Genomic DNA, 57,671 nt, shown 5'->3' on the forward strand with positions numbered 1-57,671 from the left:
GGCTGTCGAATATGCCACGCTAGAATGGGTCGACTGGCTCAACAACCGCCGGCTCCTCGAGCCCATCGCGAACATCCCGCCAGCAGAAGCCGAGGCCAACTTCCACGCAGCTCTGGAAACTGAACCCATGGCCGCGTAACTAACCAAAATCAGCCTCCAGCAAACCCGGGGCGGTTCAGTTCCGTGCCGTTGTCGGAAACGATCAGACCCGGCTGCCCCCGCCGCTCGATGAGCGCCGTCAGCTCTAGCGCGCCGCGCCGCCCCGAGATCGACGTGTCTGGGGTGGCGGACGCCGATCCCGTTCAACGAAATCTATCTCGCTCTCCAACAGGGGATCGTGGACGGCGTTCTCACCGCTCTCAGCCCCGGCGTCGCGGGCAAGTTCTATGAAGTCGCCACCTATGTGGTGGAACCGGACTTCGGCCTCGCCCTCGACAAGCAGGTGATCTCCGAAGCCTCGTGGGGCCGGCTGCCCGAAGACAAGCAACAGATCATGCAATCGCTTTTCGCCGAGATGGAGGAGGTCGACTACTACGGCGCCTCGATCAGCGGAAAGGAAAAGGACCTTGCGACCTGGGAGGGTGCGAATGGGCCCGAGAGCGTGCTGAAGTTTGACGGAGCCAGCCTTGCCGCTGATCTCGAGCCCCTGAATCAGCGTCTCGCCGATGAGGTCTACGGCGCGGGCACCGGGCCGAGAATTTGGTCGAAACCCTCGAAGAGGCCTGTGCCCAGTTTGGCTATCCGAAGACGATCCGCGCCGATCGGGACTCCGAGTTCGTCTTCCGCGACCTAAAACCTTCTCGGCCTGTAGCAACGACGTTACGCTGGATTGCTCCCGTCCGGGCAAACCCGCCGACACTCGTTCGTCTTGCGTCGGGGAAAACGGATCAACGGGACTGTTTTCTGACCCCTCCACACTTTCTAACGGATCGTTCGGGGGGATGCCTGAACCCCGATTTGGTCCCTGACGCCTGCGGATGCCGGCGGAAAAATGGAGGCTTGGCTCACATACTACAACGAGGAACGACCTCACGGCGCGATCGGCTACAAAGTCCCGATCGAGATGGCAAATCCCGGCAGCCGAACCAGCCAGCTTCTCTGATGAAGCCGGAAATTCCAGTTCCGGGTTATCCAACAACGGCCCTCGCTTCCGTGGAATGCGAGCATTTGCGGGCGTGAGTGGAACATCGATTTACGCGCGTTCGCGTGCCCCGCGGTCTGCGGCACCAGCGCACCCCAAGAAGCTGAGCGGCGACGCCTGTTTCAAGCAATCCGGCCTTCCAAACGCGGAGCGCCGCAATATTAGTCTTCATCGTAATTCGAATGGTGGGGAGGGGAGCGGCGACCCCAGGGAGGAGGAGGGGGTCGCCGCCATTTTCCGAGGCTCGGGGAGGAGGAGTGAGCCTTGGGAAACCCGTGGGCGCATCGTGGCGCCTGTGAGATTTATATTGCACTGCAGCATGCATTTTGCAAGTCGATTCGTCATGTCGGAGCGGCCAATGCTGCATTGCAAAAATTGCATAGCTACAAAACACTGCATTATATGCCTCGTTCATAGTCTTCCCCTCAACTCAATTTACAAGGGGCCGCTTATCCGGCGACGCTGCGGAATTATCGCTGCCAGCTTGGGCATCCTTCTGGACGCCGTTCCTATCATCCCTGCGAGCTTCAAGTGCGCACCTTGCCCTTGAGCGCGCTCAGCCCCCCGCTGTCACGGCGCCGCAGGGAGAGTTCGAACTTGACCTGTGCCTCATGGACTTCCCGGATCGCGCGGCGAAGATAGCTCAGATGCTCATGTGCTGCAGATCGCGCCGCGTCCGGCTGTCGTTCGATAATGGCGCGGGCGATCGCAAGGTGCTGATCGCGCAGCACGTCGCGGACATCGGGAACGGTGAACAAGCGCTGCCGATTGTTGAGGATGTCCGTTCTCAGGTTTTGCGCGAGAGCACGCATGACCTGGAGCAATACCAGATTATGGCTCGCCTCGTAGATCGCGATATGAAGCTCCGCGTCGGCATCGACTTCGTCCGCCGGGCTTCCGGTATCATGCGCGGCCTCGATACGCGCCACGCAATCCTTGATGCGCTTGATCTCGGGTGCGTTGGCGCGCTCTGCCGCCATTGCCGCTGCAGAACTTTCCACGACATCGCGGAACTCCAGATAGTCGTCGGCCACCTCGCCGTGATCGGACAGCATCTTGAGCAGGGGATCGGTGATGCTTTTCGTGCCGAGCTGAGCGACCTTGACCGTTCGCCCCTCCTTGATGAGCAGACCACCCGCCTCAAGCGCCTTGAGGGCATCCCGAAGTGTGGGTCGGGATGTGTTGAGCCTGGCGGCCATCTCCCGCTCGGGCAGCAGCGGCTCGCCCGGCCTCAGCGAGCCTTCCAGGATCAGGTTTTCAATGTGTTTGCGTATGCAGTCGGATGCCCGATCCGGTCCGATAGACTTGGTCTCGCTCATCAACGCGACCTCCGCTGATAATCATGCACACCAATATCTTGACGCCTGTGGGGCAGGCAATCGGTTTCCGAGAGGGGAGAAACCGGCATACCGTTTGACTCGCTGGGTAAAAATATTTTACCAAAAATTATCATCGGTCTGGGAGGGGCGATGGGACACAACGATAAATTTGCCGCAGCCCGCACGCCAAGCGCGCGGTGCCGGTCTATGCGGTATTCAGGGGGGAAGTTGCGGGATGAGTTCTGGTTTCTTGGCGCTATTGGCGTTTTTGCCAATTCTTACGGCAGGCGTCCTGCTGGTGGGCTTTCGGGCGCCCGCGAAATACGTCATGCCACTGACCTATGTCATCGCGGTCGTGGTCGCTCTCACCGCATGGGGGGTCAGCCCAAGCCGCGTGATCGCCTCCACGATTCAGGGTCTTTTACAGAGCGTCGGCCTGCTGTGGATCATCTTCGGTGCCCTGCTGCTGCTCAACACGCTTAAACATTCGGGCGCGGTTTCGACAATACGGTCGGGCTTCACGTCCATCAGTCCCGACCGGAGAATTCAGGTCATCCTCATCGCGTGGCTCTTCGGGTCTTTCATTGAGGGTGCATCCGGGTTCGGAACGCCGGCTGCCGTGGCGGCGCCGCTCATGGTGGCTGTCGGATTTCCGGCGATGGCGGCGGTCGTCTTCGGTCTGATCATCCAGTCCACGCCCGTTTCCTTCGGGGCGGTGGGGACACCGCTCATCGTCGGTGTGCAGAGCGGGCTGGACCAGACCGCCATCACCGGCGAACTCGTTGCGACCGGATCGACCTGGCAGCACTTCTTCCACCTCATCACCTCTGAAGTGGCGATCCTCCATGCCATTTGCGGCACGTTCATGCCGCTGTTTCTCGTCGTCATCATGACGCGGTTCTTCGGCAAGAACAAATCCTGGACGGAGGGGCTCTCCATCGCGCCGTTCGCCATCATGGCAGCGTTCGCGATGACGGTTCCCTATGTGCTGGCAGCCGTGTTCCTCGGGGCAGAGTTCCCTTCGATCATCGGTGGCCTCGTGGGGCTTGCGCTCATGACGCTGGCGGCAAAGCGGCGCATCCTCGTGCCGCGCGACACCTGGGATTTCCCGGAGACGTCGGCCTGGGCAAAGGAATGGTTCGGCAAGGTGGACATCAAGCTCGACAATCTTTCCCGGCAAAAGATTTCTCTGGCGCTGGCCTGGGCCCCCTATGTGATCCTCGCGCTGGTGCTTGTCCTGAGCCGGACATTCGCCCCGTTCGGCGACCTGCTGAAATCCGCCAATGTCATGTTCAACGGCATCATGGGGGAACAGGGGATCAACGGGGATTTCTCGCTGCTTTTCTCGCCCGGCGGCATTCTCGTCATGATCTGCGTGATTACTTTCTTCCTGCACCGCATGTCCTTTTCGGGCTTCGCCGCGGCAATGCGGGAGAGTACCACCACGATCGCCGGCGCAGGCTTCGTGCTCATCTTCACCGTTCCGATGGTGCGGGTCATGATCAACTCGGGCGTCAATGCCAACGATCTGCAGAGCATGCCGATCCTTGTCGCCGATTGGGTTTCGATGCAGGTGGGCTCCGTCTATCCGTTCTTTGCCCCCGCAGTCGGTGCGCTCGGGGCCTTCCTTGCGGGATCGAACACCGTCAGCAACCTGATGCTGAGCCAGTTCCAGTTCTCGGTCGCCGAAGGGCTCGGGCTTTCATCGGCCCTGATGGTGGCGGGCCAATCCGTGGGCGCGGCTGCGGGCAATATGATCGCGATCCACAATGTGGTGGCGGCCTCGGCGACGGTGGGCCTGCTCGGGCGGGAAGGCGCAACGCTCAGGATCACCATTCTGCCGACGATCTATTACCTGTGCTTTGCCGGGATCCTGCTCTGCATCGGGTTCTACGTTCTGGGGATCAACGATCCCTTGCTCGTGAACTGAGGTATGGGACGGCGCGTGGCGATCAGCGGCCTGCGGATCGTCCCGCGATGCTGATGGAGCAACTGATTGCTCCGCCGGGGATGAGATGGCTTGCCGCACATGTCAGGGATGCGGCGAGCAAAAAGAAAGCCGGCCACGACTGTGGCAGTCATAGGCCCTTCATGGCAAAGCCGTATGCGCGATCATCGCCCAAGGAAGACTGAGGAAGTTTAATGAAGACACTCACGAGACTGGACATCGAAGACGCGCGAACGCTGATCGCGGGTGCCGCCGCACATGCAGGGGAAATCGGCGTACCGATGTGCATCGCCGTGACGGATGAAAGCGGACAGCTCATCGCTTTCGAGCGCATGGAAGGCGGGAAGGTCACCTCGACAACCATAGCGATCGACAAGGCATTCACGGCTTCCGCGGCAAAGAAGGCGACCCATGACTATGGGAGCGCGAGCCAGCCCGGATCACCCGCCTATGGTATCAACTCCGCCATCGGGGGCCGGCTGATGGTCGTCGGAGGGGGTTTGCCCGTGGTGTGGAACGGGGAGGTTGTCGGCGGGATCGGCATATCCTCCGGTTCACCCGCGCAGGACCAGGCCGTCGCGCAGGCCGGCATTGACGCCTGGCTCGCAGCGCAAGGCTGACCGGCAGTCAGACCGCTCGCATCGGATGTGGACTGGTTTGACCTGGGTAGCGGGTGCTCCAACCTGCCCGGGGTGAGATGGAATGGCTGGCGATGCGCCCATCGGATTGCCATCGGATGGGTCGCCACCCGCGCATCGAAAGGTCGCTCTGCAGTGGGCGGGAGAACGCCGTTCCCGGCGCCCTCCTTTGCAGGCTGCTGAAAGCAGTATCTGGGTTGCCCTGAGGCGGCTTTCTTCCCCACATTGCGAGCGCTCCGAAAACCCGCAATTTTGGCTCGTGACCGGACCAATTTTCCGGCTTTCAACGCAAGCCCGGGTAGATGCCGGTTTTTTCAGCAACCTGTGAGTTTGCACCGTGAGGCGCGGCACATCACGTCCTCAGGGGCGGACGGCGGTGACTTCGATCTCGACGAGCCATGCAGGGTTGACCAGCGCATCGACGATCATCGCGGAACGGGCGGGCAGCCTCGGTTGCGCTTCGGTGCCGAAGAACTGCGTATAGCCTTCCATGAAGCCCTTGAAGTCGGCCGCGCCGCCCTCGGGTGCCACAAGATAGACCTGCATCTTCACCACATCGCCCATTGTCAGGTCGATATCCTTCAGTGTCGCCTCGATCGACTCCAGCACGCTGACGGTCTGGGTCTTCATGTCGCCATAGGACTCAACCGAACCCTTCGGCGCGGCTTCATTGGTGACCTTCGGCACCATCCCGGACACATAGACCGTGGTCTTGCCAGCCGGCACTTCGACCGCGCGGGCGATCGGGAAGGTGGAGCCGGGCGTGAGGTGGCGCACCACGTCTTCGGCCTGAGCGGCAACCGGGAGCGCGAGGATCGCGGCGGCAAGGGCAAGTTTCTTCATCTGTTCACTTCCTTCTCTCATTGCCCGCCGGGACAGGCGGGAGGGGCGGCCCCGCCTCTCGCGGGGCCAGCCGGGTCAGCGGGCGGCCTTGACCATCTCCGGCGTCGCCGGCTCCTGATAGTCGTTGCCGAAATGGGTGCGGATGTAGTTCACCACTTCCGCGACCTGGGCATCGTCGAGCAGGCTTCCGATGGCGGGCATGGCCTTCTGGCCGTGGAGCACGATGTAAACCGGGTAGTCCGCGCCTTCCAGCATCGGGTTGGTGGCGAGCGCGGGGTAGTGGCCCGCGCCGACAGCACCCTCTCCTTGCGGCATGTGGCACCCCGCGCAGATCGCGTTGTAGATCGCCTCGCCGCTTTTCTGGGTCAGAACCGTCGGGCTTTTGAACAGCTCCGGGTCATCGGCCAGCGCCGGTGCGGCCAGCAGTGCGAACGCCGCCGTCAGAAACGTCTTCATCTGGGTCATCCTCGCGCTCAGGCCTTGGTCACATGCGAATGCAGACGCTTCACGGCGTCCAGCGACGACAGGATGGCCCCTTCCATCCAGGCGGGCAGGTAGGAGAGATGCTCGCCCGCCATCAGCGTCCGGCCGTCCATCTGAACGGCTTTGGGATAGTCGTTCTCCTTGTCCTTCCAGTTGGCATAGCAGCCCAGCACCCACGGCACCCGGTGCCAGGCGACGGCGACGCCGGTCTTGAACTCCTCATGATACTGGGGATGGAGCTGCGCGCCCATCTCCAGCGCCTTCTCGATCCGCTTTTCCGGGGGCAGGGCGGCGAACTGATAGGCCGAGGCTCCCCAGCAATACCCGCCCAGAAGCACGCCGGGACCGGAGGAGAAATAGCCCGTGGAAGGGTAGGATATCTGCGAGATCGGCAGATCGGTGTAGCTGATCCCGCCGTAGATATGCTCGTCCTCCTCCCAGAAGCGCCGCTTGAATTCCAGCCCGCATTTGAACGCCGCATAATAGGACGTGCTGTCGATGATCGACGTCATCTCGGAGGAGAAGTTGTGGTCGATCTGGCCGAGAACGGAGAACGGGATCGTGCAGATGCAGTAATCCGCCGTGACCGTCGTTTCCTTGCCCGCGCCGTGCGAGGGGACGTAGGTCGCGCTCACCCTCTTCTCGTCCTGCGCGATGCGGATGACCTTGGCGTTGAAGGTGATGAGGTCGCCCACCTCCCGCTGGAAGGCCTGCGCGATCATGTCCATCCCGCCGACCGGCTGGAAGATCGCCGCCTGATGGTCGATCGACTCGCCGGTGACAAGCGAGCGCCAGAGGTTGGATTTCAGGATCTCGGAAAGGCTGATCGGCTCCGACGGTTCCGGCTTGCCATCCACGCCGCCGCCCGGTGCCTTCTTCCAGCCGCGGAGTTCGGAGCTGTCCTCTCCCGCGACATAGTCCAGATCGTCGTTCAGCCCGCCGTAGCGCTTCAGCGAGGCCACGAGGATCTTGAGATCCTCCGTTGTGGCAAGGTCGTCGAGCTTGTCGGCATTGGCCGCCTTGGCCAGCAGTTCTGCAACATGACCCCGGTAGTCCGCCGCGATCTCCTTGAAGCGCTGGGGCTTGCCGTCGAACGCCTTGGTATTGTGCAGATAGGCGTTGTGGTTGACCTGAATGAACGGCTCCAGCTTCACGCCGAAGCGTTTGCAGTAATCGAGCACCGCATAATGGTCGTGCGGAATGCGCCACGGGCCGGGGTTGATGTAGTTCCCCTCCGCGAAATCCACCTTCTGCGTGAAGCCGCCGAGTTCGGTATAGGTATCGCCCGAGCGCAGCGTCCAGCAGCGGCCCCCCGCCTTCTCGCGGTATTCGAGCACCTGCACCTTGTAACCCGCGGCGCGCAGCTCATAGGCCGCGCTCATGCCCGCCAGTCCGGCGCCGAGGATCAGCACGGAAGCGCCCTTCGGATCGCCTTCAAGCTTCAGGCGGCCGTCGTAATTGGACGCCTGTGCAAAGCCCATCGAACTCATCGCGCTATACATTGCGGCGCTACCCGCCACGGTCCCGATCAGCGTCAGCAGATTGCGACGCGTCATGCCGGTCGGCATGTCTGTCATTGTTGTTGCCTTCGTCAAAATGCGTAGGTCGCCGCCAAACACGGCAGGTCCGCTGTATTTTTGACCTGAAGAGGCGGCAAGATGCCGCAGTCGCACAACCGTGAGGGAAGTGGAGCGGCCATGATCTTTGCACAATGCAACAGCTAACTGCCCGAGCGTTATGCATTATGCAAATCTCGTCGCGCTCCAGCACTATCCGCCGACGACGGAGACTTCGGGCATGAACGAGCCAGCGATCGCTCATTTGGCGCATTATTAAGCAATCAGCGATACGACCCTTCCCATGCAGGCGGGCAGGGAGCGGTCTGCGTTGACAGCGGGCGATACCTCTTCCTAGCTCTCGGAAAACAGCCAGAACACCACAGGGATGCATGTCATGACCTCCTTCTCCACACCGACGCGGCGGAGGCTGCTGCAAAGCGGGCTCGTCATCGGCACGGCCACGCTCTTCGCGCCCGCGCTTCTTCGTGCGGCGACGCCGATCAAGGTGGCCGGTATCCACGGCTCGCCGGTGGAGAATGCCTGGAACTCCGTCCTTCACAAGGCGCTCCGGGATGCGGCTGCGGAGGGGACGATCGAGTACGTGTTCTCGGAAGGCGTATCCGCGACCGACTATCCGCGGGCTATGCGCGAATATGCGGAGCAGGGCGCCAAACTCATCGTCGGGGAGACCTTCCCGGTGGAGAAACAGGCCCGCGACGTGGCGGGGGATTATCCCGGCACCGCTTTCGTCATGGGGTCGAGCGGCAAGCCCTCCGGCGACAATTTCGGCGTGTTCGGCACCTGGAATTACGACGGCGCCTATCTGGCCGGGATGCTGGCGGGCAAGATGACAAAAACGAACCGGCTCGGTTCCGTGGGAGCCATCCCGATCCCGGAGATCAATCTCCTCATCAATGCCTTTGCAGAGGGGGTGAAGGCCGTGAACCCGGAGGCCCGCCATACCACGACCTTCATCGGCACGTTCTTCGATCCGCCCAAGGCACGGGAGGCCGGTCTGGCCCTGATCGACGCGGGCGCGGACATCCTGTTCGGCGAACGGATCGGCACCGCCGATGCCGCGAAGGAGCGTGGCATCAAGGCGGTCGGCTCGCTCATCGACTACACGCCGATGTATCCCGACACCGTCTTTGCCAATGCTCTCTGGGGCTTCCGCCCGATCCTCAACGCGGCCATCGCGGATGTTCAGGCGGGTAAGCCTGCGGGTCGCGACTACACGGCCTACGGGCTGATGAAGGAAGGCGGCAGCGATATCGCCTATGTCAAAGGCGTGGCACCGGCAGAGGCGGAGGCCGCGATGGAGGCGGTGCATGCTCAGATCCGCAGCGGGGCCTTCGCCGTTCCGCAGAATTTCGCGGACCCGACCAAGGGTTGATCGTGCCGTCCGACGCCACCGCACTTGCCCAGGCGATCCTGCGCGGGGATATTTCTGCGGGCGCCGCGATGGAGGAGGCGCTGTCCGCCGCCGACCGTCTTTCCGCTCTCGGTGCCGTGGCGTGGCTGGACGTCACCGCCGGGCGCGCAGCTGCCGCGGAGTTCGACGCGCTGGCCCCGGACTCACCCCGGCGCGAGGCGGCCTTTGCCGGTGTTCCGACGCTCGCGAAAGATCTGGGCGGGCCGTTCGCGGGCCTGCCCCTCCGGCTGGGATCCGGCATGATCGAGCCGATGGCGGCCGGGGAGTCCTGCCTTGCCGCCGAATTTCGCCGGGCGGGCCTCCTGCCGTTCGGCCTGACGACCAGCCCGGAATTCGGCTTGTCGCTGGCCAGCGAGCCCGCCATCGGCCCCATCGCGCGCAACCCGCTGGCGCCAAGGCTCAGCCCCGGAGGATCCTCGGGCGGTGCGGCAGCAGCGGTGGCAGCGGGGATCGTTACCATCGCCCATGCCACGGATGCGGGCGGATCCATCCGTGTGCCGGCGGCCTGTTGCGGACTGGTGGGCTTGAAACCGGGCCGGGGATCGGTGGTCGAAGGGCCGGATTTTGGCAACCACCTGGGCGGGATTGCCAGCGAGTTCGCCATCTGCCGCTCCGTCCGCGATGCGGCCCGGATTTTCCCAGTATTGAGCGGCGCAGCACGGGCTCCGCGCTGTTTTGCAGTTGATCCCCGCCCCCTGCGAATTGGCCTGCTGACCGAAACCGAACCGGCGACGGACCCGTTGCGTCGCGCGGCGGTGGAGCTTGCGGCAGAGACGCTGGCGGCCCATGGGCACCGGCTCACCCCCATCGGCTGGGCCGATATCCGCGCGCAGGCGGCGGCGAGCGACCGGGTCTTCCGCGCCCTCGTCACGGTGAACCTCGCAGCCTTTGTCACGGCGGCAGGGTTGGATCCGGCACGGGCAGAGCCGCTGACGCAGCGGGTGATCGCCGATGGGCAGGCAACCGCCGCCACGGCCTTCTGGCAGGTTCTGGCCGAATTCCCGCAAGTCGGCCATGCTCTCTCCGGTCTGTTCGACGGTGTGGACGTGCTGCTCACACCGATGCTGACGGGGCCGCCGCGGCCCGTCGGCTGGCTTCCGGTGACGGAGACCGACACAGACCGGCACTTTGGCGCGCTATCGGGCTTTGCCCCGCTCGCGACACTCGCCAATGTCTCGGGCTGTCCGGCGATCACACTGCCCTTTGGCGCGGATGCGGACGGCCTGCCGCTTCCCCTCCAGATGATCGCGCCCATAGGGGCGGAGCCGGTGCTGCTGGCGCTCGCGGCGCTTCTGGAGGCGGAGGGCCGCTGGTCCAACCCCATGGGGAACGCCGCATGAGCGATGCCGTTCTCGAAATCGTCGATGTCTCCAAGCGCTTTGGCGACACGCTGGCCAACGACGTGATAACCCTGACCCTGGACAGGGGAGAGATCCTCGCCCTGCTGGGAGAGAACGGCGCGGGCAAGACGACGCTGATGAGCATTCTCTTCGGCCATTACACCCCGGATACCGGCCATATCCGGGTCATGGGGGTGGATCTGCCACCGGGGCGGCCCCGCGCGGCGATACGGGCGGGGATCGGCATGGTGCATCAGCACTTTTCGCTCGCGCCCAATCTTACGGTACTGGAGAATGTCATGACGGGGACGGAGGGCCTCTGGCGCCCGCGCTCCGCGACGGGGGCCGCGCGGGCGAAACTCATGGCCATCTCCGACCGGTTCGGTCTCAGCGTCGCGCCGGACGCGCGGCTGGGCGATCTGTCGGTCGGCGAGCAGCAGCGGGTGGAAATCCTGAAGGCGCTCTACAACGATGCGCAGATTCTCGTGCTGGACGAGCCGACTGCGGTGCTGACCACGCAGGAATCCGCCCGGCTGTTCTCCACCCTCAAGGAGATGGCGCGGCAGGGCCTGTCGCTCATCTTCATCTCCCACAAGCTGGAGGAGGTGATGGCCACCGCCGATCGTGTGGCCGTGCTACGGGGCGGCAGGCTCGTGGCGGAGCGACGCGCGGCGGAGACGAGCAAGGGCGAACTGGCGGAGCTGATGGTGGGGCGGGCCGTCGAACGCCCGCGCCGCGCGCCCGCGACCCCTGGCCCCGTCGTTCTGGAGGCGGCGGGGCTGACACTGCGCGACGGCGGCGTGGAGCGGCTGAAATCCGTGAGCTTCCGTCTCCACGCGGGTGAGGTTCTGGGCATCATCGGCGTCTCCGGGAACGGCCAGACACCGCTCGCACGGGTGCTGGGCGGCATGGCGCGCTGGACGGAGGGCGACCTCCTGCTCGATGGCGAGCGGTTGGATCGGCTCACGGTTCCGGGGGCCATCGCGGCGGGTATCGGCCGGATCCCCGAGGACCGGAACCATGAGGGCACCGTGGGGGAGATGACCTTGTGGGAGAACGTCGTGCTGGAGCGTCTGGCCCGGTATGCGCGCTTCGGCCTCGTCAATCAGCAGGCCGCCATCGGGCGCACGCAGGAGATCATCACCCGGTTCGACGTACGGGGCGGCACGCCGACGAGCCGCGTCAGGCTGCTCTCCGGGGGGAACATGCAAAAGCTCATCCTTGGCCGCAACCTGATTGAACCGCCCCGCATCCTCATCGCCGCGCAGCCGGCGCGCGGGCTGGACGAGGGGGCCGTTGCCGCCGTGCATGCGCGTCTGCTCGACGCCCGGCGGCAAGGCACCGCGGTGCTGCTCATCTCAGAGGATCTGGAGGAAGTCATGGCGCTGTCGGATCGCATCCATGCCATCGTGGGCGGGCGGCTGTCGCCTGCCATTCCGACGGAGTCCGCCGATACGCGGCGGCTCGGCCTGATGATGGCGGGCGCGTGGGAGGCGGCGGATGCGGTTTGAACGCCGAGCAGAACGCCCCGCCCTGCTCATCCTGCTCGCCCCGCTGATCGCCGTCACGGTGGCGCTGCTGCTCAGCGGCGGGCTCATCGCCATGGCCGGCGCGCCGGTGCTGGATGCGTTCGGCCGGATCGCAAGCGGCGCCTTCGGCTCCCGTCTTGCGATCACCGAGACGCTGACACGCGCGATCCCGCTGATCCTGACGGGGCTTGCAGCCGCCGTCGCCTTCCGTGCGCGGCTGTGGAACATCGGGGCGGAGGGGCAATTCTACATGGGCGCCATTGCGGTCGCGGCGGCCAGCGGCACCGCTTTTGCCGGATTGCCCGCAGTCGTTCAAATCCCGCTGCTGTTCCTGACCGGCGCCATGGCGGGGGCGGTGCTTCTGCTCATTCCCCTGTGGCTCCGGCTCCGCTTCGGGGTGGATGAAGTGGTGACGACGCTTCTGTTGAACTTCGTCGCCATCCTCCTGGTCTCCATGCTGATCGACACGGTGCTGAAAGATCCCATGGCTTTCGGCTGGCCCCAGTCGATCCCGGTCGATGACAATGCAACCCTGCCGGCTCTCGTCGCACGCTCGCGGCTGCATATCGGGTTGATCGTGGCTCTCGGGCTGGCGGTGCTGATCCAGTGGGTGCAGGCGCGGACCGTCTTCGGAATGCGGGCGCGGGCGGCGGGCCTCAATCCCGCAGGGGCAGCATTCGCAGGCGTGCCTCTCGGGCGGACGCTGGTCGGGGTCGCCATGATCTCCGGGGGGCTGGCGGGCCTCGCGGGCGCGATGGAGGTGATGGGCGTCATGGGCTATGTGAACACGGAGCTCTCCCCGGGGTATGGCTATTCGGGCATCGTGGTGGCGATGCTGGCGAATCTCAGCCCGCTCGGGGTGGTGCTGGCCGCGCTCTTCACCGCCACGATGTTCGTGGGCGCCGATGCCATGAGCCGGGCGCTCGCCGTTCCAAGCTATATCGCCGATGTCACGGTGTCGCTTGCCCTGCTGTCGATGCTCGTTGCTCTCTTCTTCACGCAATACAGGATCCGTCGATGACCGATCTGTTCGACATCCTCGCCTCTGCCGGCCTCTGGGCGGCGGTGCTGCGGATCGCGACACCGCTGATCCTCGGCACGCTGGGGGCGCTGCTCTGCGAGCGGGCGGGCGTGCTCAATCTGGGGATCGAGGGGATCATGACCTTCGGCGCCATGATCGGCTGGCTGACGGTCTTTCAGGGCCATGATCTCTGGACGGGGTTGATCGCGGCTGCGGGGGCGGGGGCGCTCTTCGGCCTGCTGCTTGCCGTATTGACGGTGACGCTCGGCCTTTCGCAGCATGTCGCGGGGCTGGGGGTCACGCTTTTTGCCTCCAGCCTCAGCTACTATCTCTTTCGCCTGCTGGTCGCCATACAGGGCACCCCGCCCAAGATCACACCCTTTGCCCCGCTGGCGATCCCGGGCCTGTCGGATCTGCCGTTCTTCGGTCAGGCGCTGTTCAGTCAGACCGCGCCCACCTACCTCGCCTTTGTGCTGGCGCTGCTGATGGGCTGGATCCTGTTCCGCACGCCGCTCGGCCTTGCGATCCGCATGAGCGGCGAAAACCCCCATGCCGCCGAGGCGCAGGGTATCAACCCGATGGCCGTCCGCTATGGCGCGGTGATCGCGGGTTCGGCGCTCATGGGCTTGGGGGGCGCGTTCCTCACGCTGTCGGCCTTTGACAGCTTCATCCCCACCATGGTGCAGGGGCGGGGATGGATCTGCATCGCGCTGGTGGTCTTTTCCTCGTGGCGGCCGCTCCGCGCGCTTGCCGGGGCGCTGCTTTTCGCGTTCTTCGACGCGTTCCAACTCCGGCTTCAGGCTGGTTTCAGCGGCGAGATCCCCTATCAGATATTTCTCATGATACCCTATGTGCTCGCGATCATCGCGCTGGCGGTGATGGCGCGTCGCGCCCGCGTGCCGCAGGCGCTCATGCAACCCTACCGCCGCGGCGAACGCTGAAAGGCCATCCGATGTTCGATACCCTCATCCGCAACGCCAACCTCCCCGATGGGCGGGAAGGCATCGACATTGCCATAAGGGCCGGCCGTATCGCTGCAGTGGAGCCGGGGATCACCGCCGAGGCGGGACAGGTGATCGACGCGACCGCCCGGCTTGTCAGCCCCGCCTTCTGCGATCCGCATTTCCACATGGATGCGACCCTCTCTCTCGGGTTGCCGCGGATGAATGTGTCGGGCACGTTGCTGGAGGGGATCGCGCTCTGGGGGGAGCTCCGCCCGCTGTTGACCAGGGAGGCGCTGGTGGAACGGGCGCTCCGCTACTGTGACCTCGCGGTGAGCCGGGGGCTTTTGCACATCCGAAGCCATGTCGATACCTCCGATCCGCGGCTCGTGACGGCGGAGGCGCTTCTGGAAGTGCGCGACCGGGTCCGGGACTACATCGACCTGCAGCTGGTGGCTTTCCCGCAGGACGGTTACTTCCGCACCCCGGAGGGTGCAGCCGCGCTGAAACGGGCGCTCGACATGGGGGTGGAGATCGTCGGCGGCATCCCGCATTTCGAACGCACGATGGAGGATGGCCGCGCCTCTGTCGAAGCGCTCTGCCGCATCGCCGCAGAGCGCGGCCTCCGGGTGGACATGCATTGCGACGAGACCGATGACCCGTTGAGCCGCCATATCGAAACGCTGACCGCGCAGACGATCCGCTTCGGCCTCGAGGGCAGGGTGACCGGATCCCATCTCAGCTCCATGCATTCCATGGACAATTACTACGTCTCCAAGCTCATCCCGCTGATGGCGGAGGCGCAGATCCACGCGATCCCAAATCCGCTCATCAACATCATGCTTCAGGGACGGCACGACACCTACCCGAAGCGGCGCGGCATGACGCGGGTGCCGGAGCTGATGGCGGCGGGGATCAACGTCTCGCTGGGGCAGGATTGCTGCATGGACCCGTGGTATTCCATGGGTTCCGCCGACATGATCGAGGTCGCGCATATGGCCGTCCACGTCGCGCAGATGGGCAGCGTCGCCGACAAGACCCGGCTTTTCGAGGCGATCACGCTCAACCCGGCAAGGGCGATGGGCCTTGCGGATTATGGTCTGGCGCCGGGCTGCCGCGCCGACCTGGTGGTGTTGCAGGCCGCCGATGTGACGGAGGCCATCCGCCTCAAACCGGCGCGGCTTTTCGTGCTGCGGGGAGGGCGCGTGATCAGCCACACCCCCCCTCTGACCGCGACGCTCTCGCTGAAAGACCGTCCCGCCCGTATCGACCCGGGGCTGGATTTCCGCCCTGTCCGGTAGGGCCGCACTCCTGCGCGGCGAAGGCTGTCCTCATTCCCTGAAGTCCCAGAGCAGCCCTTCGGAAACGGTGTTCAATGACGTGGAGGGGCCTGCGGGGGTGTTCATGGCCCTAGCAGGCTGCTTGAAAAGTCCTGAAATGTCATGCCTATGTGCCGGAAATCGGCCCGGAAGTGTATGGATTTCCGGCTGGATTTCGTCAGATTGCGAACGATTTCCGCTCCGACACAGGCCAAGAAGCCTTTTTCAGAAGCCTGCCAGGCTCTGCTTGATCTCGCGTCTTGATCGACAGCGTTGCATGCTCCTTCCTGCGCATGCGGCGCCTCATTTGCGGGTTGTCGGCCCTGCCCCTCGCCACGAAGATTGTTGGTGATGGCCGGATCTATAACAACATGCAGCGGCCAGACCTCTCCACCGACTTTTTGCCACCCTTACCCTAACAGGCTGTGGAAAAGGCTTTCAGGTCTGGGCTGGCGCGGAAATCGTTCTCCATCTGTTAAATTACAGTGGTAGATCCGCATATTTCTGGTCATTCACGGGCGGATTTCCCGATTTCCGGAACATAGACGACACTTATGAACTTTTTCGGCAGCCTGCCAACATCGGCTGCCCCGTCGAGCGGGCATTCTCCCCCTGTGATGACAGCGTCGGAGGCCAGCTCCCAGCTTTTGCCCCTTATGGCCGCCCGCGACACGCCGAGGGTGGAGGCAGCGTCAGGGTCGGCCCTTTCGCAGGCGAGCAGGGAGTAAACCCGTTGAAGCCGCTTCGGGCTTACCCGGAGTTCAACGCCTCCGCGCATTGCGGGAGCAGGCACACGGGAGGAAGGGAGCCTCTCTCAGAGGCGCAGCGCACCGCTTTCCAGCGCGTCACGGAGCATGACAACAGCGGCTGCAAGCCGTTCGTCTATTACATGCAGGTACTGGGTCCAATCGGTGTAGTGCGTCAATTCAGCGGCGCCGTCCGATATTCCGCGCAGGCCGGTCAGGGGAATGCCGAACCGATGGGCCGCGCGCAGATGGGCAAAGGTTTCCATGTCCACCATCTCCTCTGCGATCCGATCATAGGCCGTGCCGCTGACGATATTGGCCCCCGTGGACAGGCTGGCATGGGGCAGGCCGCAAATAAGATGCGGAAGGTCGATCCGCGCGGGCAGGTCGAGAAACGGTGTAAGACCGCGTTCAAATCCCAGCGCCGAGGCATCCATGTCGCGATAGGCCACGGAGGAGACCTGATAGACACGCGCCTGCTCCAGCGCCCGCGACCCGGCGGAGCCGAGAGAAACGATCAGCCGTGGTCGCTGCCGCATTTCGGCCAGGGCGGCGGTCAGGGTCACCGCACCCTCCACCGGCCCGACTCCGGTGATGAGCGGCGTGATGAGGGCGCGCAGGGCGGGGCCGTATTCCGCCTCTGTCGCCATGACGAACAGCACCGGAAGTCCGGCTAAAACATCGGTTGGTACGGCCATTGTCATCCTCGTGTTGCCGGACAGGACTGGCATGGTCCAGAGCATCCGGTCAAGGATCGGGAAGGGATGGGCCCACAGCCACCGCCCCGGGCATCCAGACCCTGACCGGGCATGGCCTTGTGATCCGTGCAGGTGACCCCAGACGCGCAGCCCTTGTTTCGAGCACATTGGCGGCCAGGGCGGGATCGCGCTCGATGGCGAGGGGGCGCGTGTCGCGACTTGATGCAAAACGAGAGGGTTGCGTAAAACACGCGCGACCGTCCAACCGGGGGTAGATGGCGCCCAAGAAGTGCTGGGCCATGCCGCGTAGGCAGCCGGTACGCTGGTGGTCGGGTGGTTCCGCGACTCCTCCCGCACGCGTGGTATGGCGGAATGTAGCTGACCATCTGGTGGCACGGGTTACTGGGGGGCGCCTCCCGCGGCACGCCGCCCAGCTGGTGCAGGACGCCGCCGCCAGATCAGGGCTCCTCCCGCGCGCCGGGTAGGCAGACCCCGCAAATCTCCGATGCTTGGCAGGCTGCTGAAAAGGGCACGTCGGCGATGAAGCGGGAAGCGTTCGCAGGGAATTCCGCCCGAAATCTACCAGTTTCGCGTCATTCCGGGGCCGATTTACCGATTTGCAGCGCATAAACATGCCCCGGACCTTTCGGCACCCTGTCAGGGGCGATCACTCCGCAGCCGCGAACGGAAAGACCAGTGGCAGCGAGCCTGCGAGGGTCTGGATGTGGACATGCTCCCGCAGAACATGCAGGGCAGGCCGGAGGCCAGTAAACTCCCGTAACGTTTCGAGGAAATGCATCGTGGCTGGTGCAGGGCCATCCGGCACCGGACCGTCGCTTCCCGACCGCTTCTCGCGGTCGCCAAGCGCGATGAGCAGCGGCGGCGGGGCCTCCCGGGTGGGGGTCTCCAGGACGGGGGCCTCCAGGACGGGGGCTTGCGCGGCGATGCGCTGCATCAGCGGCTCGTCCCACCAGACCGATGGGCTGATGGCGGCATAGCGCGCGAAGGCACGGGGCCGCGAGAGCAAGGCGTAAAGCGTGAAAAGCCCCCCGAAGGAATGGCCCCACAGCGTGCGGCGGCGCGGATCAATCCGCAGACCCTGCTCCGCCGCCTCCCGCAGAGGCCCGGTCAGCCGATCCAGAAACACTGCTCCCCCCCCGGCAAGCCGACCGGGGTGCACAGGGTCGGGCCGGATGCCATCGCCCGGTCCGTCAGGCGGGGTGAAATCCAGCGTGCGGCGCTCTCGCGAGAACTGCCGGTCGGTGTCATAGCCGATGCCGGCGATCACCAGCCCCTGAGCAAGGGCGAGATGCGTCGCTGTCAGATAATCATAGGCGGCATTGCCGTCGAGCAGATACAGGATCGGCCATCCGTTCTCAGGGGGGGCGGCCTTCGGGATGGCAAGGAAAATGCGGTGCCCCGGCCCTGTGGCCACGGTCCTTTCCGACATCTCGTGTGTGGGGTTTTCGCTGCGCAGTATCTGCAGCTCCGCTTGTCGCAAGGCGTGATCCGGCCCCGCCTTTCCCGTCTGCCGCATGGCGTCTCTTCATATCGTTACCGGTGCGATTCGCACCGGTTGTTGGTTGACAAAGTTTGTCGGAAATATAGTGCTGCACGCGAACCGAGCCAGACCGGATATGTCCCCGGGCCAGCCAAATGACTGATGACACGACGTCAAGGAGCCCCGACATGGCCATTCTTCCTCTCAGCCGCCTGCGCGCCTCACTGGGTGCAACGGCGCTGATCCTTGCAACGGCGGCGAGCCCCGTTCTGGCCGATACGATCTTTACGCCCTCCGCAGACGGATTTGCGGGCATGGTTCGCGCCACCGCCGATGAGCCGGGCGCGGCCATCCTGAAAGGCGGCAAGGTCAGGATCGCCGGTGACCGGCTGATCCCGGGGCAGCAGATCACGCTGCTCCGTGGCCCGACGGTGCTCAACCCCGACGGGCCGATCGTTGTCGATGCAGAGGGCAAGTTCGCTTTCGATCTGACGCTGGATGCCGATGCCGTCACCGGCCTGCAACCGGTCGTCGTCATCGCGGAGAAACCTGCGGCCGCCACTGTCGTGGAGGTGAAGATCTCTCCCGATGTGCCGGTTTCCGGTACGGAAAAATTCGCCATCGAAAGCGGTCTGGTCACGCGCGGGCTCTATCAGGTCGTGTTCAGTGATGCGGCCAAGGCCGCCTTCGTTACCTCTGCGGTCGGTCGCCCGCCGGTGAAGGACTCCGCCCTGCTGAAGATCGACGCGGAGACGCTCGAGGTCAAGGCACAGGTATCGCCTGCCGCTGCTCCCGCGCGGGAAGATGGCAGTGACGGCGGTGTCTTCGCCGTTTACGGCGTCGCGGTGGATGATGCGAACGGCAATGTCTGGGTGACCAACACGCGGCAGAACACCATTGCAGTCTATCGGCAGTCCGACCTGTCGCTGGTCAGGCAGTTTGAGCCGGGGGCGGTTGCCCATGCCCGCGATGTAGTGATCGACGAGGCCAACTCCCGTGCCTATGCGAGCGCGACGGGCACCGGCAACATCGAGGTCTTCGACACCAGGACGCTGGAGCAGCTGGAACCCATCGTGATCCAGTCGGGCAAGCGCGGCGGCGAGTTCTCGGTCATGAGCCTTGATCTCGACACCAAGGGCGGCAAGCTCGTCACGGTCAGCATGCGTTCGGACGAAGCGGCGGTCGTGACGCTGGCGACGGGTGAGACGGAAGTCTTCCCGCTTCCCGGCGCCCGCAGCGCTTCCGGCGTGGCGCTGGACGCCCGGGACGGGCTGATCTTCGTGGCCTCGCAGCAAACCGACAACCTGCTGATCGTGAAGGCCGACGGCGGCGAAGTGCTCCATGATGTCGAAGTGGGCGCCGGTGCGCTGAACGTCACCTTCGATCCGGTGAACCGCCTGGCCTATGTGGCCAACCGGGGTGCGGGAACGATCACTGTCGTCGATACCGATGGCAGGATCGTGGCCAACCTCGACGCGGGCAGCATGCCGAACCAGCTCCGTGCCGATGGCAAGGGCAATGTCTATGCCGTGAACAAATCCCGCGGCGAAAACGACCCGGTCGGCGACCGGATCTGGCGGATCACCCCCGCCACGAACTGACCCCGCCCCATGAGACGGCGGCGGAGGCGCAGGCCTCCGCCGCATGCATTTCCCAGCCGGACACCCGGCACCGCACGAAAGACCTGACCATGGTCCGCCTTTACGCCCTGTTCGCCGCTCTGGTCACGCTGGCCGCCGCAGTCGTCGCCCAACCCCTGTCGGCAGAGGTCCGGGCCACCGACATACTGGGGCGTGAGGTGGTCCTGCTGCAGCCTGCCAGGCGGATCGTGCTGGGAGAGGGGCGGCACATGGCCGTTCTGGGCCTGATCCATGACGATCCCGTGGCGCTTGTGGCCGGATGGCGGCTGGACAAGGCGCTGGATGCGCCGACCCTCGACGCCTATCGCGCCAGGTTTCCGGCGATAGACACGATCAGGCCTGTCGGCTCCGGCAACCGCGATATCTCGGTGGAGACCATTGTGGCGCTGGACCCTGATCTGGTGGTGCTGTCGCTGATGGATGCGGAGGACAAGGGGATGGAGGTGGCGCGCGGTCAGCTCGAAGCCGCCGGGATCCCCGTGGCTTACGTTGATTTCTTTTCCCACCCGCTTGAGAATTCGGTCCCCAGTCTCCGCCTGCTCGGCACCCTGACGGGCGCAGAGGACCGGGCCGAAGACTTCGTGCAATTCTACGAAATCCGCCTGAACCGCATCCGCGAGCGGCTGGCTGATCCGGCCATTCCCCGGCCGCGGGTTTTCTTCCACGTTCATGCCGCCCCGCAGGGCTGCTGCTCCACCGTCGGTACGGGCGTCTTCCACGATTTCATCACGACCGCCGGTGGCCGGAATATCGGCGGAGAACTGGTGAAGGGCGTTCTGGGCAATGTTAGCCTCGAATTCCTGATCGCCGCCGATCCCGATTTCTACATCGCCACAGGCGGCACGCATATGGCGGCGCGCGGGGGGCTGGTGCTGGGGCCGCTGGTCGATGCGGAAACGGCGCAGCAGACCTTTGACACGCTTGTCGGTGCGCCCGGCATCGCCTCTCTCCGCGCGGTGGAGGGGGGGCATGCCGCGGGCGTGTGGCACCTTTTCAACGACTCGCCCGTGCATATCGCGCTGATCGAATACCTTGCCCGCACCTTCCATCCCGACCTGTTCGCCGATGTCGATCCCGCCGCCACGCTGGCCGAGATCGAGACCCGCTTCGCCCCGGTTTCCGTGCCTGGAACCTGGTGGGTGGTGCCCCGGCCATGACGGCGCTCCTGCTTGATCGTTACCGGCAGCGGAACCGCCGCCGTGCGGGGCTGGTCGCGCTGCTGGGGCTGCTTGCCGTGGCCGCGCTGCTCATCGACCTGACCACCGGGCCGGCGGGCCTGCCCCTTGCCGAGACATTGCGCGTGCTGACCGGCGCCGAGGATGTGTCGCGCGGGGCAAGGGTCATCGTCTGGGATGTCCGGCTGCCGGTGGCCGTGATGGCGCTTTGCGTCGGGGCCGCGCTCGCGCTGGCGGGGGCGGAGATGCAGACCGTGCTAGAGAACCCGCTGGCCGAGCCGTTCACGCTGGGCGTCTCCTCCGCCGCGGCGCTTGGCGCGGCCCTGGCCATCGTGCTCGGCCTCAGCCTGCCGTTCCTGCCCGCGGGGTGGAGCGTTTCGGCCAATGCCTTCCTTTTCGCGCTCGGCACGCTCGCGCTGCTCCAGACGCTGGGGCGGCTTCGCGGCGGCGGGACGGAGGTGCTCGTCCTTTTCGGCATCGCGCTGAATTTCACCGCGGCGGCGTTTCTGTCGCTGGTGCAGTTCGTGGCGTCCGCGGATGCGCTCCAGCAACTCGTCTTCTGGACGATGGGGAGTCTTGCTTCCAGCCGCTGGCCGGGCGTGGCGCTGCTTGCGACGCTGCTCGTGGTGACGCTTCCCTTCTCCATACGGGCGGCCTGGCGGCTCACCGCCCTCCGTATGGGAGAGGAACAGGCGCGGAGCTTCGGCGTCAACGTGACCACGCTCCGCCGTTGGACGCTCGTCCGGGTGAGTCTGCTGGCCGCGGGCGCTGTCTCCATGGTCGGGGTGATCGGCTTCGTGGGCCTTGCGGGGCCGCATATCGCGCGGATGCTGGTCGGGGAGGATCACCGCTTCTTCCTGCCCGCCAGCCTGCTCACCGGGGCGCTGGTGATGTCGCTCGCCTCCACCCTGTCGAAACTCGTCGTGCCGGGAGTTCTGTTGCCCATCGGCCTTGTCACCTCGCTGATCGGCCTGCCGATCTTCCTCTGGCTGATCCTGCGGGGCAGGGCGGTGCGATGACCGGGCTGGCCGTCACCGATCTTTCCGTTCATTTCGGTGCCCGCAGGGTGCTGGACGGACTGACCCTGCCGCCGCTCCGGGAGGGCGAGCTGACGGTGCTTGCCGGGCCGAACGCCGCGGGGAAATCCACGCTGCTCCGCGCGGTGGCGCAGCTTCTGCCCTATCGCGGGCAGGTGACGCTCAACGGTCAGGATCTGCACCGCCTGCCCGGGCCGAAGCGGGCTGCGCTCCTCGGCTTCATGCCGCAATCGTCGCTCACCGGCTCTTCGCTCATTGTGCTGGAGAGCGTGATCGCAGCCCTGCGGGCGGGAGGCGAGCAGGGCCGGAGCGCGGCGGAAACCGTCGCGATGGCAACGCTCGACCGGCTGGGGATTGCCGCCCTCGCGCTCGATCCGGTGGACAGCCTCTCCGGCGGGCAGCGCCAGATGGTCGGGCTTGCGCAGGCCATCGTGCGCGACCCCCGCGTTCTTTTGCTGGATGAGCCGACCAGCGCGCTCGACCTTGCCTATCAGGCGCGGCTTCTGGCAGAGGTGCGCCGCCTTGCCGCCGAGGGGCGGACGGTCATCGCCGTGCTGCATGATCTGGCCCTCGCGGCCCAATGGTCGGACCGCATGGTGATGCTGCGGCAGGGGCGCCTTTACAGCGCCGGCCGCCCGGCGGAGGTGCTTACGCCCGCCATGCTGGCCGAGGTCTATGGGGTCAGCGCACGTGTCGAGCGATGCTCGCGCGGCCGCCTGATGGTGCTGGTCGATGAGGAGCTGGCCCCTCCGCAAAAGGAGGCGGCCGAATGAGCCTGAACAACGATGTCGTCGATTATGGCCCCGGTATCCGCGCCTCTCTTCCGGCCCGGATCAGCAGGCGCCTGGCGCAGGCGGAAATGGCGCTGGGTGCGGCGCTGGTGGCGGTGATCGCCCTGTCGCTGCTGGCGGGATCGGTGTCGCGCACGCTCGGGCGCCCGCTCATCTGGACGGACGAACTCGCCGTGCACCTGATGGTCTGGGTCGCGTTTCTGGGCGGCTCGCTCGGGATCGCCACACGCGGCCACATGGCGATCGCGCTGCTCCCTGAACGTCTGGGCCTGCGCGGGCGGGCGTGGCTTCTGCTGCTGACCGACCTGCTCGTGATGGCCTTCGTTCTGGTGATGGCATGGCTTGTCTGGCGCTGGTTCGATCTGCCGGGGCTGTTGCGCGCAGGGTCAGGCGCGGGGCTTGCCAGCGACACGTTCAACTTCATCTATACCGACCCCACGCTGACCCTGGGCGTGCCGAAGGTCTGGTTCTGGCTGATCGTGCCGGTGACCTGCGTGACGGGGGGGATCCACGCGCTCGCCGCCATCGCCGCCGATCTGGCCGAATTGGGCAGGCAGCAATGACCGCGGGGCTGTCGTTCCTCCTCCTTCTAGCCATCGGAGCACCGATTTCCTTCGTGCTGATCGGGGTGGCCCTGATCCTGATCGTCGCGGGCGGCAATGCGGTGCTGCTCGACAGTTTCCCGCAGCAGCTTTTTGCGGGGATCGAAAGCTACGGGCTCCTTGCGCTGCCGCTCTTCATCCTGCTGGGAGAGCTGATGGGCGCGGGGGGGATCGGGCGGCGGCTCCTCGCTTTGGCCGAGGCGATGATGGTGCCGGTCCGGGCGGGTCTGGCCTATGTCAACCTGCTGGCCAACCTGATGATGGCGGCGGTTCTGGGATCGACCGTCGCGCAGTTGACCGTGATGTCGCGGCTCGCCGTGCCGGAGATGGAGCGCGCGGGCTATCCCCGCGATCTTGCCACCACCGTCACGGCGGCGGGCGGGCTGCTTGCCCCCGTCATTCCCCCCTCCATGAACCTGATCGTCTATGCAACCGTGGCACAGGTTCCCGTGGCGGATGTCTTCGTCGCAGGGATCGTACCGGGGTTGGCGATGGCGGCGGTCTTTGCGCTCATCATCGCGTGGCTGGGGTGGAAGCACAACCTGCCCCGCGTGCCCTCGCAACCCGCGCGCCAGAGGCTCCGCGCCGCATGGCGGGCGCTCCCGGCGCTGGTGGTGCCGCTGGTCGTCGTGGGGTCCATACTGACGGGCGTGGCGACGCCCACGGAATCCGCTGCCATCGCCTCTCTGGCCGCGGTGCTGATCGGGATGTTCGTGTACCGGGAACTTTGCCTTGCCGATCTGCCGCAGGTCTTTGTGCGCACGGCCGTCACCTCCGGCGCCGTGCTCTTTCTTGTCGCGGCTGCGCAGATCATCGGCTGGGTCGTCACCTTCGCCGGCCTGCCCGCACAGGCGGCCAACTGGATGCAGGAGGTGGCGTCCTCCCCGCTGGCCTTCCTCATCCTGCTCAACATCCTGCTGTTGCTGCTGGGAACGGTGCTGGAACCCATCCCCGCGATCATTTTGGTCGCGCCGGTGCTCCTCCCGGTCGCGACCGATGTCTATGGCATCGATCCAGTGACGTTCGGGGTGATCCTCTGTCTCAACCTGACGCTGGGCCTTCTGACCCCGCCTGTTGGCGCGGGGCTCTACACCGCGTCGCTTCTGACGGGCGTCAGCGCCGAGCGGCTGTCACGGCTGCTTGTTCCGTTCTTTGCGGGCGTGATCGCGATCCTTGCGGGGATGACGGTGATCGCCGCCCTTAACGCAGGCTAGGAGGAGAAGATATGCGTTTTCCAAAATGGGTGCCGGGGCTGCTGGCCGCCGTTACGCTCGTTGCCGTCACGCTGGCTGGCCCGGCGGGCGCACAGGACCTTCGGATCGGCATGGTCACTCCGCCGCCGCACCAGTGGACACGGTCCGCGAATGCGCTGGCCGAAAGGATTTCCGCGGAGACGGGGGGCCGGATGAAACTCGCGGTCTTCCCCTCCGGTCAGTTGGGGAACGAGGCCCAGATGCTCCAGCAGCTCCAGACAGGGGCGCTGGACCTGGCCTTTCTGACGGTGGGGGAGCTTGCCAACCGCGATGCGGATTTCGGCATCCTCATCGCCCCCTATCTGGTGCCCGACGCGGAAAGCGCGGCGAAGCTGCTGGAGGGCCGGACCGCCGCTGCGTTGCAGGAAAAGCTCGGCGCGCTGGGGCTGAAGGGTCTGGGATACGGGATGGCGGGCATGCGGATCGTGCTGCTGTCCAAACCGCTGGCCGAAGGGGGCACCGTTGCCGGGCGCAAGATCCGCACCTTGCCGCTGGCACAGGAGATGGACTTCTGGACCCGTGCCGGCGCCGCCCCCACGCCCCTGCCGCTGCCCGAACTGTTCGACGCCTATGCCAACGGCCAGATCGACGGCATGCAGATCGACCTTGAGGGCACCTGGAACAATCGCTTCCAGGACTATTCGGCCGTGGTGCTGGATAGCCGGCACGCGATCTTTCCGATGTTCGCCGTGGCCTCGGCGCGGAAATGGCGGACGTTCTCCGAGGAGGACCGCGCCCTGATCACCCGGCTGGTCGGAGAGGAAGCCGCCCATATCCGCGCCACCTATCCCGGCATCGACGCAGACTACCGGGCGAAGCTGGCGGAGGCGGGCGCCCCGCTGGCGGAGGCCGGGCCGGACATCTTCGGCGACGCCGTGGAAAGCTGGTACGAGGCCTGGCGGGAGAAAACGCCGCTGCTGATCGAACTGGAGAGGGAGGCGAAGGCGCTGACCCCCTGACAGGCTGCCGGAAAAGCTTTCAGGCCTGGGGTGGAGCGGAAATCGTCCCCCTGACCACCCGCAGACGGACATTCATGCATGTCGGGGCATTCCAGAGACGATTTCCCGATGTCCGGAGCATAGGCATGAGACTTCTGAACTTTTTCAGCGGCCTGCTAACCGCGCCGCGCGCGGGAGCCGGCCATCCGGGCCATGGTCCCGTCGCGCCACATCCCCTCGTGCAGGCCGACCATGACGACATGGCCCAGGATGAGCAGCGCCAGAACCCAGCCGAGCTCGCCATGCAGCGCATCGCCCAGCCCGACGGCCCACTCCACCGGCGTGGTCCGGGCCGGGAAAACCTGAAAGCCGAAGGGCGCAAAGACCCGGTCCGACCCCCAGGCCCGCAGGAGCGCGACCGACGGCACGACCAGCATCACCGTGTAAAGGGCCAGATGCCCGAGCCGCGCCCCGACTCCGACGAGACCCGCCCCGTGCGAGGGCCGGTTCCCCCGGTTGGCGAAGGCCCAGATCACCCGGAGAAGGATCAGCCCGAAGAGCACCGTGCCCACCGGCTGATGCGAGCCGACGAAGAAGGACACGACCGGCTGGCGACCGAATATCAGCCGCAGCGTCATGCCGAACAATTGCCACAAGACCAGCGCGGCGATCGACCAGTGAAGAACGCGCGTGACCCGGCCGTAAACGGTTGGCGTATCGCGCAGGGGAACTGTGGGGGAGGGCATGGTGCGCATCTCGTCAAAGGGGGAGGTCAAGGGGTCATGCCATTGATCCTGCTTCCCCGCAACGCTGCCGAGCCTCTGCGCGCGCAAAGTTGACTGTTTTTGTATGGACGGTTATGCCGCCCAAGCCGGGCCTGATGGCCATCCGAGGAGCAGGTGTATCGCATGGTGCAATCCGACCAGACCGCGCCCCGCCAGATTTGGCCGCAGGAGGTTGCCGCACGCTACCGCGAGAAGGGGTATTGGCGCGGCGAAACGATGGGCGGCGTCCTGCGGGAGCGGGCGGCCAGTCATCCCGAGCGCATGGCCGTGGTGGATGGCGAGATACGCTGGACATATGGGGAGCTTCTGGCCCGGGCAGAGGCTGCGGCGGTCGGATTCCTCGGGCTGGGGCTGATGCCGGGGGACCGGGTGATCGTGCAGATCCCGAATGTCGCGGGGTTCTTTCCGGCGGTCTTCGGTCTGTTTCTGGCGGGTCTGATCCCGGTCTATGCGTTGCCCGCGCACCGGCAGACCGAACTGATCCACTTCGCCCGGCGTTCAGGGGCCAGGGCGCTGGTGGTGGCGGAGCGGCTCGACGGGTTCGACTACCGGCCGCTGGCCAGCATGGTGCAGGCCGAGGTTCCGGCACTTGCCCATGTGATCGTCATCGGTGATCCGGGGCCGCATCTCGCCATGGACGCCCTGCCTCGCACAGCGGTCGCGCTGCCCGAGGTCGATCCCTCGACCGTTGCCTTTCTCCAGATTTCCGGCGGCAGCACGGGCCTGTCCAAGCTCATCCCCCGCACACATGACGATTACATCTACAGCTTCCGCGCCAGCGCCGGGATCTGTCGTCTGGATGCCGATACGGTCTATCTGGCGGCGCTGCCCGTGGCGCATAACTTCCCCATGAGCTCTCCGGGCGTTTTCGGTGCCCTCTATGCCGGTGGGCGGGTCGTGATGAGCCCGGATCCCAGCCCTGCCACCGCCTTCGCCCTCATCGAGCGCGAGGGGGTGACGATCACCGGCCTTGTTCCGCCGCTGGCTCTGCTGTGGATGCAGGCGGCGCCGGCAACGAAGCATGACCTGTCCAGCCTGCGGGTGCTGGGCGTGGGCGGCGCGAAATTCCTTCCCGAAGCAGCGGCGCGGGTCCGCCCGGTGCTGGGCTGCACGCTTCAGCAGGTTTTCGGCATGGCGGAGGGGCTTGTGAACTACACTCGCCTCGACGATCCCGAGGAGATCATCGTCAATACGCAAGGTCGCCCCATCAGCCCGGATGACGAGATTCTGGTTCTCGATGACAATGGCACGCCCGTGCCGGATGGCGAGGCGGGGCATCTGCTGACCCGCGGACCCTACACGATCCGCGCCTATCACAACGAACCCGCCGCCAATGCCCGCAGCTTTACCCCCGACGGGTTCTACCGCACGGGCGATATCGTGAAGCGGCTGCCGGGGGGCTATCTGGTGGTGCAGGGGCGGGCGGGTGATCACATCAACCGCGCGGGGGAAAAGATTTCCGCCGAGGAGATCGAGGATCACCTGCTGGCGCATCCGCAGATCTTCGACGCGGCGGTGGTTTCGATCCCCGACGCCTATCTGGGGGAACGCAGCTGCGCCTTTGTCATTCCCGCCGGGGAGGAGCGCCCGAAGGCCGCCGGAATCCGCGCCTTCATGCGTTCAAGGGGTGTCGCGGATTTCAAGGTGCCCGATCAGGTGGTTTTCGTGACCGCGTTCGAGGCCACCGCCGTCGGCAAGGTCAGCCGCAAGGCGTTGCGCGCGGCCTTACGTGCCGAATATCTGAATGGAGAGAAGACCGCATGACCCTGACCCTCGACCGGATGCGCAAGGACATCGCGGATGTGCTCTATGTCGATCCCTCCGAGATCGGCGACGATGACAATCTGCCCGATCTGGGGCTGGATTCCATGCGGCTGATGACACTCATCCTCGGCTGGGAGCAGGCGGGGCTGACCGCGGATTTCGGAGCGCTCGCCGAATACGATACGCTGGGCGGATGGTGGAGCGTCGTCTCCGAGCATCAGGCTGCCCAGTGACATGACTGACCAGAGCCTCCTGCCGCCGCCCGTCTCGGGGCAAGATTTTCCCCTGACCGAAGCGCAGGAGGGGCTATGGTACGCGCAGGCGCTCGACCCTGCGAACCCGATCCTCAACACGGGGCAGTATCTGGAGCTGAGCGGGGCGCTTGACCTTGCCGCCTTCCGCACAGCCGTTGCCCGCACGATCCGGGAAACGGAGGCGTTGCATCTGCGGTTCCGGGCGACGCCGGAGGGGCCGGTGCAGTGGCGGCACAGCGAAGGGCCCGCGCTGACGATCGTGGACCTCACCCATCGCCCGGATGCCGAAGCCGAGGCGCTGGCGCTGATGAAGGCCGACAGCGACAGGCCCCTGAACCTCGCGCAGGAGCCGGTCGCGGCCTTCACGCTGTTTCTGCTGCCGGGGGGGCGACAGCTCTTTTACGAACGGATTCACCACCTCGCCATTGATGGCTACGGCATGGTGCTGATCACGAACCGCATCGGGGAGCATTATTCGGGGCTGGTGACGGGCGCGCCGCCGCCTGTGCCCTTTCCCGCGCTCGCCCATGCGCTGGAGGAAGATGCGGACTACCGGAATTCGCCGCGCCGGGACGCTGACCGCGACTGGTGGCGGCAGACCCTTGCCGATCTGCCGGAAGTGGCCGGCCCTGCGACGGGGCGTGCGGTTTCGGGGCACACATTCCTGCGTCACAGCCGCTGGCTGCCAGGTACCCTTCAGGCGGATCTGACCGCCTTTGCCGCGCGCCATCGGCTGACCTGGCCCGATGTGCTGACGGGGCTTGCGGGGGCCTATCTGGCCCGCTGGTCCGAAGGGGAGGCCGTGCTGGGCGTGCCGTTCATGGCCCGCATGGGCAGCAAGGCCGCCCGGCTGCCCTGCATGGTGATGAACGTCCTGCCGCTGCGCCTGACGCCCGATGAGGACGCGCCGCTGCCGGACTGGCTGACCGGCGTGGCGAAACAGCTCATGCAGTCGCGGCGCCACGGACGCTACCGGAGCGAGCAGTTGCGTCGGGATCTGGGGCTTATCGGCGGCACGCGGCGGCTTTACGGGCCGCTGGTCAACGTGCAACCCTTTGACCTGCCGCCGGTCTTTGCCGGGCTGGAGGTGGGTCTGCACATTCTGGGTGCAGGCGCGGTGGATGATCTCACGATGACATTCCGGGGGGATGCACGGTCGGGCCTGCTCTTCGAGATCGACGCCAATCCCGAGCTTTACACCGCCGATGAAGCAGCCGCCCATTCCGAGCGGATGGTCGCGTTCCTGCAGAACGCCCTTGTCGCCGAACGGCTCGCGGATGTCGCCACGGCGACGCCGGAGGAAACCGCTCTCCATGATGCCCGCGCCGAAGCCGTGCGGACCCCGGTGCCGGAAACGACGCTCACCGCGCTCATCGAGACGCAGATGGCGGCGACGCCCCATGCGCCCGCGATCACCGCCGGCACCGATACGCTGACCTATGCGGAGCTGAAGCGTCGCAGCGGTGCGCTTGCCGCAGAACTCGTGCGCCGGGGCGCGGGGCCGGAGCGGATCGTGGCGGTGGCTCTGGAGCGGTCCGCTGAGCTTCCTGTGGCGCTGGTCGGCGTGCTGCGCGCCGGGGCAGCCTATCTGCCGCTCGATCTCGACCATCCCCCGGAACGGATCGCGCACATCCTGAAGATGGCGGCACCCGTCGTTGTGCTGACCACGGCGGAGAATGCGGGCCTGTTTCCGCCGGAAACGCCGCTCCTGCTGGTCTCCGACTGGCCGGTGCGGGGGGACGCGCCGCAGATCGATATCAGCGCGGATAATATGACTTATGTCATATTTACCTCCGGCTCGACAGGGGAGCCGAAGGGTGTGGTGATCGAACACCGCGCCATCGTGAACCGGCTGCTTTGGATGCGGACGCACTATGGTATCGCGCCGGACGACCGGATTCTTCAGAAAACGCCCGCGACCTTCGACGTCTCGGTCTGGGAGTTCTTCCTGCCGCTGATCGCCGGTGCGGCGCTTGTCATGGCGCCCCCCGGTGCGCATCGGGATCCGTCGGCCATTGCGGCTGCGATCCGCGAGCACGGCGTTACCACGCTGCATTTCGTGCCATCCATGCTGTCGGCCTTCCTTGCGGTTCCGGCCTCGGAAGGCCTGTCGTTGCGCCGGGTCTTCTGTTCGGGCGAAGAACTGACCGCCGACCAGCGCGACCGTTTTCACCGGCGCGTTTCGGCAGAGCTGCACAATCTCTACGGTCCGACAGAGGCGGCGGTGGACGTGAGCTACTGGCCCGCGCCGGCAGAGGACCGCAGCAACCCGCTGCCGATCGGTTTCCCGGTCTGGAATACCCGGCTCGACGTTCTGGACGATCGGATGCGCCCAGTGCCGCCCGGCCTTGCCGGGCACCTCTATCTGGGCGGGATGCAGCTTGCACGCGGTTATCTCGGCCGCCCCGACCTGACCGATGCCCGGTTCATCGCCGATCCGGCCCATCCGGGCGAGCGGCTCTATGCAACCGGCGACCTCGCGCGCCTCCGGCCGGACGGCGCGGTCGTCTATCTGGGCCGCTCGGATTATCAGGTGAAGGTCCGGGGTCTCAGGATCGAACTGGGCGAGATCGAAGCGGCGATCATGGCGACCGGCCTCGCGCGCGAAACCGTTGTCGTGGCGCGAGAGGATCATGCCGGAGAGAAACGGTTGGTCGCCTATCTCGTGCCCACGGAAGCCTACAGGCCGGGCGCGCTTTCGCCCCTGTTGGCCGCGCGCCTGCCCGCTTACATGCTACCCTCCGCCGAAGTGCCGCTCGATGCGCTTCCCGTCACCTCCAACGGCAAACTTGACCGCAAAGGCCTGCCCGCACCCAATTTCGTGGCGACCGGCCGCGCCGCGCGAACGCCTACCGAAGCCCTTCTCGCCACCCTCTTTGCCGAGGTTCTGCATCTTCCCGGCCCCGTCCCGGCCGAGGCCGATTTCTTTGCCTTGGGCGGGGATTCTCTGTTGGCCGTCCGTCTCGTCCTTCGGATCGAGGAGGAGACTGGCCGCGATTGCGGGCTGGGCACTCTCTTTGAACATCCGGTGCTTTCCACTTTTGCCGCCGCGCTGGATGCCGCGCGGCCTCGGGATGACGGCCTTGGCACGACGCTGCTGCTGGCCGATGGCGACAGGGAGAAGGCGCCGCTGTTCCTGATCCATCCCGCGGGCGGCATCGTCTGGGGCTACCGTGCGCTTGCCCGGCAGATCGCGCCGGAACGACAGGTCTGGGGGCTTCAGCATCCCGGCCTTGACCCCGACAAGCCCATGCCGGAGAGCCTTGCGGCGCTGGCCCGTCGCTATGCTCACCTGGTGGCGGAGCTTCGGCCGGACGGTCCGGTGCATCTGGCAGGCTGGTCGGTCGGGGGCCTCATCGCACAGGAAATGGCCGTTGCGCTGACGCAGATGGGGCGTGAAACGGGTCTGGTCGCGCTTCTCGACAGCTATCCGGCGGATTGCTGGCGCGATGAGCAGGACCCCGATCCCGTGGCGGCGCTCCGCGCGCTTCTGGCCATCGCGGGTTACGACCCGGACGCCCACCCGGAGCTTGCCACCCGCGAAGCCGTCGTCGCGTTTCTCCGCGCGGGGGATACCGCCCTCGGCAGCCTGCCGGAGCGGACGCTCGACGGCGTGGTGCGCGCGGTGACGGATACCAACCGGCTTGTCCGCAATCATTACCACAGGGCCATGGCCGCGACCCTGACCCACATCCGCGCCGCGCAGGACCACGCCGGCAAACCGCTACGGCCGGAGATGTGGCAAGCCTATGCCGAGGCCCTCGATCTGCTCGACGTGCCCTGCCTGCATGCGCAGATGACCTCGCCCGAGATCTCCGCCCTGATCGGCCCCGAGCTTGTCTGCCGGATGCGCAAGTTCGACTGACCGTCAGGGAAGCACGCCGCGGGTTCCTCGGGAAACCGCGGTTGCGCGCCGCTTGGGTGATCTGTGGAAGCGCGCCGCTTCATGCCGCCTGCTCTCCGGCGCCCGGGCTGAAGCGGGTCACGAACACGGCCCGGCCTGCGGAGCAGAATTGTCCCCCGGGGCGCGAGCACGGGGCCGGATGTCGTGCGCGGTCGCTGCGCCCGGATGGCCCGTATCAGTCGAACATGTCCGGCAGCACCTCGGCCGAGGTCTGGGCCGCCGCACGGCGCTGCTCCATACGCAGGTCGTTCAGCTCCGCAAAAGCCATGCGGAGGGCATGAACGAGCGGCATGATCCGTTGATCCCTGATGCGATACGTGACGGATCGCGCCTGCCGCTGGCCGGTGATGATCCCGGCCTCGCGCAATTGGGTGATCTGCTGCGAAAGCGTGGGCTGGCTGATGCCAAGATCCTCCTCCAGCTCGGCGACAGAACGCGGCGCTTCGATGAGGTAGCAAATCACCGCCAGCCGGTTCGGGTTGGCGAGATGCTTTATCAGTTCGCTCGCCTCATCGACGCTGTGACAAACCTTCTCCGGCCTGACCTTTGCCATCATCCTCCCCCTCGCCGCTGCGACAACAATGCCTGCCCCGCGTTCCGGCGCAAGATGAGCCATCGGAAATCGGGCAAATAATCCATACAAAGCTTAAGTGTCGATCATATCATCCTGTAGGATGCAAAATATTTGGGTGAATATTTTTAATGCTTTGCTGGCCAGTTGGCCTCGTTGACTCCTTCTGTCCTGCAGGTTCCAATTAAGAAAATCATAAACCGGTAGAGCGGAGCAACAGGATGCTGAAAGTCGGCGTTCACCCCATGAACTTGCACCTGCGGCTGCTGTCGCTCTGGCCGGGCGCGATGGATCATCGGGCGACCGAATTCGTCGCCTATCCTGAAGGCAGGGATACGGGCCTGCTGATCGCGGATGGCAGGCTTCATGTCGGCGGAACGGGTTCCACTCCGCCGCTGATCGCCCAGTCTGAGGGAAGGTCGGTCCTTTATCTTGGTGCCTCCGCGCCACGACCGGCAAACGGCGCCCTGCTGGTGGCGCCGGAAAGTCCTGTCCGCGACATGGGGCAGCTGAAGGGCAAGCGGGTAGCGCTGATCGACGGCTCGTTTCATACCTACCTTCTCGCGCGCTCCCTGGAGCAGGCGGGCCTGCAACTTGCCGATGTCGTCCGTTGCGAAATGTCGCCCGCCGCCTCGCGCAAGGCGCTGGCCTCGGGGGAGGTCGATGTCTGGATCGCCATGGCTCCGCTGATCGACCAGACCATCGCTGCAGGAGAGGCAAGGCTGCTGTCGCTCTGTGGCTCCACCATTCCCAACCGCTCCGTCTTCTGGACGCTGGCGGGCTCCGGTGCGACCGAGGCGGAGCTTGACGGTTTCGTGGCCGCCCTCCTGAAGCTGGGCGAGGCCGTTGCCGCGGATCCCGAGCAGGCGGCCGGGCTGCTCGCCGGCGACGCCGCCACCCCTGCGCAGCTTGCCCAATGGAAAGCGGTGATCGCCGGACGCGACTGGCGGGTGATCCCGGCAAGCGCCGCGCTGGTCGCCGAGCAGCAGGAAGAGGCCGACGTGCTTCACGCCCATGGCGACTTCGCCGCGCCGCTCCACATCACCGCCTTCCGTCCCACCCTCGCCGCCTGACAGGAGATCGCGACATGAACGTCCTTTGGTATATGTGCGCCCCCGACGGGCATTATCCGTGGAAGCCGGAAGGCTCCCGCACGCTCGACTACGGCTATTACCGCCAGCTCGCGCAGGCCTATGACCATCTGGGTTATACCGGCGCGCTGTTTGCGACCGGCGCGCATGACGTGTGGGTGCTGGCAGCGGCCCTGATGCCCTTCACGGAGCGGATGAAGTTCCTTTGCGCGGTTCATCCGGGCGTGATCGCGCCCACGCTGCTCGCCAAGATGGCGGCGACGATGCAGGAGTTTTCCAAGGGGCGCACGCTTCTCAACATCGTCTCCGGCGATGCCAAGATGATGGGTGCCTATGGCCTCACGATGAGCCATGACGAACGCTATGAGATGGCGGACGAATACCTCACGATCTACAACCGCATCATGGCGGGAGAGAGCGTAACCCAGAAGGGGAAGTATTTCCCGACCGTGGGCGCAAAGCTCGCGCTGCCCGTTTCTGATACCATCACGCCCCCGCCCCTGTGGTTCGGCGGCAGCTCGGACAAGGCGATCGACGTCGCTGCGAAGCATGTCGATACCTACCTTTCCTGGGGGGAGACGCCGGAGCAGATGGACGCCAAGATCCGGCAGGTGAAGGCCCGCGCCGCGCATTACGGGCGGGAGCTGAACTATGGCGTCCGGCTTTATGTCATCGTCCGCCGCACCGACGAGGAAGCATGGGCCGCCGCCGCAGACATGTATGACCAGATGGACGCAGCCTCCATCGCCGGGAACCAGAAATTCGTCGGCGGCACCGACAGCGTCGGGCAACGGCGCATGAGCGCGATGCACGGGGGAGTGAAACCGGACGATCTGCGTGATCTGGAAGTCGCGCCGAACATCTGGGCCGGAATCGGCCTCGTACGGCCCGGCCCCGGGAGCGCCATCGTCGGGTCGCCGGAGACGGTGATCCGTACGCTGGAGGCGTATCAGAAGGTGGGCATCGACACGTTCATCCTCTCGGGCATGCCGCTGCTGGAGGAAGCCTATCGTTTCGGCGAACTCGTCCTGCCGAAGCTGGACGTGACGCGGGACGAAGCGCCCAAGAAGAAGCATTTCACCTGGAACACGCTTTTTGACCGCGATCTGGACGCGAAGGTAAGCTGATGTCAGACCAGAGCCTCGCACAGCCGCAACCGGGTGCGGCACGGCTGGCCGCCCGGAGTCTGGCGTGGTTGTCCGGCCTGCTTTCCACGCTGGCCGCGATGGCTCTGGCGGCACTCCTTCTGCTGGTGATGGCGGGCTTCGTGCTGCGCTATGGTTTCTCATCCGCGCTTCTGGGGGCGGAGGATGCGGGGATCTGGTTGCATGTGGCCATTCTCGCCTTGGGCATGCCCGTCGCGCTGACATCGGCGCTCGCCATGCGGCTCGACGTGGTGCATCGCTTTCTCCCCGCCAGACTCCGCGCCGCCGCGGATGTGGTTGCGGAGGCGCTGACCCTGACTTCCGGGCTGGTGATCGCCCATGGCGGCATGATCGTGACGGAGATGGTCGGCGGCACCAATCCGGCGCTCGGCCTGCCCGACTGGATCCCCTTCGCCACCTTTGCCCTCGGCGGCTCTCTGGTCATCCTGTTCACGGCGTTGCGCCTGCTGGCGGAGGAGCGGGGCGCGGTCCTGCTGCCGGCTGCGCTTGCCGCCGCGGCGCTGTTCTGGCTTGGCTCAAGCGATCTCTACATCGACCCCGGCATGGCGCCGAGCCTTTTTCTCGCGCTTGTCGCGGCGGTTGGCCTGATCGTCGCGGCCCCCCTGCCCCACGCCTTCATCGCGGCGGCCTTCATCGCCGTTCCGTTCGGGTCGAGCCTGCCGGAGCCGGCGTTGGTGCATACCGCCCTTTCGGGAATGATGAAGTTCCTGCTGCTTTCGGTGCCCTTCTTCCTGCTTGCGGGAACGTTGCTCACGCTTTCCGGCGTGGCCGGCAGGCTGGTGCGGTTTGCGGATTCGCTCGTCGGCCATCGTCGCGGCGGACTTGCGCAAACGGCGCTTCTCACGAATGTGCTGTTCTCGGGTGCCTCGGGCTCTTCGATCGCCGCCGCGGCCTTCAGCGCTTCGACATTTCAGCCCGAGTTGGTCAAACGCGGCTACCGCCCGGAGAAAGCGGGCGCCATCGTGGCCGCAACCTCCATGCTCGACAATGTCATCCCGCCGTCGATCGCTTTTCTGATCCTCGCGACGGCAACGAACCTGTCCGTCGGCAGCCTGCTCGTCGGCGGTCTCTGGGCCGGGTTGCTTCTTGCAGTGGCGCTCTTCATCGTCATCCGCATCACCTGCTCCGATACGCCGCTCGCACCGCGTGTCGCCGGTGGCCAGCGCCTTCGCCTGGCCGTGCAGGCGGTGCCGGCCTTCGGCCTTGGCCTTGTCGTGGTGCTGGGTATCCGCTTCGGTATCGTGACGACGACGGAGGCCGCAGCGGTTGCGGCGGTCTACACGTTCGGCCTCAGCCTCTACTACCGGACGGGGGGCGCGCGGATCTTCACCGCCTTCCGCCAGTCTGCAACGGAAGCCGCGGCGATCGCGCTGCTGATCGCCTCCGCCGCGCCATTCGCCTTTCTGCTCGCGGTGGACGATATCGCGGGGATGATCGGCCATCTCGCCGGTCTGTTCGGCTCCGGCCCGATCGCGGCGCTGATCTTCTCCGTAGTCCTGCTGTTCATCGCGGGCCTGTTTCTGGACATCGGCGCGGCGATCCTGCTGCTGGCCCCGCTGCTGCTGCCGTTGGCCATCAGTGCCGGCATCGATCCCGTCACGTTCGGTGTCATCATCGTCGTGAACCTGATGATCGGTGGCCTGACCCCGCCTTTCGGTGTGCTGATCTTTGTCGTCTCGGGCGTCACCGGGACGGCGACGACCGCCCTGTTCCGCGCGGTGCTCCCCTATGTCGGCGCGCTCACCGCCGCGCTCGGCCTGCTCTGCCTCTATGCCCTCGGCCAATCTCTCCTCTGAAGGATGATGCTCCCATGTTCACGTCCCCTCAGCCCGCCTCCCGCCGCGCCTTCCTCAAGACCGGCTCCGCCGCGGTGCTCGGCCTCCTCGCCACGCCTGCGCTGGTCCGCCGGGCAGAAGCCGCGTTGCCGGTCACTGTCGCCTCGCTCATGGCGCCCGACAAACCGGAAACCCTGATCTGGAACCATATCGCCTCGACGGTGGAGGCGAAGCTGCCGGGCAGCTTCCGCTTCAATATCGTCCCCAATGCGGCCCTCGGGGCAGAGCGGGAAGTGGCCCAGGCGGCAAAGCTCGGGTCCGTGCAGGCGTCACTTTCCACGATTTCCGTCATTTCCGGCTGGGTGCCGGAAGCGCAGATTTTCGACCTCCCCTTCCTTTTCCGCGATGCGGCTCATCTGAAGGCCGCAGGGGAGGGCGAGGTGGGCGAAGACATCAGGGCGAAGCTCGCCGATCAGGGCTTTGTCGTCCCCGCTTACATCAACTACGGCGCCAGGCATCTGTTGACGCGCAGCCCGATCACCGATCCTTCGGGACTGAAGGGGCTGAACATGCGCGTCATCCAGAGTCCGCTGCACACCGAACTCTGGAAAGCCTATGGCGCGAACCCGATCGGGATCCCGATCGCCGAAACCTACAACGCGTTGCAGACAGGCGTTGCCGACGCCATGGACCTGACGAAAAGCGCCTATGCGGGGTTCAAACTCTATGAGGTTGTTCCCTGCCTGACGGAGACGGCGCATGTCTGGGCGGGCGGTGTCATCTACTTTGCGCAGCCTTTCTGGCGACGCCTGAATGACGAGCAGAAACAGGTGCTGACCGAAGCCGCGGTCGAAGGTGCCGATTACTTCAACGGCCTCATGGTGGCGGACGAGGAAACCTCGATGGCCCTTGCGACTGCGGGCGGCGCACAGGTGTTCCAGCCCACGGACCTGGAGGCATGGGTCGCAGGCGCCCGCCCGGTATGGGACAGAATTGCGCCGAATGTGGGCGGGGCCGAACGGATAGAACAGATCAGGTCGATGTCCTGACCGGAACGGATGCACGGCGCTTCAGCGGCGTCGGCTGACACCACCAGCCTGCGACCGACCTCTGCGCCGGGGGACTTCCGGCGAAGCGATAGCCTGCGCCCATCGCCCCGCACAAGCTCTCGGAGGCGATGGGTCAGCGGCATTTCTCCCGACACAGGCACAGCGCGCGAGAGAAGCGCAGTGTGTACCCGGAGCCTCCCCGACCTCATTTCCAGATCAGCCCCCCAACGGCGACTTTACAAACCAAACGATTGACCGATAAATTTCGTCTGACAGTTCCCAAGGCCGAGGACGGCAAGCCATGTCAGACGAAATCGAGCAATTCCGCCGGTCTCTTGAACGTTTTCTGCAGCAGGAGGTCGTTCCTCATATGCAGGAATGGCGCGACGGCCAGTCGGTTCCCCGCGAGGTGTGGCTCAAGGCGGGCGCGCAAGGCCTGCTCTGCGCGAGCATGCCGGAGGAATATGGCGGCGCGGGCGGCGATTTCCGGCACGAGGTCGTTATCATGGAGGAACTGGCGCGGATCGGGTTTCTCGATTTCGGCATCCCGCTCCATAATGGCATCGTCGCGCCCTACATCCTTCACTACGGCACGGAAGAGCAGAAGGCGCGCTGGCTGCCGCGGCTGGCAAGCGGTGAGCTGGTCGGCGCCATCGCCATGACGGAACCCGGCACCGGCTCCGATCTGCAGGCGATCAGGACACGGGCGTTACGGGAAGGTGACCGGTACATTCTTGATGGTCAGAAGACATTCATCACCAACGGCCACAATGCCGGGCTGGTGCTCGTCGTGGCAAGAACCGGGCCGGGGGAGGGTTCGCGCGGGCTCTCCCTCATCGGGGTGGAGGAGGATACGCCGGGGTTCGGTCGGGGGCGGAATCTGAAAAAGATCGGCTGGCATGCCCAAGACACCGCCGAACTGTTCTTTGATGCGGCAGAGGTTCCGGCCCAAAATCTTCTGGGCCGGGAAGGCGAAGGTTTCGCCCAGCTCCGCGCCCAGCTTCCCCAGGAACGGCTCATCATCGCCGTGGAGGCCATCGCGGCGATTGAAACGGCGCTCGACCTTGCCACGGCCTATGTCAAGGAGCGCCAGGTCTTCGGTGCGCCGGTGTTCAACAATCAGTCCATCCGGTTTCAACTCGCCGACTATCGCACGGAAGCGCGGATCGGCCGCGTGTTCGTTGACGATTGTATCCGCCGGTTGCTGGACGGCACCCTTGACGACACGACTGCGGCGATGGCGAAGCTCTGGCTCACCGAGAAGCAGGGCAGCATCATCGACGGTTGCCTGCAGATGTTCGGTGGCTACGGCTATATGGCGGAATATCCGATTTCCCACATGTGGACCGACGCTCGCGTGCAACGCATCTACGGGGGCACGAACGAGATCATGAAAGAGCTCATCTCGCGCTCCCTCTGATGCCGGGAGGGCCGGAGCCCCGGCTCCAGCCCTCCCGCGCCGTATCTGTCAGTTGTTGACCATCGGGCATTTGCTCTTTTCGAGCGGCATGAGGATGTCCTGCGCAGGCATGGTGCGGATGACTTTCAGGATGTCCCACTCGCCGGTGATTTCGGACGGTTTCTTGACCTCCACCAGATACATGTCGTTCTGGAGCCGTCCGTCGGCCCGCACCATCGCACCCGGAGCAAAGAAATCGTCGACGGGCATTTCCTTCATCTTGGCCATGACCGTCTTGCCCGAGTCGCTCTGGGCCGCGGCTGCCGCGCGCAGGTAGTGGAGCGTGGCGCTATAGGTGCCCGCGTGGGCCTCTGACGGCACGCCGCCGCCCATCTTCTTGCTGAAGCGCTCGGCAAAGGCCCGGCTCGGCTCGTCACGGTCCCAATAGTAGCCCGCCATGTATTGCAGCCCCTGCGCCAGCTCCGGGCCAACCGCCTTGGCGGACTGGATATAGAAGAGCGGCGCGGCCATTTTCTGGCCCTGCTGCGCGAGCCCGAATTCGCCCGCCGCCTTCAGGGAGTTCACCGTGTCGCCGGAGGCGTTGAAGAAGCCGACGACCTTGGCGCCCGATTCCTGCGCTTGGAGGACGAAGGATGAATAGTCGGTGTTGTTGATAGGATGGCGTACCGCCCCCTTCACGGTGCCCCCCATCTCTCCCAGGATGCGGGTCATGCTGGCTTCCATGGCCTTGCCGAAGGCGTAGTCGGCGCTAATGAAGAACCAGCTGTCGCCGCCTTCGGCGATGATTGCGCGGCCCAGACCCTCCGACAGCGAATCCGTGTCATAGAGCCACATGGCACCCGTGGGTGTGCAGGCCTCGCCAAAGATCGCCGCCGTGGCCGATCCGACGTGAATCACCGCGCGATCGGCGTCCCGCACGATGGTCTGCACGGCAAGGCTGACTGCCGAGTTGGAGATATCGACAAAGACATCCGCGCCCTGGGTATCGATCATCTCCCGCGCCTTCAGCACACCGATATCGGCCTTGTTCTGATGGTCGGCGTTCAGCACGCGCACCTTTATATCGGGATGCTCCCGGGCAAAATCCTCCACCGCCAGCTCCGCCCCCGCGACCGATCCCCGCCCCGAGGTATCGGAGTAGCTGGAACTCATATCGGTCAGCACAACGACGGTGATCTCCCCGTTGGTCATGTCTGCCATGGCCATGGTAGCCCCCATGGACAGGGCTGCCGCACAAGTTGCGATCTTCTTCATTTTCTTCCTCCCTCGGCAGGCCTCCCCGCCTGCCAGATGACACTACCCGATCCTGAATTTCGATCAATCGACCGATTGAAACATGCGTCAGGCTGCACGCGACCGGGACGCGGCTGCAACCGCGCGCGCGATAACAACATCCTCGGGGGAAAAGCGCTCGCCACAGGACCGAGCGAAACCTGCGCATTCCGCGGCAAAGCGTTCTGGACCGACGGTAGAGATGAGCGACAGCGCCCCGCCCGTCCATGCGGGATAGCCGATGCCAAGGACCGAGCCGATATCGGCAGTGACCTCATCATCGATGACGCCCTCGGCCAGACAGCGCGCGCTCTCCAGCGCCTGGATATACAGAAGCCGCTTGCCCACCTCCTCGGCGGTCGGCTGCCGGGCGGCTTGCGGGAACAGCTCCGCCAGCCCCGGCCAGAGCTGCTTGCCCCCCTCCGCGGCATAGTCGTAAAAGCCGGCGCCAGCCTTTCGGCCAAGGCGGCCAAGCGCGTTCAGCCGCGCAACCACCGGCGCCGCATGGTCCCGCAGGAACCGCCTGTCCAGACCATCCGCCTTTGCCTGACCGATCACGCGGGCCTGCAGGTCGAGTGAGACCTCGTCCGTCACGGCGAGCGGCGGAACGGGAAACCCCGCCATGCGTGCGGCATTCTCGATCAGCGCCGGAGAGACGCCCTCCGCCAGCATGGCCATCGCCTCGTCGATATAGGTGCAAAAGACGCGGCTGGTGTAGAAACCGGGGCTGTCATGGACGATGATCGGCGTCTTCTTCAGCTTCGCCACGAAGGCCAGCGCATCCGCGATCGTCTCCTCTGCGGTCTCGGCCCCGACAATCACCTCCACCAGCGGCATTCGTGCCACGGGCGAGAAGAAGTGGAGGCCGATGAACCGCGCCGGATCCGCGATGGCCCTGGCCAGACCGGTGATCGCCAGTGTGGAGGTGTTGGACGCAATGAACCCGCTAGGCGCCAGCATCGGTTGCGCCTTTCCCAGAATGTCCCGCTTCACGGCGCCATCCTCAAAGACCGCCTCCACGATCAGCTGGGCGCCGGAGAGAGCCGCCACGTCATCGGCGGGCGTGATACGGGCGGTGAGGGCCCCCGCCGACGTCAGGCTGCCCTGCGCGCGGGGCCGCCCGTTCTCCGCGCTGGCAACGGCACGGGTGGTGGCGGACGGATCCGTATCGTACAGCACCACATCAATCCCCGCTCCGGCAGCCACTTGCGCGATGCCGCTGCCCATCATCCCCGCCCCCAGCACGCCGATCCGCTGCACCGCGAGCGGCTGGCGTGCCGGATCGCCGAAGCTCCGCTTGCGCGCGGCGCTCGTGCGCAGGAAGCTGCGCATCAGGTTGCCCGATACCTTGTCCGCCAGCAGCGTGCCGAAATACTTGGCCTCTATCCGCATGCCGGTCTCGAACGGCACCTGCGTTCCTTCATAGACCGCCGACAGGATCGCATGCGGCGCAGGATAGCACCGCCGCGTGGCCTTCAGGCGCGACGTGCCGGCCATGAAGCTTTGTGCCGCATGGGGCGCAAGCGGGCCGGTTCCGCCGGGCAGGCGGTATCCTTTCGTATCCCACGGCGCGATGGCGGAGGGGCGGCTGAGCAACCAGCCCCGAGCCGCTTCCATGAGCGCCGCCGGGTCAGCCGCGACCTCATCCACCAGACCTGCCCGCAATGCCTCCGCAACGGACAGGATCCGGCCGTCGAGAAGCAGCGGCAGGGCCGCCTCGACGCCGATCATCCGCGGCAGGCGCTGTGTTCCGCCGCCGCCCGGCAGCAGGCCGAGCGTGACTTCCGGCAGCCCGATCCGCACCGCAGGCGTGTCGAGCGCCATGCGCAGGTGGCAGGCCAGCGCGACTTCGTAACCGCCGCCAAGCGCCAGCCCGTTTATCGCCGCCACGACGGGTTTGCCACAAGTCTCCAACCGGCGCAGGACCGCCGCCGCATCCATAGCCCAGCGGGCAGCTTCCGGCGCCGCGATGCCGCTGTCATGGAGGGCGAGCATCTCCTTCAGATCCGCCCCGGCCAGAAAGCCGGAGGTCTTGCCCGACGTCAGGACCGCGCCGATCGCCGCCGGATCGGTGGCGATTCTGTCCACCGCCCGAGTCAGATCGGCCAGAAACGCGGGTGTCAGGACGTTCAACGGCCGGTCCGGCACGTCGATCGTCAGTGTCACGATGCCGCTCGCGTCGGTTGTGTATTCAATCGTCGTCATGGCAATCCCCGGTTTCAGACGCGTTCGATGATCATGGCGATCGCCATGCCCGCCGCCGCACAGAGCGTGATGAGCGCGGTGTTGAGATCCCGCCGCTCAAGCTCGTCCAGCACCGTGCCGAGGAGCATCGCCCCCGTGGCGCCGAGCGGATGACCCATGGCGATGGAGCCGCCCGCCACATTCACCCGGTCATGTGGGACATCCATCTCCCGCATGTAGCGGAGCACGACGCTGGCGAAGGCTTCGTTCACCTCGAACAGGTCGATGTCGTCCACCGTCATACCTGCCCGCGCCAGCACCTTGCGCGACACGGGCGCAGGCCCGGTCAGCATGATCGCGGGTTCGCTGCCGATATTGCCCGCAGCCCGAATGCGGGCGCGGGGCTTCAGGCCCGCCGCCGCGCCGAAGGCCGCGTTGCCCACCAGAACAGCCGCCGCGCCATCGACGATCCCGCTGGAATTGCCGCCCGTATGCAGATGCGCGATCCGTTCCACCTGCGGATATCGCTGCAGCATGACCGCATCGAGCCCGTCCCGCCGCCCGCTCTCTGCAAAGGCCGGTTTCAGCCGCGCCAGATCGGCCGCTGTCGTGCCGGGGCGCATATGTTCATCGCGCGAGAGCACTGCCTCTCCCAGAATGTCCCGCACCGGCACGACCGAGCGGTCAAACCATCCCCCCTGCCAGGCCCGCGCGGCGCGGGCCTGGCTCTCGGCCGCATAGCCGTCCAGATCGTCCCGGCTGTAGCCGTCCATCGTGGCGATCAGATCCGCCCCGATGCCCTGCGGGATATACCAGGTGTCCCAGTTGGTGCGCGGGTCGCTGTAGCAAGCCCCGCCGTCGGAGAAGATCGGCACCCGGCTCATCGACTCCGTGCCGCTGGCCAGAATGGCATCCGCCTCCCCGGATTTCACTCGCGCGCCCGCGATGCTCACCGCCTCCAGACCGCTCGCGCAGAAGCGGTTGAGTTGAAGCCCCGTCACTGTCTCGGCATAGCCCGCCTGCAGCGCTGCGACGCGCGCCATGTTGCAGCCCTGCTCCCCCACCGGCGACACGATGCCCATGACGACATCCTCCACAAGCGCCGTGTCGAGCGCGTTGCGGTCGCGCACGGCCTCCAGCACCTGTGTGGCAAGCTGGATCGGCGTGATCTCGTGCAGCGCGCCATCCGGCCGCCCCTTGCCGCGCGGGGTCCTGACATGATCGTAGATCAGGGCTTCAGACATATCGATCTCCCATGCCGATCCTCAGGTAAATCCTCAGGCCGCCGCGCCGGAGGCGGGCGGGGTGCGGCGATACTCGTCGCGGAGTTCACGCTTCAGCACCTTGCCGAGCGCGTTGCGCGGCAAGGTTTCCCTCAGGTCGATGCGGCACAGGCGCTGATGCTTGGCAAGCCGCGCGTTCGCCCAGTCGAGCAGCACCTCAGCCGAGACCCGAGCGCCGTCGCGCAGCACGACGACCGCCAGCGGCGTCTCTCCCCATTTCTCGTGCTCGATCCCCACCACCGTGACGTCGAGCACCTCGGGATGCGTACCCACTACGGCCTCCAGATCGGTCGGATAGATGTTGAGACCGCCGGAGATGATCATGTCCTTCTTGCGGTCGAGAATGTAGAGAAACCCCTCCGCATCCAGACGCCCGACATCGCCCGAGCGGATGAAGGTGCGCCCCGCCGCGTCCCGCCAGATCGCGGCCTGCGTTTCCGTGGCCTTGCCATGGTATTCCCGCAGCAGGCCAGGCCCGCGGCCGACGATTTCGCCGGGTTCATCCGGCCCGCACTGTCGGCCCTCTCCATCGACGATGGCCAGTTCCTGCCCCATCAGCGGCGTGCCGACGGAGAGCGGCTTGCGGAGCTGATCCTCTGGCCGGAGCAGGGTGGAGGAGCCTTCCGTGAAGCCGTAAAGCTCAAAGAAGCGCGCGCCGATCAGGCCGATCAGATGCGCCTTCACGTCCGGGCGAAGCGGTGATCCCGCCGACAGCATCATCTTCAGCGCAGAGAGATCGCGGGCGGCAAAGCCATCGCCCGCGAGGATCACGTGGATCTGGCTCGGCACAGTGAAGGTGTGGGTGATGCGTTCTGCCTCCAGCGTATGCAGGAAGCCTTCCGCCCGGAACTGCCGGTGGATATGCAGCGTGCCCCCCGCAAACAGGGTCGGCATCACAACAAGCCACGTCCCCGCGGTATAAAGCGCCGTGGTGACCAATGACCGCGCCAAGCCATCGAACCGCATCTCGAAACCGTTCGACAGGCAGAAGTAGACGCGCGCGGCATGGGTATGGACGACCCCCTTGGGCAAGCCGGTCGTGCCGGAGCTGTACATGATGCTGAACACGTCATCGCCGTGCAGCGTGACCTCCGGCTCCGCACTCTCCGCCTGCGCGCAGAAATCGCCAAGCCCGATCCAGCCGCCGCCGTCGAAATCCGTGCCGATCCGTCCGTCCTTGTGCAGCGCGGGCAGACGGTCTGCGATGGCATCGACCAACGGACGCAGATCGGCGGAGGCGATCACGAAAGAGGCCGCGCAATCCGACAGCAGCGTAAGAACCTGATCCGATGTCAGCATGCCCGACACCGGAACCATCACCGCCCCGGACTTTACCGTGCCGAACATCGCGACGCAGGCGTCGATGGAGGAGGAGACCAGCACCGCGACCCGATCACCCTTCCCGACCCCTGCCCCGATCAGCGCATTTGCCAGCCGGTTCATCGCAGAGTTGAATTCCCGCCAGCTCAGCACCTGGCCGTCACAGACCAGGGCGGGCTTGTCGGGATCACGCCGCGCGTGGCTGGCCCAGATCTCCGGCAATGTGACATCGACCACATCGAAACGATGCATGCCTCTCCTCCCCCCGGCCGTGGAAACGGCCATGCTCCAAGGCAGCCGCCTCCTCGCGACTCTCCCCTGCCAATTATTCTACCAATCACTTGCTTGAAATAAAGAAAAATCTTATGCTGCACGTAATACATTGTCTTTATTGGGTATTACATCATCGCGGCCGGAGCATGCGCACCAGATGGCTTCCGATCTCCTCGGGGCTCATCACCCCCGGTCGATACCAGCTTTGCGACCAGTTCAGCGCCCCGAGGAATTGCAGGCGGAACACCTGCGGATCGATGTCAGGCGGCAGATCGAGCGCCCGGACAGCATCCGCGATGATACTCTCATAGGCATCCCGGCGTGACACCAGTGCCGCACGGTATTCATCCATTCCCTCGGGAAAACGCGGCACGACCATGATCATCAGCCCGCTGTTTTCGAGCAGCGCCCGACAATGCGCCGCGGCGATCCGCTCCAGGCGGTCCCAGGGCGAGACCGCTTCCATTGCCGCCGCGGCCCGCGCCCCCTCCGTCAAGACTGCCATTCCGGCATTGAAAACCTCGACGAACAAGGCTTCCTTTGAGCTGAAATAGTAGTAGAGCGACCCTGACAGGATACCGGTCGCCGCCGCGATATCCCGCATGGACGTCCGGTCGTAGCCCTTTTCGGCAAACAGGGCTGCGGAGGCGGCGACGATCTGTTCACGCCGGTCGAAGCCCGGAGCAGCGGCCTCCATATCCTGGCGGCTCGGCCGTCCGACCCGGCGCCTGACAGGTTTTGCCATGATCCGCATCCTTCCGAACGTGGCAGGAGACACATCCCGCACCAAAATCAATCGCTTGATTTATAAATGCGCAGGCCCCTCCCCTGCAACGGGAAAGCGCCCGATCCTCAACTGGCTGCCAAACGGCCGCGTTCACGCTAACAGGCTGCTGAAAAGTCGTGGGTCTGGCCAGACTTGCGTTGAAAACCAGAAAATCGGTCCGGTCACGCGCAAAAACCTGCGGTTTCCGGGGTGAACTTCAACCATACAAGGAAGGTCTCCGCCCCGGAGCAACCTCTGAATACTTCAGCACCCTGCTAAAGCCGGAAATCGGTCCGGTCAGGGATCAAGGCTTGCGGTTTCCGGGGCGATATCCAGCAATGTGGGGGGAGTTCGGTCTCGCGACCACCCCGGAATGCGTTTTCACCAGCCTGCTATTCCTGTGCGAGCAATGCGCGCAACTCCGTCTTCAGGATCTTGCCGTAGTTGTTCTTGGGCAACCCGTCGAGAACCCGGTAAGCCTTGGGTCGCTTGAAGCGGGCAATATGTGCGAGGCAATGGCGGTCGAGTTGCGCAGGATCGATTTCCGCCCCTTGCGTCGGCGTGACGAAGGCCACCACATCCTCGCCCCATTCGGGATCGGGTCGCCCGACCACGGCGACTTCATGGACGGAGGGATGCAGAAGCAGCGCTTCCTCCACCTCCCGTGGATAGATGTTGGTGCCGCCGGAGATGATCACGTCCTTCGAGCGGTCCTGAAGCGTCAGGAAGCCGTCCTCGTCCATCATTCCCATGTCGCCCGTCCAGAGCCAGCCGTCACGCAGGGTCTCCGCGCTGGCTTCCGGCTTTTGCCAGTAACCCGCCATGACCGCCGCGCCGGAGGCAATTATTTCACCTGTCACCCCGCTTGGCACGTCATGTCCCGCTTCATCGACGACACGGACCTGCATCGGCGCCTGCGCGAACCCGACGGAGGCCAGCCGCTCGCGCCAGCGGGGGTGGCTGCGGTCCGCAACCATTTCGCGCGGCAGAACGGTGATTGTCATCGGGCTTTCGCCCTGACCGTAGATTTGCACGAAGCGCGGCCCCAGCATCTCTACGGCTTCAAGAATGTCGGCGAGATACATCGGACCGCCGCCGTAGATGATCGTGCGGAGCCCTTCGCCGCTCCGCCCCGCCGCCTTCGCCCGGTCGATGAGCCGCCGTATCATGGTGGGCGCAGCGAACATGGAGACGTTGCCGACCTGTTCCGCCAGATCGAGCACCTCTTCCGCCTCAAAGCCGCCGCTTTCGGGCACGATATGCCTTGCGCCCTTCATGACATGGGGAAAGTTGTAGAACCCTGCGCCATGCGACATGGGCGCGGCATAGAGGATCGCGTCGTCGGAGGAGACGGTATCCACGTCGGCCAGATAGCCGAAGCACATCGCCTCCACATTCGCAGCCGTCAGGATCACGCCCTTGGGCTTGCCCGTGGTGCCGGACGTGTAGAAGAGCCAGATCATGTCACCGGCAGCCATCGGCTCCGGCGCGGTCAGCGGCGCGCTGGCCAGCAGTCGCGCATGTTCGGCGCTGCCCACGGCAATCACCCGGCAGCCCGAGGGCGCGACCAGCTCGGCGCCCACATCGGCGGAGACGAATGCGACCGTTGCGCCCGCATCCTCCATGATCCACGCCGCCTCGCGCGGGTGGAGCTTGGCGTTGATGGGCACGATCGGCGCCCCGGCAAAAAGCGCGCCATAGACCAGCTCCAGATAGTCTGTCCTGTTGGTCATGAAAAGCGCGACGCGATCCCCCGGAGCTACTCCCGACGCCCGCAATCCCGCCCCGATTGCCCCCGCCCTTCGGGCAAAACCGGCATAATCGGCAACGATTTTCGCGCCGTGGCACAGGGCTGGCGCCGCGGGCGACACTCTCGCGCTGCGCAGCAACCACTCCGCAGGGTTCATGACGCTGCTCCATGTGGTAGATGCTCAGATCGGCGTTTCGGCATGATGGTTCCTCCCTTGCACGACTCTAGCGGCAGCGCATGCCGCTGACTACCTGAACTCTCTTCGGAGGTCTCTCCGCCCCTGTGCATATGGCGGCTGGCAGGCGTGAGGGTGTTGCGCCATGCGCTGGACCGGCCGCCAGACGATCGGCCATGCCGCGTGCCAAACGCGTGGGATGACGTCGCAGACCGGCGTCCAGCTTCGGCTTTCCAAACCGACAGGCGATGGCGATGCCGCCCATCGGTTCCCAGCCGCGCTGGCGCAGCTGGTGATGGCGCTTCCACCGCAGGTCGAAAGGCGACTTCCCCATGATGCGTCATCACAGGCAGAGCGGACGGGTGCATGCGCCACCTCCCGTAACAGGTCGCCGTTTCTGCCATCGGCGATCAGCACTGCTCTTCGTGCCGACAGCCGGGCGGAGACACCGTGGCCGCATTCCCTGCCCGGGCTTCGAGGTGCGGTTGATTGCCGCCGCCTTGCGCGGTATTCCCTTTGTCGACAGGCGGAGGAGCACGATGACCCAGAAGAACACCGCCGCGCCGCCCGACCGCAAGCGTGGCTCGGGCGTGAAGCTGGTCTATGACCTGCTCCGCAATCAGATCCTCGATCTCGACCTTCCGCCCGGCAGCATCATAGACGAGATACAGCTCGCAGAACGCTTCGGCATGTCCCGCACACCGATCCGCGAGGCGCTGGTCCGGCTGGCGGCGGAGGGGCTGATAGACACCTTGCCGAACCGCTCCACCATGGTGTCGAATATCGACTTTCCCAACCTGCACACGTTCTTCGACGCGCTGACACTGATGTACCGGGTGACGACGCGTCTCGCCGCCCAATTCCATCAGCCCGGTGATCTGCACCGCATCCGTGCGGCGCAGCAGCACTTCGCCATGGCGGTGGCAGCGGGCGATGAGGGCGCGATGATCGCAACGAACCGCGACTTTCACGTGGCCATCGCAGAGGCGGGGCGCAATCCCTATTACCTCGCGCTGTTCTCAAGGCTGCTGGATGAGGGGCGGCGCATCCTGAGGATGTATTACTACCCCGGTTTTCAGCCCGAAAACCCCCACCCCTACATCCTTGAGCACGAGGCCCTTATCGCTGCCGTCGAAGCGCAGGACATCGACCTTTGCGACAAGCTCGCCCGGCGTCACGCCGATGAGATCGTGGCGCGCATACAAGCGATGATCGCCCGCGACATGCGGCAGGACATCGCTCTCTGACGCCCTACGCCGTTGTCTCTGTACACCGCCTTTGTCGGGGTGGGGAGGCTTTGACGCTGGCAATGCCGGAGTGGGATGCCGCAATCACGAACAGGCTGCTGGAAAAAGCATTCCGCGGTTGCTCTGGGGCGGAGCTCTTTCCCACATTGTTGAGGAGTGCCCCGGAAACCGCACGTTCTGGCGCGTGACCGGACAGATTTTCTGGCTTTCAACGCAAGCACCGGGGAGATGCCCCACTGTTGTTCCAGCAGCCTGCCAAGGGCGGCCTGCGGTGCGTTTCATCCGCCGCGACAGCGTAGCACCCCGGGCCTCGCGGGTCGTCGCTCTCCCGCACGTGGCAGGGCCTTCGGCCTGGACCACGCGCCTCTTCGCCAGCGCCTTGGCAGCCTGCTGAAAACGGCTTTCCAGGTCGGTGCGGGAGCGGAAATCCTTTGCGATCTGACGGCATCCAGCCGGACGTTTACCCGATTATTCCGGGGCCAGATGTCCCGATGTCCAGAGCCTGGGCATCAGCCTTCAGAACTTTTCAGCAGCCTGTGAGGCCCATGTGCCGAAGCGGAGCCGTCGCACACCCATGGCGTGATGCGGCTCGGGCCGTCGCCGGAAGGGGCGAGCGCTGCCAGCCTGGGCACCAGAATCCGGCCCCGCTGCGCCCCGGGCAACCGGCAGTGCAGCGGCCTGCCGGTTGCCCTGTGCTGTTCAGGAGGCAGGGCTGTTCAGGATGCGGGGGTCGCGCCCTTCGGCAGCTCGATGTTGATCTCAAGGCTCGACATCTGCTCGCCGCGTTCCATCCTGACCTCGACATCCTTGTCGCCGATGGCCACGTATTTGCGGATCGCGGCCACGATGTCGCGCTGAAGCATCGGCAGGTAATCGGGGTCGGCGCTGCTGCCGCTGCCACGTTCATGCGCCAGAAGGATTTTCAGGCGTTCCTTCGCCGTCTGAGCCGACGGGGCGGGTCGGGTTTTCCGAACAAAACCAAAAATGTTCATGACGCCCGCCCGAAGATCCGCTTGAAGAGTCCGGGCCGGGGCTCCTGCGCGATACGCATTTCGAGCTTGTTGCCCGTCAGGCGCGTCACGGCATCCTCATAGGCCTGCGCGGCGGCGGAGGGTCCGTCCAGAACGACGGGCGTGCCGACGTTGGAGGCCTTCAGGATCGCCTTGCTTTCCGGGATGACCCCCAGCAGCGGCACGGCCAGGATCTCCAGCACATCCTCCACCGTCATCATCTCGCCGATATCGACACGCGCCTGATCGTAGCGTGTCAGCAGAACCTGCGCCTTGATCGGCTCGGATCCTTCCGTCTCCGCGCGTTTGGTCTGGCTGCTCAGCAGTCCGAGAATGCGGTCGCTGTCGCGCACCGAGGATACTTCCGGGTTGGTGACGACCACGGCCTCATCGGCGAAATACATCGCCATCTGCGCACCGCGCTCGATCCCGGCGGGGCTGTCGCAGACGATGTAGTCGAACTCCGCCTTCAGCTCCTTCAGGATTTCTTCGACGCCCTCCTGCGTCAGCGCATCCTTGTCGCGGGTCTGCGAGGTCGGCAGGATCGACAGATTGTCGAGCCGCTTGTCCTTGATCAGTGCCTGCTTGAGCTTCGCGTCACCCTGAATGACGTTGATGAAGTCGAACACCACCCGGCGCTCGCAGCCCATGATCATGTCCAGGTTGCGCAGGCCCACGTCAAAGTCGATCACGACCGTCCTGAAGCCCTGCTTTGCCAGACCGGCCGAGATCGCCGCGGCCGATGTCGTCTTGCCGACGCCGCCTTTCCCGGATGTGATCACGATAACCCGCCCCAGAGGCGGCTTGTCCTTCAGTTCCGTCGTCACCCGACCACCTCCATGCAGAGTTTTTCTTGCTTCAGATAGATATGCGCGCAGCGCTGACGTGCCGTGTCCTCAAGACCCTCGTTGGTCTGGTAAAGGCCCGCGATCGCGACGAGTTCGGCATCCAGCGTCTGGCAGAAGATATGGGCATCCGTATTGCCGTGGCAGCCCGCCATCGCCCGGCCCCGGAGAGCGCCATAGACATGGATGTTCCCGGCGGCGACCAGTTCCGCGCCCGAGGCGACCGATCCGATGACCGTCAGATCTCCGTGCTCGGCCACGATGAGCTGCCCCGAACGGATGGGCGAGCGGATCACCTTGTTCACGACGGGGGGCGGGGCGTCCACCCTTTGCGGGTCTGCCGCCTGTGCGGGCGTGGCATCCCGCGGCAACGGCACTTCCTTGCCCGAATTCAGCACGATCAGGCCAAGGGATTGCAGCACTGCCGGATCCATCCCCGGGGCATTCTGCACCCCGAACACTCGCAGCTCGCGCGCGCGAAGGTTCTCGACCAGGTCGCGGAGCGCCGTGAGATCGGCAAAGGCGGGGGCGTTGACGAAGTCGAGCACAACCGGCGCCCCCAGAAAGAACTGGGGCGTCTGCTGCAACTGTTCGTCGAGTTGCGCATAGAACGGGCCGTCCGCGCGATCGGTGCCGATGCGAAGCGCGAGCGCCGTCAGGAAGCGGCCACGCACCTGAAACGCGGCACCCTCCGCCGGCGCGGGATCATGCCTTGTCCGCACGTTTTGATCTGACACCTCGAAACTGCTCCTGCTCTTTGTGGCAGCTGACGACCGGGGTCGCTCCGCTCTTATTGAAGATCCATTGTCATGAACCGGCGCCCTCATGGAAAGGTGCCGTTCGCGTGTTCAGCAGGAACCCGCTGACTTGTAAAGGACGACCCGCCGTTTGGGTGAAATTTCCGGTCTGCGGTCGCGGGGAGCAGAGCGGAAACGCCGTTTTCAACGGGGAAACGCGACAGAATGCCCGGCCGAACGCCTCTTGGTCTGCGGCGGAGAGCGGCGCCCATGACGGGTTGCCGGATCGGCCCGCTCCGCCGAAGGCCGTCTCCTTCGTTGCCCGACGACTCAAGGGGGAGAGGGTTCGACCCTTCCGGGTTTCCGCTGCAGGTTTTCCGGGTAGGCCACCCGCCCCGCTGTCAGCGGCCCGCGCCACCCTTCAACCCGAAGCGATGCATCTGCCGATGGATCGTGGAGCGGTTCACCCCCAGCCGCCGCGCCGCCTCCGAGATGTTGCCCCCCGAGTCCTCCAGCGCGCGGAGAAGCTGCGCCGCCTCCCCCTCTGCATGTTGCGGCACATGGGCGGCCGCACGCGGGACATCCGAAGGGAGCACCGCCCGCCCGGTAGCGGTGACGGCCAGCGCGCGGGCAAGATACCCGAGTTCCCGGAGGTTCCCCGGCCAGTCGTAGCGGGACAATGCCTCCACCACTTCCACGGACAGGGGCGTCGGGGTCGCGAAGGCTTCCGCGAAGGCGCGTTCGGCCAGCCAGAGAAGATCCTGCCGATGGCGGAGCGCCGGAAGGCGGATGAGCGCGCCGTTCAGCCGATGGAACAGATCCGCCCGGAAGCGCCCCTCCGCCGCCGCCTGACCAAGATCGCACTGGCTTGTCGCGATGATCCGCAAAGGCAGGGGCGCAGCCCGCACCCCACCGACCGGCAAGGCTCCCTCCTCCGCCGCAAGGCGGAGAAACCGGCGCTGCAATCCGGGCGGCAGCTCCTCCACCTTGTCGAGCACCAGGGTTCCGCCACCGGCCTCCGCGATCATTCCGCCGCCCCGCTCCCCTGCCCGGCCAAAGAGCAGCGCGCCGTCCTCTTCGGCCAGTCCGGCACAGGGCAGCACGACCAGCGGGCCCTTGCCCGCGAGCGCATGTATCGCCCGCGCGAGCGTCAGCTTCCCCGTGCCGGTCTCCCCCTCGATCAGCAGCGGCAGGGGTGAGGCCGCGAGCGCCGCGGCGCGGCCGAGCGTCAGCTCCATCACCGGATCCGCCCCCGCAAGCCCCCGGAGGCCCTGCGGCAGCCGCTCCGGCCGCGGCGGGGCACGGAGCGGGGCGGGCCGCGGCTCTATGGCATGGGCGAACAGGCGATGACCGTCCCGCGTCTCCACGAACCGCTCCGCCGCCTGACGCTGCCGGGTCAACCCCTCCAGCCGGTCCAGCGAGATGTCGAGAAAATCCGAGATCGGCCGCCCGATCAGCGCCTCCGGACCCCGCCAGTCCAGCCCCGCCGCCCGCGCCATCAGCCGTGCCGCCCCGTTGGTCATGCCGATCACCCGGCCGGCTGTATCGAGCGAGACCGCCGCCTCCGGGTCCACATCCAGGAAATCCGCGCCGGCGGACAGGCGCAGCACCCATTCGCGCCTGCTTTCCGCCATGAGGTTCGCCATCTCGATCCGCCGCGCCGATTGCCGGACGAGGTTCAGCGCCAGCGACTGGCTGGCCCGCGGCAGGGGAGAGGAGAGGAGCGAGATGTCCAGCACCGCCGCCAGCCGCCCGCCGGTATCGTAGATCGGCGCCGCCGTGCAGGACAGCCCGGTATGCGCGAGGTCGAAATGATCGCTCTGATGGATGATGAGCGCCTCTCCCGTCTCGATACAGGCGCCGAGCGCGCAGGTGCCCGCCCGCTCCTCGGACCATTCCGCCCCCAGATAGAGCCCGCTCCGGCGCAGCGCCGCCTTCTGCGCGGGATCGCCCAGATATTCCACGGTCACGCCTGCACTGTCGGCCAGCATGAGCACGTAGTTCTGCCCCGCCACGAGCGAGTAGAGATGCTCGATACCGCTCCGCGCGATCGCGATGAGATCCTCCGAGCGCTGCCTGTGCAGGCGGAGCGCGCTGTCGGGCAGGATATAGGCCTCCGACCGTGCCGCAGGATCCAGCCGGTGCTGGTTCAGACAGCGCAGCCAGCTCTGCACGACCACTGGCGCGCGTTGCCCGGCCCTGCCACGGGAGACCTCCTCGATCTCGCGGATGTGGTGGAGATCCTCCATCCCCTCCTCCTCCCCATGCCGGCCCCTCCTCCGACGGAACAAGGTTAGCGGAAGCGCGGCGCTTGGGAAGCCTGTTGCAGGGCGATGCAACACCTGTTGCAGGGCGCGGCAACGCACGTTCGTTTAACCTGTTGAAAACATGTGATGTCGTATTTGTGTTTCCGGTTTCTCGTCCCCCGCCCCAGTCTTGTCCCACCGCCACAACGCACCCTCACGGGGCGATTCGGCGAAGGGCTGGCCGGGGAGGGTCGGCCATCATGGCGAAGCAGAGGGAGGACACCATGCTCGACACGACAAGACATGCCGCATTCGATGCGCTCATCCGCGATCTGGAACGCGCGCTTGTCGCGCAGGACGCGGATGCGGTGGCGGATCTGTTTCTGGAGACGGGCTTCTGGCGCGATCTGGCCGCTTTCACCTGGAACATCCGCACCTGCGAGGGGCGGGAGGAGATCCGCGCCATGGCGGCGGAGCAGCTTGCCGCGATCAAGCCTGAATCCCTGCATCTCGACCCGGCGGAGGAGGTCGGCGAGAACGGCGATGTCACGGAGGGCTGGCTGCGGTTCGAAACGGCAACGGGCCGCGGCGTGGGCTATCTGCGCATGAAGGACGGCCGGATATGGACGCTTCTGACGACGCTCCACGAACTGAAGGGCCATGAGGAACCCCGCGGCCTCCGCCGCCCGATGGGTGCCGAGCATGGGCATGACCCGGACCGCAAGAGCTGGAAGGAAAAGCGGGAGGCGGAAACCGCCCGTCTGGGCTATGAGGAGCAGCCCTACGTGCTCATCATCGGCGGCGGACAGGGCGGCATCGCGCTCGGGGCGCGGCTGCGGCAGTTGAACGTGCCGACGATCATCGTGGACCGTCACGCCCGCCCCGGAGATCAGTGGCGGAGCCGTTACAAGTCGCTCTGCCTGCATGACCCGGTCTGGTATGACCACCTGCCCTACATCCCCTTTCCCGACAACTGGCCGGTCTTCGCGCCCAAGGACAAGGTCGGCGACTGGCTGGAGATGTACACCAAGGTCATGGAGCTGAACTACTGGTCCAGCACCACGGCCAAATCGGCGCAATGGGACGAAGCGCGGAAGGAATGGACCGTCACTGTTGAGCGCGACGGCGAGGAAATCGTGCTTCACCCCAAGCAGCTCGTGCTGGCGACCGGCATGTCTGGCAAGGCGAATGTCCCGAAAATCCCCGGTCAGGACGTATTCAAGGGAGAGCAGCAGCATTCCAGCCGCCACCCCGGCCCCGATGCCTATCGCGGCAAGCGGGTGGTGGTGATCGGCGCCAACAACTCCGCCCATGACATCTCCGCCGCGCTCTGGGAAAATGGCGCGGATGTGACGATGGTGCAGCGTTCCTCCACCCATATCGTCAGGTCCGACAGCCTGATGGAGGTCTGTCTTGGCGGGCTCTATTCCGAGCAGGCGGTGGCAAACGGCATCACGCATGACAAGGCGGACATGATCTTTGCCTCCATCCCCTATCGGATCATGCACAGCTTCCACGTGCCCCAGTATGACGAGATCAAGAAACGCGACGCCGATTTCTACGCAGCGCTGGAGAAGGCGGGCTTCATGCTCGATTTCGGCGATGACGAGAGCGGGCTGTTCATGAAATACCTCCGCCGCGGGTCGGGCTATTACATCGATGTGGGGGCCTGCGATCTCATCATCGATGGGTCGATCAAGCTGCAATCCGGCAAGGGGATCAGCCATCTGAGCGAAGATGCGGTCGTTCTGGACGACGGGACGGAACTGCCCGCCGATCTGGTGGTCTATGCGACGGGATACGGGTCCATGAACGGCTGGGCGGCGGATCTCATCAGTCAGGAAGTGGCGGACAAGGTCGGCAAATGCTGGGGTCTGGGTTCCGAAACCACCAAGGATCCTGGCCCGTGGGAGGGGGAGCAGCGCAACATGTGGAAGCCCACCCAGCAGGAAGGGCTGTGGTTCCACGGCGGCAACCTGCACCAGTCGCGGCATTATTCCCGCTATCTCGCCCTGCAGCTGAAGGCACGGGCAGAGGGGATCGACACGCCCGTCTGGGGCATGAACGCACCGCATCACCTGCAGTGACCGCCCTCGACCCGTGACGCGAAACGCGCGGCGCCTCCCTCGGGTGGCGCCGCAATACCCGTTCCCCTTCCGTTCACGAACCGTTAACCTGCGCGCGAAGCCGGGAGTCGCGCATGGGATATCTGGACAAACTGAACGACCGGCAGCGGCAGGCGGTGGAGCATGGGGCGGGGCCGCTCCTCGTCATCGCCGGGGCAGGATCGGGCAAGACAAATACGCTCGCGCATCGCGTGGCACATCTGCTTGTGCAGGGCGCCGATCCGCGCCGTATCCTGCTGATGACCTTTTCGCGTCGCGCGGCGGCGGAGCTGACCCGGCGGGTCGAGCGGATCGCGGCTTCCGCTCTCCCCGCGGGGTATGCCGCGGATGCCCTGACCTGGGCGGGAACCTTTCACGGGATCGGCGCGCGGCTTCTGCGCGACTATGCATCGCAGATCGGCCTGGCACCGGATTTCACCATCCATGACAGGGAGGATTCGGCCGATCTGATGAACCTCTCCCGCCATGGGGTCGGCCTGTCGCGCACCGAGGCGCGCTTTCCCGGCAAGGGCACCTGCCTTGCCATATACTCCCGCACCGTCAACTCGGGCGAGGGGCTTGCGGATGTCCTGAAACGCCATTTCCCATGGTGTGCGATGTGGGAGGCGGACCTGAAGCGGCTTTTCGCAGCCTATGTCGCGGCGAAGCAGGCGCAGAACGTGCTGGATTACGACGACCTCCTTCTGGCCTGGGCGGAGGTGATGGAGGAACCGGACTTTGCCGCCCATATCGGCGCGATGTGGGATCACGTGCTGATCGACGAA

At 65.5% G+C, this 57,671-nt stretch carries 46 protein-coding genes and 2 pseudogenes (1 of these 48 running past the window's edge); 29 read left to right on the plus strand and 19 right to left on the minus strand.

Going from position 1 to position 57,671, the window contains the following annotated elements:
* Window positions 1-139, plus strand: a pseudogene (locus tag CDV49_RS20165) (IS3 family transposase); the annotation flags it as partial.
* A gap of 37 nt (window positions 140-176) precedes the next feature.
* On the opposite strand, the pseudogene CDV49_RS20170 reads toward CDV49_RS20165, so the two are convergent.
* Window positions 177-290 (minus strand): annotated as a pseudogene (locus CDV49_RS20170) (IS3 family transposase); the annotation flags it as partial.
* A 47-nt stretch (window positions 291-337) separates the two neighbouring features.
* Here CDV49_RS20170 and CDV49_RS21080 point away from each other — a divergent pair.
* Together CDV49_RS21080 and CDV49_RS09975 are read left to right on the plus strand one after the other, a co-directional pair.
* A complete protein-coding gene (locus tag CDV49_RS21080) occupies window positions 338-793 on the plus strand; it encodes a hypothetical protein (RefSeq protein WP_373447797.1) in 456 nt (151 codons plus the stop codon).
* A gap of 171 nt (window positions 794-964) precedes the next feature.
* Window positions 965-1,102 (plus strand): integrase core domain-containing protein, encoded by a 138-nt coding sequence (locus CDV49_RS09975; RefSeq protein ID WP_373447798.1) that lies wholly within the window; start codon window positions 965-967, stop codon window positions 1,100-1,102.
* Window positions 1,103-1,668: 566 nt separating this feature from the next.
* On the opposite strand, the gene CDV49_RS09980 is transcribed toward CDV49_RS09975, so the two are convergent.
* Window positions 1,669-2,460, minus strand: coding sequence for an FCD domain-containing protein (locus tag CDV49_RS09980; RefSeq protein WP_088215396.1), 792 nt, complete (start codon window positions 2,458-2,460; stop codon window positions 1,669-1,671).
* A gap of 235 nt (window positions 2,461-2,695) precedes the next feature.
* Between CDV49_RS09980 and CDV49_RS09985 the strand changes: the two genes are divergently transcribed.
* Together CDV49_RS09985 and CDV49_RS09990 are read left to right on the plus strand one after the other, a co-directional pair.
* The gene (locus tag CDV49_RS09985; protein WP_088215397.1) at window positions 2,696-4,390 is read left to right on the plus strand and encodes an L-lactate permease; all 1,695 of its coding nucleotides are present in this window, start codon (window positions 2,696-2,698) and stop codon (window positions 4,388-4,390) included.
* A 212-nt stretch (window positions 4,391-4,602) separates the two neighbouring features.
* Entirely contained in the window at window positions 4,603-5,028 is a 426-nt protein-coding gene (locus CDV49_RS09990; RefSeq protein WP_088215398.1) for a GlcG/HbpS family heme-binding protein, read from the plus strand.
* Window positions 5,029-5,406: 378 nt separating this feature from the next.
* On the opposite strand, the gene CDV49_RS09995 is transcribed toward CDV49_RS09990, so the two are convergent.
* From CDV49_RS09995 to CDV49_RS10005, 3 genes are all read right to left on the minus strand, one after another.
* Window positions 5,407-5,889: a RidA family protein gene (locus tag CDV49_RS09995; protein ID WP_088215399.1), complete on the minus strand. Its 483-nt coding sequence runs from the start codon at window positions 5,887-5,889 to the stop codon at window positions 5,407-5,409.
* A gap of 75 nt (window positions 5,890-5,964) precedes the next feature.
* The gene (locus tag CDV49_RS10000) at window positions 5,965-6,345 is read right to left on the minus strand and encodes a c-type cytochrome (protein ID WP_256947303.1); all 381 of its coding nucleotides are present in this window, start codon (window positions 6,343-6,345) and stop codon (window positions 5,965-5,967) included.
* A gap of 17 nt (window positions 6,346-6,362) precedes the next feature.
* Window positions 6,363-7,949 (minus strand): NAD(P)/FAD-dependent oxidoreductase, encoded by a 1,587-nt coding sequence (locus tag CDV49_RS10005; RefSeq protein ID WP_256947304.1) that lies wholly within the window; start codon window positions 7,947-7,949, stop codon window positions 6,363-6,365.
* A 376-nt stretch (window positions 7,950-8,325) separates the two neighbouring features.
* Here CDV49_RS10005 and CDV49_RS10010 point away from each other — a divergent pair, with 376 nt between their 5' ends.
* From CDV49_RS10010 to CDV49_RS10035, 6 genes are read left to right on the plus strand one after another with little or no spacing between them, the layout of a single operon-like run.
* The gene (locus CDV49_RS10010) at window positions 8,326-9,324 is read left to right on the plus strand and encodes a BMP family protein (protein ID WP_088215509.1); all 999 of its coding nucleotides are present in this window, start codon (window positions 8,326-8,328) and stop codon (window positions 9,322-9,324) included.
* Window positions 9,325-9,326: 2 nt separating this feature from the next.
* Complete coding sequence (locus CDV49_RS10015; protein ID WP_088215510.1) at window positions 9,327-10,703, plus strand: amidase; 1,377 nt, start codon at window positions 9,327-9,329, stop codon at window positions 10,701-10,703.
* On the plus strand, window positions 10,700-12,214 hold the full coding sequence (locus tag CDV49_RS10020) for an ABC transporter ATP-binding protein (protein ID WP_088215401.1): 1,515 nt from the start codon (window positions 10,700-10,702) through the stop codon (window positions 12,212-12,214). Before CDV49_RS10015 ends, CDV49_RS10020 begins: the two co-directional genes overlap by 4 nt.
* On the plus strand, window positions 12,204-13,253 hold the full coding sequence (locus CDV49_RS10025; protein ID WP_088215402.1) for an ABC transporter permease: 1,050 nt from the start codon (window positions 12,204-12,206) through the stop codon (window positions 13,251-13,253). Before CDV49_RS10020 ends, CDV49_RS10025 begins: the two co-directional genes overlap by 11 nt.
* Window positions 13,250-14,194, plus strand: a complete 945-nt coding sequence (locus CDV49_RS10030) for an ABC transporter permease (RefSeq protein WP_088215403.1) — start codon at window positions 13,250-13,252, stop codon at window positions 14,192-14,194. The genes CDV49_RS10025 and CDV49_RS10030 overlap by 4 nt, the downstream gene beginning before the upstream one ends.
* Window positions 14,195-14,205: 11 nt before the next feature.
* Entirely contained in the window at window positions 14,206-15,495 is a 1,290-nt protein-coding gene (locus CDV49_RS10035; RefSeq protein ID WP_088215404.1) for an amidohydrolase family protein, read from the plus strand.
* 832 nt (window positions 15,496-16,327) lie between these two features.
* Here the strand turns inward: CDV49_RS10035 and CDV49_RS10045 are convergent.
* Both CDV49_RS10045 and CDV49_RS10050 read right to left on the minus strand, forming a co-directional pair.
* Window positions 16,328-16,957, minus strand: coding sequence for a 5'-methylthioadenosine/S-adenosylhomocysteine nucleosidase (locus tag CDV49_RS10045; RefSeq protein ID WP_088215406.1), 630 nt, complete (start codon window positions 16,955-16,957; stop codon window positions 16,328-16,330).
* A gap of 667 nt (window positions 16,958-17,624) precedes the next feature.
* Entirely contained in the window at window positions 17,625-18,494 is an 870-nt protein-coding gene (locus CDV49_RS10050; RefSeq protein WP_088215407.1) for an alpha/beta hydrolase, read from the minus strand.
* Window positions 18,495-18,646: 152 nt separating this feature from the next.
* Here CDV49_RS10050 and CDV49_RS10055 point away from each other — a divergent pair, with 152 nt between their 5' ends.
* The 7 genes from CDV49_RS10055 to CDV49_RS10085 all read left to right on the plus strand — a co-directional run bounded on the left by CDV49_RS10055 (window position 18,647) and on the right by CDV49_RS10085 (window position 25,915).
* Window positions 18,647-20,059 carry an ATP-binding protein gene (locus tag CDV49_RS10055; protein WP_088215408.1) on the plus strand — a complete coding sequence of 471 codons (1,413 nt, stop codon included), beginning with the start codon at window positions 18,647-18,649 and terminating at the stop codon, window positions 20,057-20,059.
* Between the two features lie 89 nt (window positions 20,060-20,148).
* Window positions 20,149-21,255 carry an ABC transporter substrate-binding protein gene (locus CDV49_RS10060; protein ID WP_256947305.1) on the plus strand — a complete coding sequence of 369 codons (1,107 nt, stop codon included), beginning with the start codon at window positions 20,149-20,151 and terminating at the stop codon, window positions 21,253-21,255.
* The gene (locus CDV49_RS10065) at window positions 21,252-22,292 is read left to right on the plus strand and encodes a FecCD family ABC transporter permease (RefSeq protein ID WP_088215410.1); all 1,041 of its coding nucleotides are present in this window, start codon (window positions 21,252-21,254) and stop codon (window positions 22,290-22,292) included. Before CDV49_RS10060 ends, CDV49_RS10065 begins: the two co-directional genes overlap by 4 nt.
* Window positions 22,289-23,083 (plus strand): ABC transporter ATP-binding protein, encoded by a 795-nt coding sequence (locus CDV49_RS10070; RefSeq protein WP_088215411.1) that lies wholly within the window; start codon window positions 22,289-22,291, stop codon window positions 23,081-23,083. Before CDV49_RS10065 ends, CDV49_RS10070 begins: the two co-directional genes overlap by 4 nt.
* Window positions 23,080-23,664: a TRAP transporter small permease gene (locus CDV49_RS10075; RefSeq protein ID WP_088215412.1), complete on the plus strand. Its 585-nt coding sequence runs from the start codon at window positions 23,080-23,082 to the stop codon at window positions 23,662-23,664. Before CDV49_RS10070 ends, CDV49_RS10075 begins: the two co-directional genes overlap by 4 nt.
* A complete protein-coding gene (locus CDV49_RS10080; protein WP_088215413.1) occupies window positions 23,661-24,917 on the plus strand; it encodes a TRAP transporter large permease in 1,257 nt (418 codons plus the stop codon). The genes CDV49_RS10075 and CDV49_RS10080 overlap by 4 nt, the downstream gene beginning before the upstream one ends.
* A gap of 11 nt (window positions 24,918-24,928) precedes the next feature.
* On the plus strand, window positions 24,929-25,915 hold the full coding sequence (locus CDV49_RS10085) for a TRAP transporter substrate-binding protein (RefSeq protein ID WP_088215414.1): 987 nt from the start codon (window positions 24,929-24,931) through the stop codon (window positions 25,913-25,915).
* Window positions 25,916-26,070: 155 nt separating this feature from the next.
* On the opposite strand, the gene CDV49_RS10090 is transcribed toward CDV49_RS10085, so the two are convergent.
* Complete coding sequence (locus CDV49_RS10090) at window positions 26,071-26,640, minus strand: cytochrome b (protein WP_088215511.1); 570 nt, start codon at window positions 26,638-26,640, stop codon at window positions 26,071-26,073.
* A 162-nt stretch (window positions 26,641-26,802) separates the two neighbouring features.
* Between CDV49_RS10090 and CDV49_RS10095 the strand changes: the two genes are divergently transcribed.
* From CDV49_RS10095 to CDV49_RS10105, 3 genes are read left to right on the plus strand one after another with little or no spacing between them, the layout of a single operon-like run.
* Complete coding sequence (locus CDV49_RS10095) at window positions 26,803-28,443, plus strand: (2,3-dihydroxybenzoyl)adenylate synthase (protein WP_088215415.1); 1,641 nt, start codon at window positions 26,803-26,805, stop codon at window positions 28,441-28,443.
* Window positions 28,440-28,676, plus strand: coding sequence for a phosphopantetheine-binding protein (locus tag CDV49_RS10100; RefSeq protein ID WP_088215416.1), 237 nt, complete (start codon window positions 28,440-28,442; stop codon window positions 28,674-28,676). Before CDV49_RS10095 ends, CDV49_RS10100 begins: the two co-directional genes overlap by 4 nt.
* A 1-nt stretch (window position 28,677) precedes the next feature.
* Window positions 28,678-32,562, plus strand: coding sequence for a non-ribosomal peptide synthetase (locus CDV49_RS10105; RefSeq protein WP_088215417.1), 3,885 nt, complete (start codon window positions 28,678-28,680; stop codon window positions 32,560-32,562).
* A 214-nt stretch (window positions 32,563-32,776) separates the two neighbouring features.
* Here the strand turns inward: CDV49_RS10105 and CDV49_RS10110 are convergent, their stop codons facing one another.
* Complete coding sequence (locus CDV49_RS10110) at window positions 32,777-33,154, minus strand: ArsR/SmtB family transcription factor (RefSeq protein WP_088215418.1); 378 nt, start codon at window positions 33,152-33,154, stop codon at window positions 32,777-32,779.
* A gap of 239 nt (window positions 33,155-33,393) precedes the next feature.
* Between CDV49_RS10110 and CDV49_RS10115 the strand changes: the two genes are divergently transcribed.
* From CDV49_RS10115 to CDV49_RS10135, 5 genes are all read left to right on the plus strand, one after another.
* A complete protein-coding gene (locus CDV49_RS10115) occupies window positions 33,394-34,245 on the plus strand; it encodes an ABC transporter substrate-binding protein (RefSeq protein ID WP_218821931.1) in 852 nt (283 codons plus the stop codon).
* Window positions 34,246-34,259: 14 nt separating this feature from the next.
* Complete coding sequence (locus CDV49_RS10120; RefSeq protein WP_088215419.1) at window positions 34,260-35,390, plus strand: LLM class flavin-dependent oxidoreductase; 1,131 nt, start codon at window positions 34,260-34,262, stop codon at window positions 35,388-35,390.
* Window positions 35,390-37,225, plus strand: coding sequence for a TRAP transporter large permease subunit (locus CDV49_RS10125; protein WP_088215420.1), 1,836 nt, complete (start codon window positions 35,390-35,392; stop codon window positions 37,223-37,225). The genes CDV49_RS10120 and CDV49_RS10125 overlap by 1 nt, the downstream gene beginning before the upstream one ends.
* Before the next feature lie 14 nt (window positions 37,226-37,239).
* Complete coding sequence (locus CDV49_RS10130; RefSeq protein ID WP_088215421.1) at window positions 37,240-38,253, plus strand: TRAP transporter substrate-binding protein; 1,014 nt, start codon at window positions 37,240-37,242, stop codon at window positions 38,251-38,253.
* A 301-nt stretch (window positions 38,254-38,554) separates the two neighbouring features.
* Window positions 38,555-39,673: an acyl-CoA dehydrogenase family protein gene (locus tag CDV49_RS10135; protein ID WP_088215422.1), complete on the plus strand. Its 1,119-nt coding sequence runs from the start codon at window positions 38,555-38,557 to the stop codon at window positions 39,671-39,673.
* 48 nt (window positions 39,674-39,721) lie between these two features.
* On the opposite strand, the gene CDV49_RS10140 is transcribed toward CDV49_RS10135, so the two are convergent.
* The 6 genes from CDV49_RS10140 to CDV49_RS10165 form a co-directional block, all read right to left on the minus strand.
* On the minus strand, window positions 39,722-40,927 hold the full coding sequence (locus CDV49_RS10140) for an ABC transporter substrate-binding protein (RefSeq protein ID WP_088215423.1): 1,206 nt from the start codon (window positions 40,925-40,927) through the stop codon (window positions 39,722-39,724).
* 87 nt (window positions 40,928-41,014) lie between these two features.
* Complete coding sequence (locus CDV49_RS10145; RefSeq protein WP_088215424.1) at window positions 41,015-43,150, minus strand: 3-hydroxyacyl-CoA dehydrogenase NAD-binding domain-containing protein; 2,136 nt, start codon at window positions 43,148-43,150, stop codon at window positions 41,015-41,017.
* Window positions 43,151-43,164: 14 nt separating this feature from the next.
* Window positions 43,165-44,373, minus strand: coding sequence for an acetyl-CoA C-acetyltransferase (locus tag CDV49_RS10150; protein WP_088215425.1), 1,209 nt, complete (start codon window positions 44,371-44,373; stop codon window positions 43,165-43,167).
* Between the two features lie 33 nt (window positions 44,374-44,406).
* Window positions 44,407-45,984, minus strand: coding sequence for a class I adenylate-forming enzyme family protein (locus CDV49_RS10155; protein ID WP_179209166.1), 1,578 nt, complete (start codon window positions 45,982-45,984; stop codon window positions 44,407-44,409).
* A 151-nt stretch (window positions 45,985-46,135) separates the two neighbouring features.
* The gene (locus tag CDV49_RS10160; RefSeq protein WP_179209167.1) at window positions 46,136-46,750 is read right to left on the minus strand and encodes a TetR/AcrR family transcriptional regulator; all 615 of its coding nucleotides are present in this window, start codon (window positions 46,748-46,750) and stop codon (window positions 46,136-46,138) included.
* Between the two features lie 413 nt (window positions 46,751-47,163).
* Window positions 47,164-48,678 carry a class I adenylate-forming enzyme family protein gene (locus CDV49_RS10165; RefSeq protein WP_088215428.1) on the minus strand — a complete coding sequence of 505 codons (1,515 nt, stop codon included), beginning with the start codon at window positions 48,676-48,678 and terminating at the stop codon, window positions 47,164-47,166.
* A gap of 557 nt (window positions 48,679-49,235) precedes the next feature.
* Between CDV49_RS10165 and CDV49_RS10170 the strand changes: the two genes are divergently transcribed.
* Complete coding sequence (locus CDV49_RS10170) at window positions 49,236-49,943, plus strand: GntR family transcriptional regulator (protein ID WP_088215429.1); 708 nt, start codon at window positions 49,236-49,238, stop codon at window positions 49,941-49,943.
* Between the two features lie 716 nt (window positions 49,944-50,659).
* Here the strand turns inward: CDV49_RS10170 and minE are convergent.
* The 4 genes from minE to CDV49_RS10190 all read right to left on the minus strand — a co-directional run bounded on the left by minE (window position 50,660) and on the right by CDV49_RS10190 (window position 54,784).
* Complete coding sequence (gene minE / locus CDV49_RS10175) at window positions 50,660-50,935, minus strand: cell division topological specificity factor MinE (RefSeq protein WP_179209168.1); 276 nt, start codon at window positions 50,933-50,935, stop codon at window positions 50,660-50,662.
* A complete protein-coding gene (minD, locus tag CDV49_RS10180; protein WP_088215430.1) occupies window positions 50,932-51,780 on the minus strand; it encodes a septum site-determining protein MinD in 849 nt (282 codons plus the stop codon). The genes minE and minD overlap by 4 nt, the downstream gene beginning before the upstream one ends.
* Complete coding sequence (minC, locus tag CDV49_RS10185; protein WP_256947306.1) at window positions 51,777-52,535, minus strand: septum site-determining protein MinC; 759 nt, start codon at window positions 52,533-52,535, stop codon at window positions 51,777-51,779. The genes minD and minC overlap by 4 nt, the downstream gene beginning before the upstream one ends.
* 401 nt (window positions 52,536-52,936) lie before the next feature.
* Window positions 52,937-54,784 carry a sigma-54-dependent Fis family transcriptional regulator gene (locus tag CDV49_RS10190; RefSeq protein WP_088215432.1) on the minus strand — a complete coding sequence of 616 codons (1,848 nt, stop codon included), beginning with the start codon at window positions 54,782-54,784 and terminating at the stop codon, window positions 52,937-52,939.
* Window positions 54,785-55,065: 281 nt separating this feature from the next.
* On the opposite strand from CDV49_RS10190, the gene CDV49_RS10195 reads away from it, so the two are divergent.
* Entirely contained in the window at window positions 55,066-56,868 is a 1,803-nt protein-coding gene (locus CDV49_RS10195) for an NAD(P)/FAD-dependent oxidoreductase (protein ID WP_088215514.1), read from the plus strand.
* A gap of 113 nt (window positions 56,869-56,981) precedes the next feature.
* Window positions 56,982-57,671 carry the 5' end (the start) of an ATP-dependent helicase gene (locus CDV49_RS10200; RefSeq protein WP_088215433.1) on the plus strand. Its footprint extends 1,314 nt past the window's final position, so the window shows 690 of its 2,004 coding nt (coding positions 1-690); the start codon lies at window positions 56,982-56,984; its stop codon lies off the right edge, out of view.

The organism is Haematobacter genomosp. 1 (assembly GCF_002196855.1).
GTDB lineage: Bacteria > Pseudomonadota > Alphaproteobacteria > Rhodobacterales > Rhodobacteraceae > Haematobacter.

Excerpts from the sequence above, each read along its gene's own strand:
- CDV49_RS10080 (WP_088215413.1), top strand. The coding sequence starts at position 23,661 with ATGACCGCGGGGCTGTCGTTCCTCCTCCTTCTAGCCATCGGAGCACCG.
- CDV49_RS09980 (WP_088215396.1), bottom strand. The coding sequence starts at position 2,460 with ATGAGCGAGACCAAGTCTATCGGACCGGATCGGGCATCCGACTGCATA.
- minE (WP_179209168.1), bottom strand. The coding sequence starts at position 50,935 with ATGAACATTTTTGGTTTTGTTCGGAAAACCCGACCCGCCCCGTCGGCT.
- CDV49_RS10115 (WP_218821931.1), top strand. The coding sequence starts at position 33,394 with ATGCTGAAAGTCGGCGTTCACCCCATGAACTTGCACCTGCGGCTGCTG.
- CDV49_RS10125 (WP_088215420.1), top strand. The coding sequence starts at position 35,390 with ATGTCAGACCAGAGCCTCGCACAGCCGCAACCGGGTGCGGCACGGCTG.
- CDV49_RS10130 (WP_088215421.1), top strand. The coding sequence starts at position 37,240 with ATGTTCACGTCCCCTCAGCCCGCCTCCCGCCGCGCCTTCCTCAAGACC.
- CDV49_RS10100 (WP_088215416.1), top strand. The coding sequence starts at position 28,440 with ATGACCCTGACCCTCGACCGGATGCGCAAGGACATCGCGGATGTGCTC.
- CDV49_RS10045 (WP_088215406.1), bottom strand. The coding sequence starts at position 16,957 with ATGGCCGTACCAACCGATGTTTTAGCCGGACTTCCGGTGCTGTTCGTC.
- CDV49_RS10090 (WP_088215511.1), bottom strand. The coding sequence starts at position 26,640 with ATGCCCTCCCCCACAGTTCCCCTGCGCGATACGCCAACCGTTTACGGC.
- CDV49_RS10095 (WP_088215415.1), top strand. The coding sequence starts at position 26,803 with ATGGTGCAATCCGACCAGACCGCGCCCCGCCAGATTTGGCCGCAGGAG.
- CDV49_RS10000 (WP_256947303.1), bottom strand. The coding sequence starts at position 6,345 with ATGAAGACGTTTCTGACGGCGGCGTTCGCACTGCTGGCCGCACCGGCG.
- CDV49_RS10025 (WP_088215402.1), top strand. The coding sequence starts at position 12,204 with ATGCGGTTTGAACGCCGAGCAGAACGCCCCGCCCTGCTCATCCTGCTC.
- CDV49_RS09995 (WP_088215399.1), bottom strand. The coding sequence starts at position 5,889 with ATGAAGAAACTTGCCCTTGCCGCCGCGATCCTCGCGCTCCCGGTTGCC.
- CDV49_RS10010 (WP_088215509.1), top strand. The coding sequence starts at position 8,326 with ATGACCTCCTTCTCCACACCGACGCGGCGGAGGCTGCTGCAAAGCGGG.
- CDV49_RS10150 (WP_088215425.1), bottom strand. The coding sequence starts at position 44,373 with ATGTCTGAAGCCCTGATCTACGATCATGTCAGGACCCCGCGCGGCAAG.
- CDV49_RS10020 (WP_088215401.1), top strand. The coding sequence starts at position 10,700 with ATGAGCGATGCCGTTCTCGAAATCGTCGATGTCTCCAAGCGCTTTGGC.
- CDV49_RS10035 (WP_088215404.1), top strand. The coding sequence starts at position 14,206 with ATGTTCGATACCCTCATCCGCAACGCCAACCTCCCCGATGGGCGGGAA.
- CDV49_RS10190 (WP_088215432.1), bottom strand. The coding sequence starts at position 54,784 with ATGGAGGATCTCCACCACATCCGCGAGATCGAGGAGGTCTCCCGTGGC.
- CDV49_RS10165 (WP_088215428.1), bottom strand. The coding sequence starts at position 48,678 with ATGAACCCTGCGGAGTGGTTGCTGCGCAGCGCGAGAGTGTCGCCCGCG.
- CDV49_RS10060 (WP_256947305.1), top strand. The coding sequence starts at position 20,149 with ATGGTCCGCCTTTACGCCCTGTTCGCCGCTCTGGTCACGCTGGCCGCC.
- CDV49_RS10160 (WP_179209167.1), bottom strand. The coding sequence starts at position 46,750 with ATGGCAAAACCTGTCAGGCGCCGGGTCGGACGGCCGAGCCGCCAGGAT.
- CDV49_RS10055 (WP_088215408.1), top strand. The coding sequence starts at position 18,647 with ATGGCCATTCTTCCTCTCAGCCGCCTGCGCGCCTCACTGGGTGCAACG.
- CDV49_RS10070 (WP_088215411.1), top strand. The coding sequence starts at position 22,289 with ATGACCGGGCTGGCCGTCACCGATCTTTCCGTTCATTTCGGTGCCCGC.
- CDV49_RS10140 (WP_088215423.1), bottom strand. The coding sequence starts at position 40,927 with ATGAAGAAGATCGCAACTTGTGCGGCAGCCCTGTCCATGGGGGCTACC.
- CDV49_RS10030 (WP_088215403.1), top strand. The coding sequence starts at position 13,250 with ATGACCGATCTGTTCGACATCCTCGCCTCTGCCGGCCTCTGGGCGGCG.
- CDV49_RS10120 (WP_088215419.1), top strand. The coding sequence starts at position 34,260 with ATGAACGTCCTTTGGTATATGTGCGCCCCCGACGGGCATTATCCGTGG.
- CDV49_RS09985 (WP_088215397.1), top strand. The coding sequence starts at position 2,696 with ATGAGTTCTGGTTTCTTGGCGCTATTGGCGTTTTTGCCAATTCTTACG.
- CDV49_RS10085 (WP_088215414.1), top strand. The coding sequence starts at position 24,929 with ATGCGTTTTCCAAAATGGGTGCCGGGGCTGCTGGCCGCCGTTACGCTC.
- CDV49_RS10170 (WP_088215429.1), top strand. The coding sequence starts at position 49,236 with ATGACCCAGAAGAACACCGCCGCGCCGCCCGACCGCAAGCGTGGCTCG.
- CDV49_RS10105 (WP_088215417.1), top strand. The coding sequence starts at position 28,678 with ATGACTGACCAGAGCCTCCTGCCGCCGCCCGTCTCGGGGCAAGATTTT.
- CDV49_RS10195 (WP_088215514.1), top strand. The coding sequence starts at position 55,066 with ATGCTCGACACGACAAGACATGCCGCATTCGATGCGCTCATCCGCGAT.
- CDV49_RS10155 (WP_179209166.1), bottom strand. The coding sequence starts at position 45,984 with ATGCATCGTTTCGATGTGGTCGATGTCACATTGCCGGAGATCTGGGCC.
- CDV49_RS10065 (WP_088215410.1), top strand. The coding sequence starts at position 21,252 with ATGACGGCGCTCCTGCTTGATCGTTACCGGCAGCGGAACCGCCGCCGT.
- CDV49_RS10110 (WP_088215418.1), bottom strand. The coding sequence starts at position 33,154 with ATGGCAAAGGTCAGGCCGGAGAAGGTTTGTCACAGCGTCGATGAGGCG.
- CDV49_RS10135 (WP_088215422.1), top strand. The coding sequence starts at position 38,555 with ATGTCAGACGAAATCGAGCAATTCCGCCGGTCTCTTGAACGTTTTCTG.
- CDV49_RS10145 (WP_088215424.1), bottom strand. The coding sequence starts at position 43,150 with ATGACGACGATTGAATACACAACCGACGCGAGCGGCATCGTGACACTG.
- CDV49_RS10075 (WP_088215412.1), top strand. The coding sequence starts at position 23,080 with ATGAGCCTGAACAACGATGTCGTCGATTATGGCCCCGGTATCCGCGCC.
- CDV49_RS10050 (WP_088215407.1), bottom strand. The coding sequence starts at position 18,494 with ATGCGGCAGACGGGAAAGGCGGGGCCGGATCACGCCTTGCGACAAGCG.
- CDV49_RS10005 (WP_256947304.1), bottom strand. The coding sequence starts at position 7,949 with ATGACAGACATGCCGACCGGCATGACGCGTCGCAATCTGCTGACGCTG.
- CDV49_RS09990 (WP_088215398.1), top strand. The coding sequence starts at position 4,603 with ATGAAGACACTCACGAGACTGGACATCGAAGACGCGCGAACGCTGATC.